General features: G+C 52.2%; 52 protein-coding genes (2 of these 52 running past the window's edge). 32 read left to right on the top strand and 20 right to left on the bottom strand.

What is annotated here, in order from left to right:
- The 6 genes in view from J2X14_RS04110 to J2X14_RS04085 are tightly spaced (at most 20 nt apart) and all read left to right on the top strand, a layout consistent with a single transcriptional unit that may run on beyond the window.
- A protein-coding gene (locus J2X14_RS04110) for an LLM class flavin-dependent oxidoreductase (protein WP_352409914.1) crosses the window boundary here: on the top strand, positions 1-375 show its final stretch. 939 nt of this gene lie to the left of the window's left edge; the window shows 375 of its 1,314 coding nt (coding positions 940-1,314); its start codon lies off the left edge, out of view; its stop codon occupies positions 373-375.
- An 11-nt stretch (positions 376-386) separates the two neighbouring features.
- Complete coding sequence (locus J2X14_RS04105) at positions 387-1,319, top strand: ABC transporter substrate-binding protein (RefSeq protein WP_352409913.1); 933 nt, start codon at positions 387-389, stop codon at positions 1,317-1,319.
- Positions 1,320-1,329: 10 nt separating this feature from the next.
- Positions 1,330-1,845: a GNAT family N-acetyltransferase gene (locus J2X14_RS04100; protein ID WP_352409912.1), complete on the top strand. Its 516-nt coding sequence runs from the start codon at positions 1,330-1,332 to the stop codon at positions 1,843-1,845.
- On the top strand, positions 1,842-2,750 hold the full coding sequence (locus J2X14_RS04095) for an ABC transporter permease subunit (protein ID WP_352409911.1): 909 nt from the start codon (positions 1,842-1,844) through the stop codon (positions 2,748-2,750). Before J2X14_RS04100 ends, J2X14_RS04095 begins: the two co-directional genes overlap by 4 nt.
- The gene (locus tag J2X14_RS04090; RefSeq protein WP_352409910.1) at positions 2,743-3,537 is read left to right on the top strand and encodes an amino acid ABC transporter ATP-binding protein; all 795 of its coding nucleotides are present in this window, start codon (positions 2,743-2,745) and stop codon (positions 3,535-3,537) included. The genes J2X14_RS04095 and J2X14_RS04090 overlap by 8 nt, the downstream gene beginning before the upstream one ends.
- Before the next feature lie 20 nt (positions 3,538-3,557).
- A complete protein-coding gene (locus J2X14_RS04085) occupies positions 3,558-4,460 on the top strand; it encodes an ABC transporter substrate-binding protein (protein ID WP_502889944.1) in 903 nt (300 codons plus the stop codon).
- On the opposite strand, the gene tyrP is transcribed toward J2X14_RS04085, so the two are convergent.
- Complete coding sequence (gene tyrP / locus J2X14_RS04080) at positions 4,457-5,659, bottom strand: tyrosine transporter TyrP (RefSeq protein WP_352409909.1); 1,203 nt, start codon at positions 5,657-5,659, stop codon at positions 4,457-4,459. The two genes, J2X14_RS04085 and tyrP, sit on opposite strands and share 4 nt — an antisense overlap.
- Positions 5,660-5,903: 244 nt before the next feature.
- On the opposite strand from tyrP, the gene J2X14_RS04075 reads away from it, so the two are divergent.
- Entirely contained in the window at positions 5,904-6,926 is a 1,023-nt protein-coding gene (locus J2X14_RS04075) for an LLM class flavin-dependent oxidoreductase (RefSeq protein WP_352409908.1), read from the top strand.
- A gap of 330 nt (positions 6,927-7,256) precedes the next feature.
- Positions 7,257-10,565, top strand: coding sequence for an autotransporter outer membrane beta-barrel domain-containing protein (locus tag J2X14_RS04070; RefSeq protein ID WP_352409907.1), 3,309 nt, complete (start codon positions 7,257-7,259; stop codon positions 10,563-10,565).
- Positions 10,566-10,605: 40 nt separating this feature from the next.
- Here the strand turns inward: J2X14_RS04070 and dcuR are convergent, their stop codons facing one another.
- Positions 10,606-11,322 carry a two-component system response regulator DcuR gene (dcuR, locus tag J2X14_RS04065; RefSeq protein WP_352409906.1) on the bottom strand — a complete coding sequence of 239 codons (717 nt, stop codon included), beginning with the start codon at positions 11,320-11,322 and terminating at the stop codon, positions 10,606-10,608.
- A complete protein-coding gene (locus J2X14_RS04060) occupies positions 11,319-12,950 on the bottom strand; it encodes a sensor histidine kinase (RefSeq protein ID WP_502889943.1) in 1,632 nt (543 codons plus the stop codon). The genes dcuR and J2X14_RS04060 overlap by 4 nt, the downstream gene beginning before the upstream one ends.
- 161 nt (positions 12,951-13,111) lie before the next feature.
- Between J2X14_RS04060 and mqo the strand changes: the two genes are divergently transcribed.
- Positions 13,112-14,761, top strand: coding sequence for a malate dehydrogenase (quinone) (mqo, locus tag J2X14_RS04055; protein WP_352409904.1), 1,650 nt, complete (start codon positions 13,112-13,114; stop codon positions 14,759-14,761).
- Positions 14,762-14,968: 207 nt separating this feature from the next.
- Entirely contained in the window at positions 14,969-15,982 is a 1,014-nt protein-coding gene (locus J2X14_RS04050) for a Fic family protein (protein ID WP_352409903.1), read from the top strand.
- Here J2X14_RS04050 and J2X14_RS04045 read toward each other — a convergent pair.
- From J2X14_RS04045 to J2X14_RS04015, 7 genes are all read right to left on the bottom strand, one after another.
- Positions 15,979-16,194, bottom strand: a complete 216-nt coding sequence (locus J2X14_RS04045) for a hypothetical protein (RefSeq protein ID WP_352409902.1) — start codon at positions 16,192-16,194, stop codon at positions 15,979-15,981. The two genes, J2X14_RS04050 and J2X14_RS04045, sit on opposite strands and share 4 nt — an antisense overlap.
- Before the next feature lie 203 nt (positions 16,195-16,397).
- Positions 16,398-16,778, bottom strand: coding sequence for a tellurium resistance protein TerW (locus J2X14_RS04040; protein ID WP_352409901.1), 381 nt, complete (start codon positions 16,776-16,778; stop codon positions 16,398-16,400).
- Between the two features lie 95 nt (positions 16,779-16,873).
- A complete protein-coding gene (locus tag J2X14_RS04035) occupies positions 16,874-17,815 on the bottom strand; it encodes an HpcH/HpaI aldolase/citrate lyase family protein (protein ID WP_352410142.1) in 942 nt (313 codons plus the stop codon).
- A 2-nt stretch (positions 17,816-17,817) separates the two neighbouring features.
- The gene (locus J2X14_RS04030; RefSeq protein WP_352409900.1) at positions 17,818-18,903 is read right to left on the bottom strand and encodes a cysteine protease StiP family protein; all 1,086 of its coding nucleotides are present in this window, start codon (positions 18,901-18,903) and stop codon (positions 17,818-17,820) included.
- The gene (locus tag J2X14_RS04025; RefSeq protein WP_352409899.1) at positions 18,900-19,682 is read right to left on the bottom strand and encodes a hypothetical protein; all 783 of its coding nucleotides are present in this window, start codon (positions 19,680-19,682) and stop codon (positions 18,900-18,902) included. Before J2X14_RS04025 ends, J2X14_RS04030 begins: the two co-directional genes overlap by 4 nt.
- Positions 19,675-20,808, bottom strand: coding sequence for a phosphoribosyltransferase domain-containing protein (locus J2X14_RS04020; RefSeq protein ID WP_352409898.1), 1,134 nt, complete (start codon positions 20,806-20,808; stop codon positions 19,675-19,677). Before J2X14_RS04020 ends, J2X14_RS04025 begins: the two co-directional genes overlap by 8 nt.
- Before the next feature lie 5 nt (positions 20,809-20,813).
- On the bottom strand, positions 20,814-21,905 hold the full coding sequence (locus J2X14_RS04015) for an ATP-grasp domain-containing protein (protein ID WP_352409897.1): 1,092 nt from the start codon (positions 21,903-21,905) through the stop codon (positions 20,814-20,816).
- Positions 21,906-22,215: 310 nt separating this feature from the next.
- On the opposite strand from J2X14_RS04015, the gene J2X14_RS04010 reads away from it, so the two are divergent.
- The 10 genes from J2X14_RS04010 to J2X14_RS03965 all read left to right on the top strand — a co-directional run bounded on the left by J2X14_RS04010 (position 22,216) and on the right by J2X14_RS03965 (position 32,930).
- Complete coding sequence (locus J2X14_RS04010) at positions 22,216-22,794, top strand: TerD family protein (protein ID WP_352410141.1); 579 nt, start codon at positions 22,216-22,218, stop codon at positions 22,792-22,794.
- Entirely contained in the window at positions 22,794-23,966 is a 1,173-nt protein-coding gene (locus tag J2X14_RS04005; RefSeq protein ID WP_352409896.1) for a TerD family protein, read from the top strand. Before J2X14_RS04010 ends, J2X14_RS04005 begins: the two co-directional genes overlap by 1 nt.
- Before the next feature lie 14 nt (positions 23,967-23,980).
- Positions 23,981-24,436, top strand: a complete 456-nt coding sequence (locus J2X14_RS04000) for a tellurite resistance TerB family protein (protein WP_352409895.1) — start codon at positions 23,981-23,983, stop codon at positions 24,434-24,436.
- Positions 24,437-24,470: 34 nt separating this feature from the next.
- A complete protein-coding gene (locus J2X14_RS03995; RefSeq protein WP_352409894.1) occupies positions 24,471-25,514 on the top strand; it encodes a TerC/Alx family metal homeostasis membrane protein in 1,044 nt (347 codons plus the stop codon).
- 58 nt (positions 25,515-25,572) lie between these two features.
- Positions 25,573-26,151 carry a TerD family protein gene (locus J2X14_RS03990; protein ID WP_352409893.1) on the top strand — a complete coding sequence of 193 codons (579 nt, stop codon included), beginning with the start codon at positions 25,573-25,575 and terminating at the stop codon, positions 26,149-26,151.
- A 69-nt stretch (positions 26,152-26,220) separates the two neighbouring features.
- Positions 26,221-26,796, top strand: coding sequence for a TerD family protein (locus J2X14_RS03985; RefSeq protein WP_352409892.1), 576 nt, complete (start codon positions 26,221-26,223; stop codon positions 26,794-26,796).
- A gap of 61 nt (positions 26,797-26,857) precedes the next feature.
- Positions 26,858-28,132, top strand: coding sequence for a vWA domain-containing protein (locus J2X14_RS03980; protein ID WP_352410140.1), 1,275 nt, complete (start codon positions 26,858-26,860; stop codon positions 28,130-28,132).
- Between the two features lie 480 nt (positions 28,133-28,612).
- Positions 28,613-30,781 carry an Ig-like domain-containing protein gene (locus tag J2X14_RS03975; RefSeq protein WP_352409891.1) on the top strand — a complete coding sequence of 723 codons (2,169 nt, stop codon included), beginning with the start codon at positions 28,613-28,615 and terminating at the stop codon, positions 30,779-30,781.
- Positions 30,782-31,005: 224 nt separating this feature from the next.
- Positions 31,006-31,818, top strand: a complete 813-nt coding sequence (locus J2X14_RS03970) for a zinc-ribbon domain-containing protein (RefSeq protein ID WP_352409890.1) — start codon at positions 31,006-31,008, stop codon at positions 31,816-31,818.
- Entirely contained in the window at positions 31,815-32,930 is a 1,116-nt protein-coding gene (locus J2X14_RS03965; RefSeq protein WP_352409889.1) for a hypothetical protein, read from the top strand. The genes J2X14_RS03970 and J2X14_RS03965 overlap by 4 nt, the downstream gene beginning before the upstream one ends.
- A gap of 480 nt (positions 32,931-33,410) precedes the next feature.
- Here J2X14_RS03965 and J2X14_RS03960 read toward each other — a convergent pair whose 3' ends face one another.
- Positions 33,411-34,118 carry a type III secretion system effector phosphothreonine lyase gene (locus J2X14_RS03960; RefSeq protein WP_352409888.1) on the bottom strand — a complete coding sequence of 236 codons (708 nt, stop codon included), beginning with the start codon at positions 34,116-34,118 and terminating at the stop codon, positions 33,411-33,413.
- A 363-nt stretch (positions 34,119-34,481) separates the two neighbouring features.
- Between J2X14_RS03960 and J2X14_RS03955 the strand changes: the two genes are divergently transcribed.
- Positions 34,482-35,510: a tyrosine-type recombinase/integrase gene (locus tag J2X14_RS03955; protein ID WP_352409887.1), complete on the top strand. Its 1,029-nt coding sequence runs from the start codon at positions 34,482-34,484 to the stop codon at positions 35,508-35,510.
- A 260-nt stretch (positions 35,511-35,770) separates the two neighbouring features.
- Here J2X14_RS03955 and J2X14_RS03950 read toward each other — a convergent pair whose 3' ends face one another.
- Positions 35,771-36,811 (bottom strand): protein-tyrosine phosphatase family protein, encoded by a 1,041-nt coding sequence (locus J2X14_RS03950; protein ID WP_352409886.1) that lies wholly within the window; start codon positions 36,809-36,811, stop codon positions 35,771-35,773.
- A gap of 356 nt (positions 36,812-37,167) precedes the next feature.
- Between J2X14_RS03950 and J2X14_RS03945 the strand changes: the two genes are divergently transcribed.
- Positions 37,168-37,968, top strand: a complete 801-nt coding sequence (locus tag J2X14_RS03945; protein WP_352409885.1) for a MetQ/NlpA family ABC transporter substrate-binding protein — start codon at positions 37,168-37,170, stop codon at positions 37,966-37,968.
- Between the two features lie 102 nt (positions 37,969-38,070).
- On the opposite strand, the gene J2X14_RS03940 is transcribed toward J2X14_RS03945, so the two are convergent.
- The gene (locus J2X14_RS03940) at positions 38,071-40,674 is read right to left on the bottom strand and encodes a dermonecrotic toxin domain-containing protein (protein WP_352409884.1); all 2,604 of its coding nucleotides are present in this window, start codon (positions 40,672-40,674) and stop codon (positions 38,071-38,073) included.
- Between the two features lie 270 nt (positions 40,675-40,944).
- On the opposite strand from J2X14_RS03940, the gene J2X14_RS03935 reads away from it, so the two are divergent.
- Both J2X14_RS03935 and J2X14_RS03930 read left to right on the top strand, forming a co-directional pair.
- On the top strand, positions 40,945-41,910 hold the full coding sequence (locus J2X14_RS03935; RefSeq protein ID WP_352409883.1) for an apurinic/apyrimidinic endonuclease family protein: 966 nt from the start codon (positions 40,945-40,947) through the stop codon (positions 41,908-41,910).
- A 28-nt stretch (positions 41,911-41,938) separates the two neighbouring features.
- Positions 41,939-42,991 carry a nickel/cobalt transporter gene (locus J2X14_RS03930; RefSeq protein WP_352409882.1) on the top strand — a complete coding sequence of 351 codons (1,053 nt, stop codon included), beginning with the start codon at positions 41,939-41,941 and terminating at the stop codon, positions 42,989-42,991.
- On the opposite strand, the gene J2X14_RS03925 is transcribed toward J2X14_RS03930, so the two are convergent.
- Positions 42,988-43,896, bottom strand: coding sequence for a LysR family transcriptional regulator (locus J2X14_RS03925; protein ID WP_502889964.1), 909 nt, complete (start codon positions 43,894-43,896; stop codon positions 42,988-42,990). The genes J2X14_RS03930 and J2X14_RS03925 overlap by 4 nt on opposite strands.
- 93 nt (positions 43,897-43,989) lie before the next feature.
- Between J2X14_RS03925 and J2X14_RS03920 the strand changes: the two genes are divergently transcribed.
- The 3 genes from J2X14_RS03920 to glsB all read left to right on the top strand — a co-directional run bounded on the left by J2X14_RS03920 (position 43,990) and on the right by glsB (position 47,321).
- Entirely contained in the window at positions 43,990-45,057 is a 1,068-nt protein-coding gene (locus J2X14_RS03920) for an SDR family oxidoreductase (RefSeq protein WP_352409880.1), read from the top strand.
- A 349-nt stretch (positions 45,058-45,406) separates the two neighbouring features.
- On the top strand, positions 45,407-46,297 hold the full coding sequence (locus J2X14_RS03910; protein WP_352409879.1) for a LysR family transcriptional regulator: 891 nt from the start codon (positions 45,407-45,409) through the stop codon (positions 46,295-46,297).
- A 100-nt stretch (positions 46,298-46,397) separates the two neighbouring features.
- On the top strand, positions 46,398-47,321 hold the full coding sequence (gene glsB, locus J2X14_RS03905; protein WP_352409878.1) for a glutaminase B: 924 nt from the start codon (positions 46,398-46,400) through the stop codon (positions 47,319-47,321).
- A 27-nt stretch (positions 47,322-47,348) separates the two neighbouring features.
- Here glsB and bla read toward each other — a convergent pair whose 3' ends face one another.
- A complete protein-coding gene (bla, locus tag J2X14_RS03900) occupies positions 47,349-48,212 on the bottom strand; it encodes a class A beta-lactamase (RefSeq protein ID WP_352409877.1) in 864 nt (287 codons plus the stop codon).
- A gap of 136 nt (positions 48,213-48,348) precedes the next feature.
- The gene (gene dcp / locus J2X14_RS03895; protein ID WP_352410139.1) at positions 48,349-50,502 is read right to left on the bottom strand and encodes a peptidyl-dipeptidase Dcp; all 2,154 of its coding nucleotides are present in this window, start codon (positions 50,500-50,502) and stop codon (positions 48,349-48,351) included.
- Between the two features lie 224 nt (positions 50,503-50,726).
- Here dcp and ydfG point away from each other — a divergent pair, with 224 nt between their 5' ends.
- Positions 50,727-51,476: a bifunctional NADP-dependent 3-hydroxy acid dehydrogenase/3-hydroxypropionate dehydrogenase YdfG gene (ydfG, locus tag J2X14_RS03890; RefSeq protein ID WP_352409876.1), complete on the top strand. Its 750-nt coding sequence runs from the start codon at positions 50,727-50,729 to the stop codon at positions 51,474-51,476.
- A 31-nt stretch (positions 51,477-51,507) separates the two neighbouring features.
- Here the strand turns inward: ydfG and J2X14_RS03885 are convergent, their stop codons facing one another.
- Positions 51,508-51,834 (bottom strand): YnfA family protein, encoded by a 327-nt coding sequence (locus J2X14_RS03885; protein WP_352409875.1) that lies wholly within the window; start codon positions 51,832-51,834, stop codon positions 51,508-51,510.
- A 119-nt stretch (positions 51,835-51,953) separates the two neighbouring features.
- Here J2X14_RS03885 and J2X14_RS03880 point away from each other — a divergent pair, with 119 nt between their 5' ends.
- From J2X14_RS03880 to J2X14_RS03870, 3 genes are all read left to right on the top strand, one after another.
- The gene (locus tag J2X14_RS03880; protein ID WP_352410138.1) at positions 51,954-52,301 is read left to right on the top strand and encodes a DUF1283 family protein; all 348 of its coding nucleotides are present in this window, start codon (positions 51,954-51,956) and stop codon (positions 52,299-52,301) included.
- Positions 52,302-52,353: 52 nt separating this feature from the next.
- A complete protein-coding gene (locus J2X14_RS03875; protein ID WP_352409874.1) occupies positions 52,354-52,650 on the top strand; it encodes a DUF1161 domain-containing protein in 297 nt (98 codons plus the stop codon).
- A 363-nt stretch (positions 52,651-53,013) separates the two neighbouring features.
- Entirely contained in the window at positions 53,014-54,495 is a 1,482-nt protein-coding gene (locus tag J2X14_RS03870) for a PhoPQ-activated pathogenicity-related family protein (protein WP_502889963.1), read from the top strand.
- A 113-nt stretch (positions 54,496-54,608) separates the two neighbouring features.
- On the opposite strand, the gene J2X14_RS03865 is transcribed toward J2X14_RS03870, so the two are convergent.
- The 3 genes from J2X14_RS03865 to J2X14_RS03855 form a co-directional block, all read right to left on the bottom strand.
- Positions 54,609-54,908 (bottom strand): HigA family addiction module antitoxin, encoded by a 300-nt coding sequence (locus J2X14_RS03865; RefSeq protein WP_352409872.1) that lies wholly within the window; start codon positions 54,906-54,908, stop codon positions 54,609-54,611.
- The gene (locus tag J2X14_RS03860) at positions 54,908-55,186 is read right to left on the bottom strand and encodes a type II toxin-antitoxin system RelE/ParE family toxin (RefSeq protein WP_352409871.1); all 279 of its coding nucleotides are present in this window, start codon (positions 55,184-55,186) and stop codon (positions 54,908-54,910) included. The genes J2X14_RS03865 and J2X14_RS03860 overlap by 1 nt, the downstream gene beginning before the upstream one ends.
- Positions 55,187-55,374: 188 nt before the next feature.
- Positions 55,375-56,829: an MDR family MFS transporter gene (locus J2X14_RS03855; RefSeq protein WP_352409870.1), complete on the bottom strand. Its 1,455-nt coding sequence runs from the start codon at positions 56,827-56,829 to the stop codon at positions 55,375-55,377.
- Between the two features lie 287 nt (positions 56,830-57,116).
- Between J2X14_RS03855 and J2X14_RS03850 the strand changes: the two genes are divergently transcribed.
- Positions 57,117-57,671, top strand: partial view of an ABC transporter permease gene (locus J2X14_RS03850; protein WP_352409869.1) — the 5' portion only. Its footprint extends 159 nt past the window's final position; the window shows 555 of its 714 coding nt (coding positions 1-555); the start codon lies at positions 57,117-57,119; the stop codon falls past the right edge of the window.

Below are 57,671 nucleotides of genomic sequence, written 5' to 3'. Positions count from 1 at the left end.
GATCCTGACGCCGCGTTCCCCGACCTCGGCACGCTGGGGCAAAACAGTTTTCGCAGCACCACCGATGAGATCAAGCGGCGCGCGCGCGAACAGCATCATACCCTGCGTCAGGCGGCGCTGGAGGCTGCGACCCCGCGCCCGCTGTTTCACGGGACCCCGGAGCAGGTCGCCGATGGCTTACAGCTGTGGTTTGAAACCGGCGCGGCGGACGGCTTTATCATCAACGGCGGCACGCCGGATGCGTTTGAGCGCTTTGTTGATCGGGTCGTGCCCATTTTACAGCAGCGCGGCCTGACGCGTCGTGAATGGCCGGGCACCACGCTGCGCGCCAGTTTTGACCTGCCGACGCCCGCTAACGCGTTTGTACCATCCTGAGGAGCAAAACCATGCAAAAAAAGAGGCTTCTTGCCCTGGCGTTAATGGCGGCGCTTAACGGCGCCTGGGCGAATGGTGTCAGCCTGAACGGTCAGCAGGTGAGCCTGGCGGCCAATCAGACGCCGCTGCACACCGTGAAAAGCGCCGCGGCCATCGCCCAACTGCCGACCCATTATCGTTTCGCCGTACCCGGTTCCCTGACCGTGGCGGTAGCGGCACAGAACTCGCCGCCGCTGACGGTTTTTGCCGACGACAATAAAACCCTGATCGGCAGCGAAGTCGATATTGCGCGTCTGGTAGCCGACAGTCTGGGGCTGAAGCTCAATGTGGTGCCGACCTCCTGGGAAGACTGGCCGCTGGGCGTCGCCTCCGGCAAATATGATGCGGCAATCAGTAATATTACCGTGACCAAAGCGCGCAAAGAGAAGTTTGATTTTGCTACCTACCGTAAGGATTCGCTGGGCTTTTATGTACGCCAAAATAGCCCGTTACAGCAGCTGACAAAAGCGGAGGACATCGCCGGATTACGCATTATTGTCGGCTCCGGCACCAATCAGGAAGCGATTTTGCTGGCATGGGATCGTGCTAATCAGGCGAAAGGGCTGAAGCCTTTTACACCGATTTACAGCAAAGATGATGCGGCGCAAACGCTGGCGCTACAGGCGGGGCGCGCCGATGCCTGGTTCGGGCCGAACGTGATCGGCGCATGGAAGGCGGCGCTGAGTGGCAAAACGCGGCTGGTCGGCAGCGTGGACGGCGGCTGGCCGAAAGCGGCGCATATTGCCGTGACGGTGAAAAAAGGCAGCGGGCTGGCGCAGCCGATTGGCCTGGCGCTGAATAGCGTGATGCAGAACGGCGACTATCAGAAGGTGCTGGATCGCTGGGGAGAGGGCGTAGAGCGCATCAGCCGCGCCGAAATCAATCCGGCCGGTTTAGGGGATTAAGGAGATAAGCATGAGCGAGCAATTTTTTCGTGACGTCTCCCCGGAGGAGCCGCAGCTGCAGCCGATTCTTAGCGGACTGTTCGCTGAATATGAAGCCCGCTACGGCGACTACTTTTCCCGTCAGCAGGAGGAGGAGCTGACCGAGTGGTATTTGCCGCCGCACGGCCTGTTTATTGTGCTGGAGCGCGACGGCGAGATCATCGCCACGGGCGCGTTTAAGCCTTTCGATGAAACCACCGCCGAGCTGAAACGTATCTGGACGCGCCGCGATCTGCGGCGGCAAGGGCTGGCGTTATTGGTTTTGCAGGAGCTGGAGCATCGCGCCTTACGGGCAGGCTACAGCCGGGTTTATCTCACTACCGGCTTTCGTCAACCGGAAGCGGTGCGCCTCTATACCGGCTATGGCTACCAGCCGCATTTCGATCTCGATTGCGACATGGAGCTCTATAGCCATCCGCCGCACGATGGACGGCTGCGCTTCAGTAAAATCATCGCCGTGGCCGCGCCCGTCAAGGAGCAAGCATGAAACCACAACAGTTACAGGTGGTACCGGCGCGCTATCCTGCCCGTACCGTTGGCGCGCTGGTCGCGCTGTTCCTCCTGGCGAGCGTGATCGAATCGGTCGCGCTGAATCCGCGTTGGGAGTGGCAGGTTTTTGCCCGCTGGTTTTTCGATCCGGTTATTTTGCAGGGGCTGGGGCAGACGCTGCTGTTAACGCTGTGCGGCATGCTGTTTAGCCTGCTGCTTGGCGGCCTGCTGGCGCTGGCGCGCCTCTCCTCTTCATGGCTGCTTAGTTCGCTTGCCTGGGGATATATCTGGCTGTTCCGCTCGCTGCCGCTGCTGGTGGTGCTGATCGTGTTGTATAACTTTTCCTATCTCTACGACACCCTATCGTTCGGTATTCCGTTTACCTCACTCTCGTGGGGGAGTTTTCCCACCATTAATGTGCTGGGGCAGTTTCCCGCGGCGGTTATCGGCCTGACGCTGGTGCAGAGCGCCTACAGTGCGGAAATCATTCGCGGCGGCTTTCTCGGCGTCGATCACGGGCAGATCGAGGCAGCCTCCGCGCTGGGGCTTTCCGCTGCGCGCCGTACGTTGCGCATTATTCTGCCGCAGGCGCTGCGGGCCATCGTTCCTGGCGCGTTTAATGAAATTATCAGCCTGGCGAAAGGCACCTCCATTGTTTATGTGCTGGCGATGCCGGAGCTGTTTTATACCGTGCAGATGATCTACAACCGCACTCAGGAAGTGATCCCGCTGCTGATGGTGGCAGCCGTTTGGTATCTGGCGATTACCAGCGTGCTGTCGCTGTTGCAGCATGGCGCCGAGCGTTGGCTGGCGCGCAGCGTGGATCGTCAACCCTCACGCTGGCAACGCTGGCGCACCCGCAGTGCCCGTCTGGTGATTAACAAGGAGATCCCTTATGTCTGAAGCGATTGATTACCGCTCTGTCACGGCGCAGGGCGCCATCGCCATTACCGGCGTCAGTAAATATTTTGGCAAGCATCGGGCGCTGGATAACGTTTCGCTCGATCTGGCTCCCGGCTCGGTTACGGTGATTGTTGGCCCGTCAGGCTCCGGCAAATCGACGCTGTTGCGCACCATTAACCATCTGGAGCGGGTGGATGAGGGCTTTATTCAGATCGACGGCGACTATATCGGCTATCAGCAGCGCGGCAACAAGCTGTACGAGCTGAAAGAGAAAGCGATTTTGCGTCAACGCATTAACGTTGGCTATGTGTTTCAGAACTTCAACCTGTTTCCGCATCTGACGGTGCTGGAGAATCTGATTGAAGCGCCCATTGCGCACCGCCAGTTGACGCGCGGAGCCGCCATCGAACAGGCGGGCAGGCTGCTGGATGTGGTGGGGCTGCGCCATAAAATCGATGCCTGGCCGCGCCATCTTTCCGGTGGGCAGCAGCAGCGTATCGCTATCGCCCGCGCCCTGATGCTGAACCCGCGCGTGATGCTGTTTGATGAACCCACCTCGGCGCTCGATCCAGAGCTGGTTGGCGAAGTGCTGGATGTCATTAAAAAGCTGGCGCGTTCCGGCACCACGCTGGTTATCGTTACCCATGAGATCGGTTTTGCGCGTGAGGTGGCGGATAACGTGGTGTTTATGGTGGATGGCCGCATTGTCGAACAGGGCGGCGCGGCGCAGGTTCTCAGCCAGCCGCGCCATGAACGTACCCGCCGCTTTCTGGCGCGCGTACTGTGAATCTCCGGGGAGATAAGCCGATGCGATTATTGACAGGGCTATGGGGACTGATGGCGCTGGGCGCTATCGCGCCGCTGTACGCCGCGCCGCTTAACGCGCTGGATAATGAAACACCGATCCATGCGCCGATAAGCCAGCAGGCAGTGAGCCAGATTCCGGCCGGGTTTCGCTTTATTGAGCCGGGCTATTTAACGGTGGCCACGTCCGCCAGTCATTCACCGCCGCTGGCGCTGCTGGCATCTGATAACCAAACGCGTATCGGCAGCGATCCCGATATTGCCCGTTTGCTGGCAGAGAGTCTGGGACTGAAGTTAAAGCTGGTGCCCGCCGCGTGGGAGGATTGGCCGCTGGGCCTGACCGCCGGTCGCTATGATGTGGCGATGTTTAATATCGCCGTTACCGAAGAGCGTAAAAAGAAATTCGATTTTGCGACCTATCGTGCCGATAACCATGCGTTTTCAGTGCGCGTAAACAGCCCGCTGCGCGCTATCCACCGCCCGGATCAGGTGGCTGGCCTGCGCATTATCGTTTCGTCAGGCACCAATCAGGAGCGTATTTTACTGAGCTGGGATCGGCAGAACCGCGCGCAGGGTTTGCCGCCGGTTACGCCGATTTATCTGACAGATGATGCTTCCGCCACGCTTTATCTGCTTTCCGGGCGCGCCGATGCGTTATTTGGCCCGCACTCGGTGGCGGCATGGAAAGCGGCTTCGCGCGGGCAAATCAAAATTGTCGGCAATGGGCCGGTTCGCGCCTGGGTTGCGGTCACCACCAGGAAGGGCAACGGGCTGGCTCCGGCCTTGCAAACGGCGCTGAACAGCACCATCGCCGCAGGCCAGTACCAACAGGTGCTGGCGCGCTGGGGCGAACAGGAAGAGGCGATTACCCAGTCGGAGGTGAATCCGCCCGGCGTAGTCTATTAACCCAGCCAGCCCAGCGCGCTACACAGCTGAATAATAATCACGCCGATTCCGCAGAGAAACACCAGCAGCAGAGCCGGTTTGCCACCCACAACTTTATAACGTGCGGCGCTGTGGCGCTGGCGGCTACGCCAAACCAGCAGAGAAGGAATAATCAGCGCCAGCACCGCTAACGCCACGCCCGCATAGCCCAGCGCCAGCACAAAACCCTGCGGATAGAACAGCGCAAATAGCAGCGGCGGCAAAAAAGTCATTAGCCCGCTTTGCAGTCGGCCTGTAACGCTAGCGTTACGCTTGCAGATGTCGGCCAGATAATCCAGCAGACCCAGCGATACGCCTAAAAAAGAGGTCGCCAGCGCCAGATCGGCAAATAAATGCACCGCCAGCTCTACGTGCGGCGAAGCCACCACCTGGCGAATCGCCTGGAGCAGACCGTTCAGCCCGGCATGGTTAGCGAGCAGGGCATTGAAGGCGTGCTGATCGATAGCGCCGAGCGTTGCCAGCTGCCAGAAAATATAGGCCACCAGCGGAATCGCGCTGCCGGTGATAAACACCCAGCGCAGCTTACGCAGATCGCCATTCAGGTAGCTGATAATACTGGGCACGCTGCCGTGGAAACCAAAAGAGGTAAAGATAACCGGAATGGCGGCCAGCACCAGACCTTTTTCCAGCGGTAGCGTGAGCAGATTGGTTTGGTGAATGTGCGGCATCATCAGCCCCAGCATTACCACCAGCAGAATAATTTTGGCGCTGAACAGCAGGCGATTAAACATATCCACCATATGGGTGCCGACGCAGACGATACCGCCAGCCACCAGCGTAAACAGCAACACGCCGCTCTCGGCGGAGATCTCGGTAGAGAACCACTGGCTCAGACTGGCCGCCAACAGCTCGCCTGCGCCGCTGATGTAAGCGGCGGTGAGCGCATAGAGCAGAAAAAGCATGCTTAAGCCGGTCAGCCATTGCCCAGAACGCCCCAGATAGCGACGCGTCAACGTGCCCAGCCCGGTATCCGCCGGGGCGTGTTGATAAACCTCAACCAGCAGCAGCGCGGTATAACACATCAAGGCCCACAGCCCGATAAGCAGCAACAGCGTTACGCCAGGCCCAATACCGGCCGCTGCCAGCGGCATGGCTAACATGCCGGCACCAATGGTGGTGCCAGCCACAAGAAAAATACTGCCAAAAGTGCGGTTCTTCACGCTTTCCCCTGAATGTCCGGTTCCGCTTTCACATATTGCGCGCAGGGTAAGAGAAACTTTACAGGTCGTCAAATTTTGCTTACAGATAATCTGACCTGTCGCTGTACAGCAAAATTTACCCGCGAAAAATCACTGCGTCCTGAATTGAGAAGATGCTTTCCGCTTGCCAGGCCGCTACAGTTAACCAATGAAAAGCCGGACCTCATTGTGCCGGTTAACCTGCATATTTACAGAAGGCAACGGCATGAAAAAAATCGGTTTTTTATCATTTGGTCATTGGGGGCCATCATTCCAGTCGGCAACGCGTACCGCCGCGGACGCGCTACAGCAGTCGATTGAACTGGCCGAGGCGGCGGAAGATCTCGGCGCGGACGGCGCTTATTTTCGCGTGCATCATTTCGCCCGTCAGCTTAGCGCGCCGTTTCCCTTGCTGGCGGCGGTTGGCGCGCGTACCCGACAGATTGAAATCGGTACCGGCGTGATCGATATGCGCTATGAGAACCCGTTTTATATGGCGGAGGCGGCGAGCGTAGCCGATTTGATTAGCGAAGGACGTCTGCAACTGGGCATCAGCCGGGGTTCACCGGAGCAGGTGATTGAAGGCTGGCGCTATTTTGGCTATCAGCCGCAAGAGGGAGAAAGCGACGCGGATATGGGACGGCGACATAGCGAAGTGCTGCTTGATGTCCTGCGCGGTGAAGGGTTCGCCAAACCCAATCCGCAGCCAATGTTTGCCAATCCGCCGGGTCTGCTGCGACCGGAGCCGTTTTCCGAAGGGTTGCGCGATCGCATTTGGTGGGGATCCGGCTCCAACGCCACCGCCGTGTGGGCGGCAAAGCTGGGAATGAATCTGCAAAGCTCTACGCTAAAGGATGATGAAACCGGCGAAGCGTTTCATATTCAGCAGGCGAAGCAGATCCGCGCCTATCGCGCCGCCTGGCTGGAAGCGGGACATGCGCGCAAGCCTCGCGTGTCGGTCAGCCGCAGTATCTTTCCGTTGGTAAATGAACGGGATCGCGCATATTTCGGCGCCAGCAGGCAAGAGGGCGATCAGGTTGGTTACCTGGATGAGAAAACGCGGGCGATTTTTGGCCGCAGCTACGCGGCGGAGCCGGAACAGCTGATTGCGCAGCTGAAGCAGGATGAAGCCATTGCTGAAGCGGATACGCTGCTGTTAACCATTCCCAATCAGCTGGGCGTGGCCTATTGCGCGCACGTGCTGGAGGCCATTTTGACGCAGATTGCGCCTGAAATGGGCTGGCGCTGAGCCTCATTAAATGCCTGCACACGATGCCTGAAGCGATCGCGGTTACCGGAGCCGCGATCGCTTCCTTCTTTGCTGGTTTCGGTGGATTGAGACAAGTCTCCTGTTCGGGGAAGCTTTCCAGCACAAAGATAGCGTCCCTTAACGCCCTTACTGTAACGCTGCCATGCAGGCCGAAGATCCACTGGAAGACGCGGGTAGCGCGGAATAAAGTCACCTGCAGTTATAACTTATCAAGGTGTAGCGATAGTTATTATCTGTATTGGTGATTAGTTAAGAATAAGTGAAGTTATATTCACCCAGGAATTATTTTTTCATACAAGGATGGTAGAGATGAAAAAGCTTTTCATGACGGCTGCGCTAACCAGTTTATTAGCCAGTAATCATTCATATGCCCAGGAAAGCTATCTGGTCTATAACCCGCAAAATATTGCTGTATTTCAAGTGCGTTTTTTTGATGTTGGCGACGGCCCGTTTATGCCGAATTGGCCGGAACCTTTTGCGTCAACCTGGAATTTGAATCAGCAACAAAAAGAAAAAATACTCAGTGGCATGCGTTACCTGGCTGAAGTTATCACTCCTGTACCGGGACAATTACCCGCCATTATTAATGTCGGTACGTTTGAGTTTGATAATGCAGCGGGATCCAGCGACTTAGTAAACAATGGTGTTATTAGTCTGACGCAACTGCAAGGGGCGTTAAGCGGCATTGATACCGGTGAGCTGTCCTTCGACTCCCATGGCCAGTTTATTATCGGCAAACTGGATTTTGACGACGTTCCTTATGTGCCTGCGCAATTGCCGCGTACTGAAAAGAGTGATTTGGTCAGCGTCGCTGTTCATGAGCTGGCCCATGGCCTGGGAATATCCAGTATGGTTACCGACCTGCAGGGCGAGAACACATTCACGCCCGCTTTCGATGTTGAGCCTTTTGACCCCTGGACGAGCCATCTGCGCGACGATCATGGCAATCGCGCCCGCCCAGGGCAAGTCATACTCTGCAAGGGATGCAATAATCCATGGGATCCGCAAGGCTTTGATGTACGGCTCGATAAAGGCTATTTCACCGGTAAGCACGTAGATGATGTGCTTGCCGGTGCCATGCCTGGCGTGCCGGTGAAAATGTTGGCAGACGACGGTTCGGTCGATAATAACTACATGAGCCATATTGAGCTGAAAAACAGCATGATGAGCCACCAGAACTACCGCAATTACACAACGTTTATGGAAGCGGAGCTGGCGTTGTTGCAGGACATGGGATATCAGATTGACCGACGTAACTTTTTCGGTTTTTCGCTTTATGGCGATGGGCAAAAGCTCATTAACCGCAATGGCTATTTTCGGCGTAATCAACAGGGGGATGCCTATCTGACAGGGCAATATAACACTGCAACGCTGGGGGTTGGCTTGCATGTGTATGGCAGCAATAACCGTATCTTTCAGCAAGCGGATCTGTTGACGCAAGGGGCGGGCGGCGCCGGTATCCGTATTGATGGGCAAAATAATACCCTGAGCATCGAACCCGGAACCCGAGTCTATGCCGATGGTTTGAATGGCCGTGGGATGATTTTTGCCTACGGTAAACAGCATAACCTTATTCAACGCGGCGACGTTCAGGCGCTGGGCGCTAATGGCGTCGCTATCAGCTTCGATTTTGGCAATAACCTCGTGGGTAATGATGCGGACTATCGTGGATCCTGGATCCATAACGTGGACGGATATAAAGCCGCATTATTACCTGAACTGCAGGGAGCCCTGGTCGATAATGCCGATATTAGCGGACGGGTTGTTGGTAAAGGCGCGGCGATGTATATTTCGCCAAACGCGTTGGTCGGTAATATTAATATATTAAATGGCGCGTGGCTGGAAGGTGATATTTACTCGGACTACAACCAGCGGGATGCCTATGGTCAACAGCGGTTGACGCAGTTTACCTTTGGTCGCAAGGGCAATGCGTATGGGCTGGCGACAAATGATGCTGATGCTGATTTCAGTTTTATCTACCGTGGAAATATTGAAGGTATTAATAATCTGGCACTAAATGCGTACGGAGGAAAAACCTCGCTTAATGGCGACTTTCAGATTTACAGCATGACTATCGCGCCGGATGCCATACTTTCCGGCAACGGCAGCTACACCCTGAACGAGAAAGGACGCTTTGTAAATAATGGTATTCTTACGCCGGGTAATTCACTTGGGCAAATCAATATAGCAGGCGCTTATCAACAGGGGGATACCGGACAGTTACTGTTGAAAGTCGACGGGCGCGGCAGGCATGATACCCTGCGAGTTGACGGTCATGCACAATTCAACGGTCAACTGACGTTTGCGCCGCAGCCGGACTGGTATGCGGCAAACTGGCGGCTGAATTCGCAAGCGTTGCTAAAAACAGATTCGTACAGCGGCGAATTCAGTGCGGTGAACAGCTTGCTCCGCTCACCCACGCTGGCGCTGCAGACAACGCCTCAGGGCGAGAATAACTGGCAGCTCTCGATGCTGCGTGCCGCCAATGCTTACAGCCAGTATGCGCAGGACGACAATGCGCGGCAGGTGGGGCAGGCGCTGGATAAAATCGTGACGGTAGCCGATTCGGATATACAACCGTTGTACCGTACTCTGGACTTCTCAGCCGCTGATGGCGGGAGTATCGGCAATGCCTTGCAGCAACTTTCTGCGGAAGCTTACAGCGCCATGTTCGCCAGCTCCCTTCACCGTGAACAGCAGATAACGCGCCTCATCGGCAGGCCTGGCCCTGTCGTTACGCCGATACAGTTGGCGGAAGGCGAATGGCGCAGCTTTGCCATACCCTTTGGCGGCGGCTTTTGGCAGCAGCGCAAAGGTGGCAGCGTAGGGTATGACGCGAGCAGTTATGGCATGGTGTTCGGCGCCGAAAAACAAAACGAGCTGAATCGCAACTGGATTTATGGCTTCCATGGTGCGGTCAGCGGCCAATCGGTGACGGTGAAATTACCAGAAGCCGCGAATGGAAAAACAACTGCTTTCGATCTGGGTATTCATGCTCGCTACGGCGTTGAAAAGTCCGAAGGGATCTATTTATTCGGTAATGGCCGATTCGGCATTGAAGACAGCTGGCTGGATCGAAGCATTCAGGTAGAAACCTACAGAGCAAGCCACAATGCAAATTGGACAGGATTGTCAGGCTCGTTGACGGTCGGCGGAGGCTATCGTTGGGCGCTGAATGATAATGTGAACGTCGGGCCGGTAACTTCATTAAATTACACCACATTACATCGCCCTGGCGTGAAAGAAAGCGGCAATGACGGCAGCCGACTGATACTGGGTTCAGAGATCTTCGATTCTCTGCGATCGAGTATCGGGGTAAATGGTAACTGGAATTTGCCGCTCGCTTCAGGGGCGTCGATCGCAGCTGAATTGCAGCTTACCTGGGATCATGAGCTACTGAATGGCAATGTAGTGCAACAAGCCTCTTTCGCCAACTATCGCAGCACAGGGTTTACTACCAGGAATCAGGTGGCTGGCCGTGACACTCTGGGGGTTAAAGCTGGAATGCGTTATAAAATCAATACCGATGTCGAATTGGGCATCGGTATTGATAGCGAATTTTTTCTTCCGGGCTATGACGCTATCGCGGGTAATGTTTCAGCCACCTGGCGTTTCTGATGTTTTAGGATGAGAAAATAATATGGCTGGCGCTGCATCCTTATTCACAGTAGTGCTGCAGTAAAGCATGGAATTCCGCCTGCAGACGGTAACGATAAACCGGTCTGCCGGTGGCGCCATAATGAATGGTGGTGAAAAGGATTTTGCTCTCCGCCAGCCAGATAAGATATTTACGGCAGGATACGCGTGAGATATTCACTTCAGCGGCTAATTCATCGGTGGAGAATTCCCGGTCGGGATGCGCATCAATCCACTGGCATAACGTGCGTAACGTCTGCGGCGTTAACCCTTTTGGCAGCCGTTTCTGATCGCTGGCGGCGGCACGGCCATGGATTAAGCGATCGAGTTCCGCCTGCTGATAATATTGCTGGTTTTCCATCTGCGATCGTTTCTGCTGCCAGTGGGTCAACGCCTCCTCAAAGCGGGAAAATTGAAAAGGTTTGATCAGGTAATCGACCACGCCATAATTAAGCGATGTTTTGATGGTGGCGGCATCCGCGGCGGAAGAGATGATAATCACATCCACCGGATAGTGAGAATTACGCAGTTCCGACAGTAAATCCAGCCCGTTTTCCTGTTGCATATAGATATCCAGCAGGATGAGATCAACGGGCGGATCGATCTGGATTAAGCGATCTTTTGCCTGTTGTAAGGTCGACGCGGTACCACAGCAGGTCAGCCCTGGGATCTGTTCAATATAGCAACGGTTAAGTTCCGCCACCATCGCATCATCGTCGACCACTAACACATTCATCATAAAGCTTTATTTCCTTTGTCCCACGGGAGTTGTACAAAAAATTGCGTATACACGCCCGGTTCAGATTCGACGCTGATATTCCCGCCAAGATTTTCTATTTGCTGCTTAACCAGGAACAACCCCATGCCACGTTCATCGCCTTTTGAGGAAAAGCCTTTCTCGAAAATGGCTTTTTCCAGCGTGGCGGCAATGCCCGGCCCATCGTCGCTGACCTCACAGGATAACCAGCCGTTCTGATAATGCAGCAGCAGATGAATTTCGCCTTCCGGTTGCCGATCTAACGCTTCCAGCGCATTTTCAATCAGGTTCCCCAGGATGATGACCAGCGCCGCGACCTGCTGCTCGCTGCCGCTGTCAGGCAGGTAGCTGGCGTCGCTGAGCAATAAACGATGCCCTTTATCCGACGCCCGATTTATTTTACTTAACAAAAATCCGGCAATGATCGGCGGCTTAATGCGCTGGAGCAGGGAACCGATTTCCGTCTGGTAATTATTTGCGGTTTTTAAAATATACGTTTCCATCTGCGCATAGTTTTTTATATGCAGCAGGCCAAGAATAACGTGCAGTTTATTCATAAACTCATGGGAGCGTTCACGTAACGCATCAACGTAGTTTACCATGCCGTCCAGGCGCTGCATTAACTGGCTGATTTCCGTTTTATCGCGGAAGGTACACACCGCGCCGATAATCTTTTTACGACTGCGCACCGGGACGGTATTGCTGATCATAATGCGCCCGCGCACGTTAAGCTCTTCGTCGTAGCGCGCCTTACCATCATGCAGCGCTTCGCGCAGATGGCTTAACATCAGCGAGTTCTCGGGAATGCGATCGCCGCTGAGCGGCGCTTCCATTGCCGTTTCCCGTAGCAGCTGCTGCGCCGCCTGGTTGATCAGCGTCACGCGCGCGTTAACATCAACCGCAATCACCCCTTCTTTTATCGAATCAAGAATGGCCTGCCGTTGTTCAAACAGGCTGGAGATTTCATGCGGTTCCAGCCCAAGCAGAATCGTTTTCAGACGTCTGACCAGCACCAGTACGCCAAGTAATCCCACCGATCCGCCCAGCAAGCTGGTCCAGAAGATGTTCCAGCGGCTTTTATTGATTTGCGCGGTGACATCGCTAAGCGAAATGCCAATCGCCACCACGCCGATTTGCTGATGTTTGGCGTTAAATACCGGGGTGAAGACGCGTAAAGCTTCTACCAGCGTACCGTGGTTAAACGACATGTTTTCATGTCCAGCCAGTGCGGGTTGCAGGTCTTCGCCAATAAAACGTTGATTAATTAACGCGCTGTTCGCATGGGAATAACGAATGCCGTTCATATTGGTAATGGTGACAAACAATAAGTCGTTGCGTTTTTGCACCGCCTTGGCGATAGGCTGAATAATGCCCTGATCGGCGGGCAGCGTTAACGCGTGTTGAATTTGCCGATCTTCAGCCAGCGTGCGCGCAATGGCGAATGCCTTATCTTTAACGTGCGCGTGGGTGAAATTATCGATTTGGGTAAAATAGAGCAGGTGAACGCTTAACAGCACGGTAAATATCACGCCAACCATCATTAAGGTGGTCAGGGTGCTGAGGTTCATTGGGCGCCCAGGCGCACTTTTTCGCTGTGGTGAGAGGCTCATTAAGGTATTTCGCTTCTTAGTGCGACGCGTTTAGTAACTAAAGTAATAAGCAAGGGTGTTTTTTTAATTATTTAACTAAAAGTAAATCAACTTTTGCGTAACAATAATTTAAAGTTAGTCAGCTTTTTTTAACCATTACTGCAATATATTGAAGATTAAGCATGATTAAATCAACAAAAGTACTGCCTTCGCTTTCCCTTTTGGCCCTGCTCGTTACGTCTGCAGTGCATGCTGACACTGCACCAGAGAAAACCGATGTGTTGCTGATCGGCGGCGGCATCATGAGCGCCTCACTCGGCACTTACCTTGAAGAGCTTCAGCCTGACTGGAAACAGATCATGGTGGAGAAACTCGACGGCGTCGCGCTGGAATCCTCTAACGGCTGGAACAACGCCGGTACCGGTCACTCGGCCAACATGGAGCTGAACTATACGCCAGAGCGTGCAGACGGCTCAATTGATGTGACCAAAGCGTTAGAAATCAATGAAGCCTTTATGATCTCCCGTCAGTTCTGGACGGCGCAGGTCAAGAGCGGCGTGCTGAATAACCCGCACTCTTTTATCAACTCCACGGCGCACATGAGTTTTGTCTGGGGTGATAAGAATGTTGATTATCTGACCCGTCGTTACCAGGCGCTGCAAAAAACCGTGCTGTTCCAGGGAATGAAATTCTCTACCGATCATAAGCAGATTGAAGCCTGGTCTCCGCTGATTATGGAAGGGCGCGATCCGCAGCAGAAAGTCGCTGCGACCTGGACGCCAGCGGGCACCGACGTGAACTATGGCGAAATTACTCGTCAGCTGATTGGCAGCCTGAAGAAGAATGATAACTTCAAGCTGGAGACCTCCTCTGAAGTTACCGACTTTAAACGTAACGGCGATAACTCCTGGCACGTCACCATTAAAGACGCTAACAACGGCGAAAAGCGCGCCATTGATGCGAAATATGTCTTTATTGGCGCAGGCGGCGGGGCGTTGAAACTGTTGCAGGCGACCGGTATTCCCGAAGCCGATAACTACGCGGGCTTCCCGGTTGGCGGTTCGTTCCTGGTGACTGAAAATCAGGAAATTGCCAAGCGTCATGATGATAAAGTATATGGTCAGGCTTCCGTAGGCGCACCGCCGATGTCTGTTCCGCATCTGGATTCCCGTTATCTGGATGGCAAGCGCGTAGTGCTGTTTGGACCGTTTGCGACGTTCTCAACCAAGTTCCTGAAAAACGGTTCGCTGTTTGATCTGCTGAGCACCACCACGACCAGCAACTTCATGCCGATGACGCACGTAGGTATGGATAACTTTGACCTGGTTAAATACCTGATTGGTCAGGTTATGCTGAGCGATGATGACCGCTTCGAGGCGCTGAAAGAGTATTATCCGAACGCGAAGCGTGAAGACTGGCACCTGATCCAGGCGGGTCAACGTGTACAGATCATCAAGAAAGATGCTGAGAAGGGCGGCGTGCTGAAGCTGGGCACCGAAATCGTGACCGATCAGCAGAAAACCGTGGCAGCACTGTTGGGTGCCTCACCGGGCGCATCAACGGCGGCACCGATTGCGTTGAACGTGGTTAAGCAGCTGTTCCCGGAGCAGTTCAACACCCCGGAATGGCAGGCGAAAATCCGTCACTTTGTCCCGAGCTACGGCAAAAAGCTGAACGACGATCCGGCTCTGGCGCAGCAGGTGTGGGATGATACCGCAGCCACGCTGCAGCTGACCAAGCCGCCAGTGATCAACATGACGGGTAAAACCGCTGATGCGCCAGCAGCACCGGCGCCGAAAGCAGCAGAACCGCAGCACGATATGGCGCTGTAAGCTTAGCGAAACTGCGCATGCACTAATATTGCATTCGCGGACAGAGCAGAAAAAAGGCTGGTTAAAAACCAGCCTTTTTTTTATGGTTATGGCGGCGGGGGCGTAACCCACTGTTTTATGGTTGATGTATAATCATCGCTCACAGGATTCTTTATCGTATAGAGAAAAAATCACTTCAGTAGATTGATACCTGGAAAGGTAGATTTAATGAAAAAACGCATAAGAACAGCTGATGATGTTGATTTCATTAACCATACAGCGCTTATAGATAGCAAAATAATTCACATCAAAACCACACCATCCAAAAGCGGCAAAACACATTTCTACTGGAACAAAAGCCGTGCAGAACTCATTGTTGGTTCTAAAATTCATTTCCCGGTACCTTCTTTGGCCCATCTTGAGCGATATCGGAAACCGTGTTTTGACATGGGGCGAGACGAAATTCAGGTGGGTGACTCAGTAATATGGTTTTTTGGCAAAGTAATACAACCCGTGCTGTGTGCCACCGTTATTGGCATCACAAGGAGTAACGGAGAAAAATTCCTTCGACTTCTGCCAAACCATCCTGAGTCGGTTATACAGGAAACATGGGCGCGTTATGAACGCAGCCGTTTTTTCCTGGTATCGAACAACAAAGCAGATCGCTATCGTGCTCCGCCTAATACAATTTTTGCTGCTTATCAGGACGAACTTGATAAAGTTGAGGAAATTTACGGGCCGATAAGATCGCAGCGACTGGTCTTACGTTATCTCATGGACAATAGTCTATCGATGGGTGAAAAAGCCTTTCTTAATTGCCATCTTGAACTGTTTAAAGGGATATATCCTTGGGCGGGCACATACAGGAAGATTGAAGTTGTCGTCACTGACAGACAGCACCCAACGCTACATCCTCAAAAAGTCGCTCAGGCAATGCAGGAATTTTGCCGTGATTTCAGTAACAAGTATTTGCGCCTGGTGGGTAATAACAGAGAACGAATGCTTAACGCGTTAGTATATGCGCACAAAGAGCTGGCATGGATTCATCCTTTTGAAGATGGTAATGGTAGAACAATCAGGCTCTATCTGGAACTGGTGGCTACAACGAGAGGTTTTGGTTTCGATCTTACTGCCTCCATGAGCAGTAAGAAGAAAAAACGGTATTATCACTTTGCTGTGAGGAAGGCTATTCAGGGGTATCCGGATATCTTAACAGCCTTACTCAACAGGGCGCTGATTTAAATCACCGCTTCAAGCTGATCGGCGATATGCATGATTTTAGACCAGTCATTATCGTTGTAACGATGCCCTTCGATCTCAAAAGATGTTCTTGCGTTAAGCATTGCTGACTGTGCGATTGCACGGCGGCTTACACGGTGAGAGCCCGATTTACCGCCGCGTATAAACACGGTTACGTTGCCTGATGCATCGTTTCGTGCTGAACGGGTCGCCATGTTAGTTTTCCAATTTTATCATGCTGGACAGTAATTATACGCGATAGGCCATTTACAGTCTACTCAGCGCCACTTCCTCAGAGAAGCATTCTGGCGACTATAAGCGAGAAGACGCCTGGGATACGCTGAATTGCAGAAGGGCGGTAACAGCTTACTTGCGGTATAAAAAAACGGCCTGACAGCCGTTTTGTTGGTGCGCTTAGCTATTTTTTCTTATTGCTGAGATAACTTTCAACCAGCCACTCAACCACCTGGCTACGGTTCATTCCGTTGCGATAGCCATAAGTCTCGATTTTGCGGATCACGGAAAAACGCAGCGATAAAGAGACCGGTTTTTTTCCTTCCTTATCCAGCACCACGGTTTGACCCGTTGGTGACGAGACGATCTGGTCACGTACGGTGATCGCCTCACGCATGTAGCGGACAAGCTTGGGGGTTATCACGCCCGCCTCTGTCATCTGATACTTACCGCTGGCCTTGTGAAATTTAATCTCGGCCTGAAACTCTTTTCTGATTTCCCTCATATCGCGAATAAAAGTAGGTTCGGAACAGTCCATCTCCTGAAACAACGCATCCTTACTCACGGGTTTTCCCGTGCTCAGTAAGACGATAAGTTTGTATTGTCTGTACTGTTTAGCGCTCAGGGACATAGCACACCATTGTTATAATAAGCCCGCGTCTATTGGCGCGTGGCGAAAAATAGATTGTCAAACTGCCGGGCAATTCCACAATGCTTTGAGCGCTCCAGGATTGATGTCGCCCAGCTTCGGTGGGTTGCTGGTTCACACATCGCTCCCTGCGATTTAAATACCGCCTGGGTTGAGTTAAGAATACGCAGCGCGTCTTCGTACTCTTCTTTCTCGACCATCAGCCCCCGGTGAATCAGTTCCAGATGTGACGGGTGGATCGCTGTCTTGCCGACTAAGCCATGCGCAACATCCAGTGCCAGCTCACGCTCCAGCAGATCGAGGTTATCGATCTGCTCGCAAACCGGCGCCGTCAGTGAAAATCCGCGCGAGGCAAACACGGCTACCAGCATTTTCACCACATAGCCCATTGGCCCATCATACAGCGTCAGATTCTTCGGATGGCGCAGGGAAATCACGCTCATCAAATCATTCCCGCCGATACGTAGCGCAACAATCCGCTCCCGGCAGGGATGCTGCTCCAGCGCAACGGCAAGAGCAGTCATGGCATTCACGTCATACACCTCGCGCGTTTCCAGCGTCGGCATCATCGCGAGATGGGTAGAACCGATGATTTTCCACCAGCAAGATAAACTCTGCTGGGTAAACTTAGGCAAAACAAAACCATCAATGCCGGTTAATTGATATTTTTCGACCAGCATGGCGGCCATCGCTTCATGGCGCGGGCGGATAAAAACCAGCGGGCGTTGTACGGACTCATCGTGGCAGGTCGCTTTTTCCAGCGCCCGCAGCAGCCGATCAAGATTTAATAAAGCCTGCGCAAGATCGGATTCGCTTACCGCATCTTCCAGGCAAACCACCAGCGAACGAAGATCGGGAATTTTCTCGTGCAAAATGATCTCTGCCAGATCGTCACGCGTGGCGGGCATATAAAGGGTTGCACCCAGCATGAAAGGAGAAAGGCTTCTTGTCATCATCAGGCCACCTTTTTAATGATGGTTACAGCGCGGTAAAATCCAATGGCATCGCCAACCTCTTCGACGGCGATCCCTTTCTGCTGCGCCAGATAGACCAGCAAAGAGACATCATGATCAGCTTTATTGCTGACCAGCACATGATCGGGAACGCGACGCAGCACCGCGCGGGTCGCTTCCGCAATCCCCGGCTTAATGCGGTTGATATTTTCTATCTGGAATTTCTCTGCCAGCGTCTTGACCACTAACTGGCTGGTACGCGCCTGGTTTTGCTGTTGGGTGGAAAAGGGCAGCGCGGCGGCCACGTTACCGACATCGATCTTTTGCCGAAATTGATCGACAGTATCCACCAGCAACGTGCTGCATTCGAATTCACGCAGGTGTTCGCAAAATACGCAGCCGTGAAAGCCGCTTTCCGTCCATATCGAGCGGGATACCATGCCGGAAACGGGCGCGCCCATAATGCCGAAAGGAATAAGCCAGTCGCTATCTGAAGCCGCTATCCAGGCGCAGCCTGCCGGATCGGCCAGCACCGCCAGCCGCGGCGTGACAGGGTAACCGGGACGACCTTTAAGGCTTTCAACCAGCTGACCGGTTATCGCGCCTTTACCCGTCCAGCCATCAACAAACACAATGCCATCCGTCCCGTGACGGGATTCAATAACGTCGAGCGCGGCGCTATCAATGCCGCGATCGCGAATGATACTGATACCATAATGGTAAGATTCATGGCCCATAGCGGCAATGGCGCGTTGCAGCATTACGCCAAGCGGCACGCCGGCACGCACCAGGCTCACCAGAACGATCGGGCGCGCGGCGATTTGCGCGATCAGTCCTTTGGCCAGCGCCGTTACTTCACGCGCCATGCGTTCCGCACCCGCATCCAGCGCCTTACTGAATAATTCAAGGTGAGCCGCAGTGGGCGCTGGCTCCTGACTCAGCATATCGGAGTAGTGCTTCTGGCCGGACTGGATCAGGCGCTCCTTTTCTTCCACCGGCGTCATTTCCATCTCGATGGGCTGCAGCAGAAACTGAACGTCAGAAGCGAGGTACGATCCGTGAAAAGGTTTAACACCCTGAGCCGTCATGCTGTTTTACCTCCAGCAAATAATTTTTCATCGATAGCCGCGGCAAACTGACTGCGGGCAGGCATGCCAAACCAGTGGCAGTGCTGCATGAAAGTGTAATCGCTCAGGCTATCTCCCAGTCCCATTACCGGAAACGCGCCCCGTTCAGCACGCAGTTTTTTCAGTAACCATTCAACGGCCCGGCCTTTCTGTACGCCCGCCGGGATCCACGCGATGTTGTTACCGTTCGCATGGATGTAAAAGCCCGCGGTATCCAGAAGCAGCATCATTTTTTCGTTGAACGCATAAAGCTCCTGAATTTGTGTGCTGTCCCGATGTTTCATGACGAAATAGATCGGCGTGCCGTCATACTCAACGTTCATGCGGCACCAGGCGTTAATGCCCGCTTCGGCCAGTTTATCGCTCAGCAGCTGCCGGTAGCTCACCAGCCGATCGTGCATGGTAGCGAGCTCGGACATCACAATATCCTGCCATTCACGGTTAAGGGTGCCGTCGGGGTTAGCGATCACCGCGCCATGCGTCATTACTTTCCAGGAGGTAAAAGGCAGGGCGACGCGGGCGGTTTCTTCGGTGCCACGCGCAGTAACGGGGATCAGCTCAGCGCTGGCGAGCAGCCAGTCAACCAGCATTGCCTGTTCAGCGGACATAAAACTTCTGGGCTGCAGCGCCCGATCGTAAGCGCCGATGCGCACCGGCTCCAGCTGCATCTCATTGCACATTTTGCGTTTGGTTTGAAAAAGTGTGTCGTCAAGGTCACACAAGGCAACGGGCTTATTCATAACTGATGACCTCGACGCGCGGGGCGACGTTTCTGAGTTGGGTAACTAATTGCGGGCAGACCGAATCTGTCGGGGTTTCCACGCAGACAATAATACGGTCAAACCGCTGGTGGGCGACGTTGTAGATAAAGTTGGGGATACCTAACCCATAGTTATCCGTAAACGCGATAATCGATTCGATCGCCATGCCCGCCGCGATAGGCGAGCGGGTCAGCGAACCATAACGCACCTCGGCGCCGTCGCTTTCCAGACGCTCGGCGAGCAGGAACGGCTGCCAGACGAATTCGCCCGATCCGATAACCAGAATCTTTTCGCCTGGTTCACTGCGTAACGCCGTGCCCAGATTGCACGAGGTTTCATGCATGCCGAGTCGTCCCCAGTCCTGGCGTGGGGAGAGCGGAGCGGAGCCACGCGCCGTAACGTTAACCGAAGGCATCACCGGCACCGGGGCGTTCGCGCGCGGCGTCCAGTTCCAGCTGCCTTTCACCAGCGAGACGACATCAACGGGCAGCGGGCAATGTTGTGAGAGCGTGTCGCCGCTCCAGTCGGTAAGCGTTACGGTGACAACGCGCGTCACCGCATCCAGCCCGGCGTCACGTAGTGCCTGAAGAAGATTAAGGAACGTTTTGCCGGTTGTGGCTTCATCGTCAATCAGCACCAACGTCCGGGCCTTCAGCGCACGTTCACGCAGCGTGGCATCTTCAGGACGGTAGATAAGGTGATCGGTGGCATGGCTGTGATCTTCTTTGAATTCACAAAGCAGATCGCCATCTACCGGGTGGCGGGTACTGGTAAGAAATACCGGTTGGGCAATGCGTTTGCTTGCCTCGCGGAACACCCCGGCGGCAAGGCCAACGGCCGTTTCCGCCATGCCGATAAACAGTACGGGCTCAGGTAAGTCGGACGGTATACCCGCCGCAAGGCGACGGTAGGTTTGGTTCATCACGGCAGGGGCGACCGGGATGTGGCGTCCCAGTACCTTGCTGACAAACAAAAATGCCCGTTTAGGATTTCTGCGCTCTGCGATGTCAAACAACGCCTCCAAAGGGGCGTCGCGGGTGGCGGTGACGGTTAAGGTGCCGCCGGCCAGCTCACGCTGATAAATCTGCTGATTTGACTGTGTCATATCTCTTAAATCTCATATAGCGCGCTGGGCGGCGTGCTGATGTCCACTGCCGGCAGCGGTTTCACGCTATGCGTAGGGATAACCTTTACCGACTGGAACAACGCTGTTTTTGCGGCGGTTTCGTGGTCATCTATCAAGCCGAGCTGACGTAACGCAAACAGTCCCGGCAGGTTGATCCCGCTAAAGGCGGTGTAGCCAATGCCGCCAGAAGGGCGCAGATTGGCCTCAAGCAACACCGGATCGCCTTGCGCATTATCACGCGTTTGAATATTGATCAGGCCATCTGCGCCCAGCGCCTGCGCGCAAGCCAGCGCCAGGTTAAAGGCAGGGCCACCGTTTTCCAGCGTCTGAACGGCGCCGTTTTTTCTTCTGCCCACGGCGGCAATCACGCGTCCTTTTTCTACCAGCATATCAACTGATCGTTCAGGGCCAGCCAGCCACGGCATCACAATCTGTAAAGGTAACGCTTCTTGCGCAGCTACCGCGCTACGCAGCGCGGCGAGCAATATATCGGGATGTAGCTGGCGGCTGTCAGGCTGGTTGAAAAAGGCCAGCTGCTTCACGCTACGTTTCAGCACCCAGAAACCCATGCCATAAATGCCGCGAACCGGTTTAATGCAGGGCAGCTCACCTTGTGACTCCAGGCGGGAAATGGCGTTAGCCACCTCATCTGGCATCTGTACCTGGATTGACTCAACGGCGGCAAGGCCTGCGGCAGACATTCTTTCGCTAAACAGCGTCTTGTTATCCGCCAGCTCAAAGGTATCAAGGTGACATGCGCCGGTGGTCAGCTTAACGCCGAGCGCTTCAATTGCTGTACGCAGGGTTTCCAGCAGCGCGCCGCGCTTGCCAGCATGAATGGCAACCACATTGTGCTTTTTGCAAACGCGAGCAATGAAAGAGAGAAGGTCATGGTTCTCGCTGGGCTCAATATATGAAAAGTCAGCTTCAGCAAGTATTTCAGGCCGCTCGGTGCGGTGCGATGCCAGCAGCTGAAAATCATAGCCGCCTTCAGCGCGTGCCTGTTTAACCTGTTCCAACATATCTTTCTGTGATGAAACGCCCTCCATAAACCACACAGCAGCAGATTTAACCATTCCGTTGAAGTCCTTACATCGCGCTTAAAAGCCAGTGAAGGAGCAAGTGTATTCATTACTCGCGTTATTGGCAATCATGTTATGATTCTTTAAGATAAGTTTCATTAAAAGTACATTTCACGTTAACTTCGTTGTAAAAATGAAGGAAAAATTAAATTATTTAATCAATCAATTCATGAGCATATAATTAACAAACGGTCATATGATGATTGCCTGCTTGCTCTGTAATAGCATCATGTTATGATTTATTGAGTTTTAGATTTGTCGGCAATTTTTACTACAGCAAAATACCTGTCATTAAGGAGATATGATGGTTTCTCTCAGTAAGAATCAGACGATTTCGCTGGCTAAATCCAGCAGCGCAATTTCACAAATTCGTTTCGGCCTCGGCTGGGATCCTGCCAAAAAGAAGGGACTGTTTGGCAAACTGCTTGGCGGGGGCGACAGCATTGATCTCGATGCCAGCTGCGTCCTGCTGGATAGCGCCGGTAATGTGCTGGATACCGTATGGTTCCGTCAGCTGAGCTCCACTGACGGCTCGGTTAAGCACAGCGGTGATAACCGTACGGGTGAAGGCGATGGCGATGACGAAACCATTCTTGCCGATCTCTCCCGCCTGCCTGCTAACGTTGAACATCTGGTGTTGACCGTTAACAGCTTTACCGGCCAGTCGTTTAACGATGTAGAAAATGCTTTCTGCCGCGTGGTCGATCAACAGGGTAAAGAGCTGGCTAAATATACGCTGACCGAGCAGGGTTCCCATACGGCGGTGATTATCGCCTCTTTACGCCGCAGCGGCGGCGAGTGGAACTTTACTGCGCAGGGTAACGCCTCGCGCGGCCGTACGATTCAGGACATGGTGCCTGATATTCAAGCGGTAACCCGCTAATGAACCTGACGCCGGGGGGCAATGCCCCCGTTCCCAACCAGTCGCTGGTGGTGCGGATTTCTTCCGGCACGCCCGTAGACGTCTCCTCTTTCCGGTTGTATGACAACGGCAAGGTGCGCGGCGATCTGGACATGATTTTTTACGGCCAGCGTGAAAACGACGACGGCACCGTTCGTCTTTCTTCCTCCGGTAACGACACCATGTTTACCGTCGGCCTGCCGCAGCTGCGTCCCGATGTGCAGAAAATCGCTTTTACCGTGACCTGTGACGCCGGGAAAAACGTTTCTCAGCTTGAGCGTCTTGCCATTCAGGTTGAAGCGAACGGCAAAGCCATTGTTACTTGCCAGGTCGATCTGGCAGGTCGCACTGAAGCGGCGTTGATTCTGGGTGAACTGTATCGCCGTAACGGGGAGTGGAAATTCCGTTTTGTCTCGCAGGGTTTTAACGGCGGGCTGCAACCGTTAGCCGAGCATTTTGGCGTAGATGTCGCCGATACCTCATCCGCCAGCCCAACGCCTGCGCCAGCCGCCGCTCCGGCACCTGCGCCTGCGCCTGCGGTTAACCTGAGCAAGGTGAGCCTCACCAAAGAGAAGCCGTCCATCAGTCTCAGGAAGAAGGATGACTACGGCCAGATCCGCGTCAACCTCAACTGGAATCAGCGTCAGAGCAATAACAGCGGTGGGTTCTTCAAAGGCATGTTCAACAACAATAAAGGCATCGATCTTGATCTTGCCGCGTATGTTGAGCTGTCAGACGGCTACCGCACCATCGTTCAGGCGCTGGGCGACAAGTTTGGCAGTTTCCGCGATGAGCCATTTGTGGAGCTTCAGGGTGACGATCGCACCGGCTCCGCCAGTAGCGGTGAATGGATTCATATTAACGGCACGGAATGGAAGAACATCCGCGAAGTGCTGATCTTCACCTTTATCTATGAAGGTGTGCCGAGCTGGGAGAACACGGACGGGTGCGTCACCATCCAGGTTCCGGGCCAGCCGCCGGTTGAAACCTTTATGACTGAAGGCAATAACCGGCAAAACATGTGCGCGATTGCACGTCTGGTAAACGAAGACGGCGCGATCCGCGTCGAACGTATCAATCGCTATTTTAGCGGTCATCAAGAACTGGATCAGGCTTTTGGCTGGGGATTCAACTGGAAAGCCGGTTCAAAATAACCTGGGGATAGAAAATGAGTTTTTTCAATACGCTTAAAGGTAAGTTTAATGCCGGTCGCGATGAGCTGACCAAACAGGTAGGCCGCTACAAAAACCGCGCGTTCCTTGAAGGCACGGTAGCGGTCTGCGCACGTATTGCCGTGTCGAGCGACGGCGTGAGCAGTGAAGAAAAGCAGAAGATGATGGGTTTTCTGCGCGCCTCACCGGAACTCAGTATTTTTGATACCACTGAGGTGATCGCGTTTTTCGAAAAACTGGTGACCTCCTTTTCTTTCGATACGGAAGTCGGAAAGGGCGAAACCATGAAATATATTCTGGCGTTAAAGAGTAAGCCTGAGCAGGCGCAACTGGCAGTGCGCGTGGGCATTGCTGTGGCAAAAAGCGACGGCAATTTTGATGAAACCGAAAAAGCCAATGCACGCGAAATCATTGAAGCCCTGGGCTTCCAGACCAGCGAATTTGGCCTGTAACAGATAATAATTTTAAGTCTCTGGAGCTAATCACATGCAATCCACCCACATTGGGTTCCCAATAGAAACGGTCGCGGTATTTTTACTGCTTTCAGTCGGTGCCATTGTCATCGATCTGTTTATGCATCGTCATGACAAGCCCATTTCCCTGAAAAGCGCCGCGGCCTGGTCTGTTTTCTGGATCCTGATGGCGCTCGCTTTCGCGGGCTTTCTGTATATTCATCACGGTGCGGAAGTGGCGAGCCTGTTCGTTACCGGTTACGCGCTGGAAAAAGTGCTTTCAGTCGATAACCTGTTTGTCATGATGGCGATTTTCTCCTGGTTCGCTATTCCGAATAATTACCGTCACCGCGTGCTCTATTGGGGCATCATCGGCGCGATTGTGTTCCGTGGTATTTTTGTCGCTATCGGTACCAGCCTGTTGGCGCTTGGCCCGTGGGTGGAGGTTGTGTTTGCCCTTATCGTTGGCTGGACAGCGGTAATGATGCTGAAAAGCGGCGATGATGATGATGAGATTGAAGATTACTCCCAGCATTTTGCCTATCGCATGGTAAAACGCCTCTATCCGATCTGGCCAAAACTCAAAGGCAGCGCGTTTGTGCTGAGCCAGAAAGAGGTGGATGCGGAGCTGGCGAAACCGGAAAACGCCGATATCCAGATTGGTCGAGTGACAAAAGCGGCGCGTTACGCCACCCCAATGCTGCTTTGTTTAGCTGTTGTTGAGCTTTCAGATGTGATGTTTGCGTTCGACTCCGTGCCTGCCGTGATTGCGGTTAGCCGTGAGCCACTGATTGTATACAGCGCAATGATGTTCGCCATTCTGGGCCTGCGTACTCTGTACTTTGTACTGGAAGGGCTGAAGCAGTATCTGGTTCATCTGGAAAAAGCGGTTATTGTGCTGCTGTTTTTCATCGCGGTGAAGCTGGGTCTGAACGCAACGGATCACTTCTTCCATCACGGTTACGCGATTAGCGCCACCGCCAGCCTGTATGTGGTTATTGGGGTTCTGGCACTGGGTATTATTGCAAGTCTGCTTTTCCCGGCGAAAGAAGAGCAGAATGAAGAAGGGCGCGGCTAAGCCGCGTCGTTAATCAACGCATACAGAGTATGCATCACGACGATTTGAGGACAACAACATGGCAGTGACTCTCTCTAAAGGCGGTAACGTATCCCTGGCTAAAGTGGATCCGTCGCTGAAAAACGTGAAAATCGGTCTGGGCTGGGATACGCGTTCTACTGACGGTCAGGATTTTGACCTCGACGCATCCGCTTTTCTGCTCACTGACGCAGGCAAAGTACGCGGTGATAATGACTTCATTTTTTATAACAACCTGAAATCTTCTGACGGTTCCGTTACCCATACGGGTGACAACCGTACCGGTGAAGGTGAAGGCGATGATGAATCGCTGGTGGTCGAACTGGATCGCGTGCCGCAGGACGTGACGAAAATTGTTTTCGTGGTCACGATCCATGATGCCACCGCTCGCCGTCAATCGTTCGGCCAGGTTGCCAATGCCTTTATCCGTTTAGTGAACAACGATTCCAACGTTGAAGCGGCACGTTATGACCTCTCAGAAGATGCCAGCACCGAAACGGCGATGCTGTTCGGTGAGCTCTATCGCCATGCGGGAGAGTGGAAATTCCGTGCGGTTGGTCAGGGCTATGCCGGTGGCCTGGCATCCGTGTGCGCGCAGTATGGTATCAACGCGTCATAAAACGCATTTACGCAGTAAACTTACGCCCGCATTAGCCGGGTAACAGACCAAAGCAAAGAGGATTTCATAATGGCAGTTAATCTGACGAAAGGCGGTAACGTAAACCTGTCCAAAGAAGCCCCGACCATGACCAAAGCGATCGCCGGTCTGGGTTGGGATGCTCGCGTAACGGATGGTCAGGCGTTTGATTTGGATGCGTCAGTATTCCTGGTCGGCGCGGATGGCAAAGTGCTGTCCGATCAGCATTTCGTTTTCTTCAATAACAGCACCAGCCCGGACGGCTCCGTTGCCCATCAGGGCGATAACCGTACCGGCGAAGGCGAGGGCGATGATGAGCAGGTGAAAATCTCCTTATCTACCGTACCGGCTGAGGTGCAGAAAGCGGTGTTCGCGGTAACGATTTACGACGCGGAAACCCGTAAGCAGAATTTCGGCATGGTTTCTAACGCCTATATCCGTATTGTGAATGAAGACAACAATATGGAAATCGCGCGCTACGATCTCTCAGAAGATGCCAGCACCGAAACGGCAATGGTTTTCGGTGAGCTTTATCGCCACAACGGTGAATGGAAGTTTAAAGCCGTGGGCCAGGGCTTTGCTGGTGGCCTGGCGGCGCTGGCGGCGCAGCACGGCGTCTCGGTATAAACGATCCTGGTCTGAAGCCTCTTCCCGGTGAAGGGGCTTTTTTTTCGCCTGTGCAGGTGGGATTAAAAAAGGGAAGAATATGGAACTGGCTCCCGGACAAAATACAGCTATTGGCAACAACAACATTGAGGTACGACTCGCCTATACCCAGAAAAATAGCTTTTACAGCGATATCGACGCCTCGGCCTTTTTGCTTGACGCAAATGAAAAGGTTTCAGGCGACCTGGATATGATTTTCTTTAACCAGCCGCAAAATGCCAACCAAAGCGTGGTGATGAAAAGCGGGGCGGGCGCCGCGGTTTTTAGCATTAATTTAGCGGCTATTCCTGCCGCCGTTAATAAAATCGCCGTAACGGTGGTGATCGACGGCAAGGATACGCTGGATGGGCTGCAGGAGCTCACGCTTACCTGTGACGGACACCGGTTCCCGGTGCCGATTGCCGGACGCACTGAAAAAGCCTTAATTGTCGGGCATATTTACCGCCATAACGGTCTCTGGAAGCTGCGTGCCGTTGGCCAGGGCTTTAACGGCGGTTTACAACCGTTAGCCGAGCATTTCGGCGTGGATGTGTCAGCCCCTGAGCCAACGCCAACGCCGACGCCAGCGCCAACGCCGACGCCAACCGTCAGCCTTGAGAAAAAACTGGCTAAAACGCCGAAGCTGGTAAGCCTGGCGAAACCCATCACCGTAAGCCTGGAAAAACACCGATTAAAAGATGTCAGGGCGCAGGTGGCGTTTGTGCTTGATGCGTCTGGCTCCATGACGGGGCAATTCAAGCGCGGTAATGTGCAGGCGGTGCTTGAGCGCGTAACGGCTTTGGCGGTGCAGTTTGATGATGACGGCGCGATGCCGGTCTGGGCCTTCGGTGAAAAGTTCAAGCGTTACGATGACGTGACGCTGGATAACGTTGAAGGTTATATCGATCGCATCCGTAATGACGGTAAGCGCAGTATGTGGGAAGTGTTGCCTGGGCTGGGCGGCACCAATAATGAGCCACCCGTTTTAGAGGCTATCAATCAGGAATTTAAGGATTCGACGCTGCCTGTCTACGTGGTGTTTATTACCGATGGCGGGATCAGTAAAACACGTCTGATCAAAGAGAAACTGCGGGAGTCGTCGCAGCTGCCGATATTTTTCAAATTTCTTGGCCTGGGCGGCTCGAATTACGGCATTTTGGAAAAGCTGGACACCTTTTCCGACCGGCTGGTTGATAATACCCATTTCTTTCCCGTCGATAACTATGAAAAGGTCAGCGACGAGGCGCTTTACGATCGGCTACTGATTGAGTTCAGAGAGTGGATAGATACGGCAAAAGAAAAGCGTATCCTGCGTTAAGTGAATAGCCGGCCTCAAGGCCGGTTAAAATGGCACCTCTGTCACAAAATTACATCCTGCCTGGGCGAATAACGCCTTTTTTTTCAAGACCAGCAATTAATAAATCGCTCAGAACCTTCTTTCCACCTGTTTCCGAACAATATAAATAAAACCAATATAGTTCCGCCTTATTTAAACAGGGTGCCAATTAACGTCGGATCTAAACCAGGTTAGTTTCGTCGATTGATTAATTTAGTTAATCCTGTGGATAAGCGTTAAAAGGAGACAAAAGCGGGGATATTGCTTATAGCTGTAGAGAACAAAAGCAGGGCGTTAGACACTTTTGCCATGTTCCGGGGCGCGATTGCTCCTGGTGTACACCCGTTCAGGTTTCTGCTGCGGTGGAGACCTTACCGCGAATGTCGCATACGAACGCTGTAGCGTTGCTACAGAGATGCCTCGTGCGCGCCATTTAGCTCACTGGTGTATGAGGAGTTTATTATGGCTTCAAAAAATAGTGTTTCCCGCAGCGAGGGCGGCCTGGTGACCAGCGCCATTCAGCTGGCATCCCCGATTATTATAGATAGCTTTTCCGGTGACGAAGTGCTTAACAGCCGGGAAAAATTGGTTGAGCAACGAATTTCTGGCCACGTCTCTGCGGATGTCGCCGTGGGGGAAAACGTCACCGTTGAAGCGTTTGGTCAACGCTGGCAAGCCACGGTAGGTAACGACCGCGTCTGGAGCTTGCAAATTCCTGCCAGCAATATTTTGGCCTTCCCCGACGGCGATGCGCTCATTTCCGCCATGGTGAACACGCTACAAGGCGCGCAGCGCTTCGCCGAAAAAACCGTTACTCTTCAGGCCGGGCGCGGCAATGAATACTCTGCCCGTATTGACGTTGATACGGTTGCTGACAAAGCCATTCTCAATGCGATCGTCGCAGAGGATAATCTCTCATTTTCCGGCCGAACCTATAACGTTGCCAGCGGCAAAACGGTTACGGTAACCCTTAACGATCAGGATTACACCACGCTGGTGCAGCCGGGCGGAATCTGGCGTATCACGGTTCCGAATGAGGATATTCAGGCATTACCTGACGGTAAAGTCTCGCTACTGGTTTCCGTCGCCGACCTGAGTGAAACCGCCGCAACGTCGCAGCAGCTATTGGTGGCGCATCCGCTTTATCAGCCGATTACCATTGATAACGTCAGCGGAGACGACAGCGTTTACGGCAGAGAGAAGCGCGTCGATCAGGTTATATCCGGCATGCTGGATGAAAATAGTGATGACTGGCATCAGTTAACCGTGCTGCTGAACGGTAAAAATTATAACGCCACGCTAACCAATGAAGGGGCCTGGAGCGTGGTAATCCCCAGTGCCGATATGCTGGCGCTGCCGGTGGGGAACGTGTTGTTACGCGTTCAGGCGTTAAGTGAAAACGGCGATATTTACACCAGTAATAAAATTATCGATGTTGCCGGAGGGCGGGGAAACAGCTATTCGGCGCAGGTGACGCTCAATCCACTCGCAGAGGATAGCGTATTTAATGCGCTTGAAAACTATCAGGATCTGGTGGTGAGCGGCAGAGCCTATCACGCGGCCAGTGGTAAAATTATCACGGTCACGCTCAACGGCGAACACTACACCACTGAGCTGCAGGATGGCGGTTACTGGAAGCTGAGTATTCCCCACGACGCGCTGCATACGCTGAGCCTGGGAAGCGCGACGCTGCTGGCCAGCCTGGCCGACCTCGGTGAGACGGCGACCAGCGTGCAGATCATTAACGTTGATAAACCTCAGCCGCAAATTACGCTCGATCCTTTCACTGGCGATAATTCGCTTTCGCTCGCGGAAACGCAAGTTGATCAACTGCTAAGCGGAACGACACAGCACGTTCAGTCAGGGCAGAACATCACCATTACGCTTAACGGACAGGATTACTCGGCGGTCACCTCTACGGATGGCCGCTGGGAGACATTGATCCCGGCAGCGGATCTGCAGGTGCTGATTAATGACAGCGAAGTCATTGAGGCGAAGGTAACCACAGAGTGGGGCGTTGATGTCAGCACTTCTGAACTGTTGCGTATTCAGGATCCGCCACGGGGGGTTATTACCATTTCACCTATCAGCGAGGACCAGATTCTGTCGCCGGATGAGGCGCTGAATCCGCTGACGATTAGCGGAACGCTTGAGGGGCCGTTTGCGCCGGGCAGCGAGATCGAAATGGTGATTAATGAAAGTATGTATTACACCATTCCGGAAGGTTCAACGTGGAGCTTCACGCTTTCACCGGCGCAGCTGGCGCTGTTGGATGGGGGATCCAATATCGTTTATGTGCGGACCAACGATGCCTTTGGCCGCGAAGTTTCGGCGGTGCAGTCGCTACTGGTGGATAAGTCAGATGCGGCCGACGCCCTGACGCTGGAAACCTTAGGGATGCAGGCGCATGAACACGATATCGCGTTGCTGCTTGCCGATGAGAAAGCAGAGCCTGCGCAGGATAACGTAACGATGCCAACGGAGCAGCCCGTTTCGCTGGCGGGAACGGTTGATGAGATCTGGAATACGGCAATGCAGGAGAGAATGAGTGAAACATCAAACCTGCCGGTAATGGAAAATACGCTGGCGGAGATTTTGGTGCAGCATAATCTGGATGCGCGAATGGTGTGATTGATGCGTCAGGCGCAGGCGTTTTCCTGTTCCTGACGTCTTGCGTTAAGCGCCGAGATGGATATAGCTAAATCGAGCTTTTGGAAAGGCATAACTTATCTAGTCAATATGTATGTTTTTAGTCATTTTCTTATTGCATGCTTGCTGAAATAACGGAGTCCGGTAACATCTCATCATGAGTCTGCGCAGCCTGGATATTTGCCTGTGGCAAACAAGGAAACCCGATGAACAATATTGATATTAAAAATGACCAGCAATTAATTGACCTGCTTTGCAATGCCGATAAAAACGATCTCGATCTGCTTATTGACTATATTACGGATAACGGTAAAGGTCGTCTTTCCCTCTCCAGCAGTGTTAAAACGCTGTTAGTCAGTGCTAAAGAGTTAAATGAAATTGATGAAGATACGCTGCGCGTCTTAGCTCGAGAGTTACAACTCTATGGCGGCAATAGTTTCGTCAATCTGTTTCGCGGAAATGGCGTGGACTATGCAGAAATCGTCGATGATGTGCTTGGGCGCTTAAAAATCCCGGCACAAAAATCGGCCTCGCTGGCACGTAAAGAGAACTTAATTATCAGTAAAGTGTTTGAGAATGCGTGGGAGAAAATGAGTGCCGCGCAGAGAAAGGAGATCCTCGACAGCCTTGGCATGAAATCCACTGGGAGCCTGGAGGCGCTAAGTGTTCTTTTACCTCGCATAGGTCTTGGCGGTATAGCGGCATACCAGATCACTGCGCTGGTTGCGAGTAGTGTCGCCTCAATGGCCGCCGGTCGCGTTATTCCGATGGTCGCAAGTTTCGGTGCCGGACGTATGCTTGGCGCCCTTGCTGGTCCGATAGGCATTGCATTGACCGGGCTATATAGTGCTTATGATCTGGCAAGTCCGGCGTTTCGGGTAACATTGCCTTGTATCGTGCAGATTGCCTGGATCCGAATGAAAAGCAGTCAGCATCTTTGCGGCAACTGCAGTAACCAAATTGATGATAGCGTCAAATTTTGCCCGCAATGCGGCACGCCGGTAGAGGAGAAATCATGAATAATTTATCAAAAAAATGGCTTATCGGTGACGATCCACAGCATCCTGTCGTTGCCGTTTCTTTGCTCTCTGCTGACGCGCTGACAGAAGGTGAGCAGCTGGAAGAGGGGGATGTCACCGGCATTGCCAAACTTAGCCCATTATTACAGGCACTTCCTTCCGCCTTAACATCGCATCATGTCGCCCAGCACAATTACATGGAAGTGATCATCGATGGGCCGTTGGCTAAAGCAAAAGATGGCGTGGGGTTTCGCGCCTTTAGTTTAGGAGATAACGGCAAGATAAAAGAGCATGCCGTTCTCATGGATGCAGATAAGCTGAGTAACCTGGTCAACACCGGGTTATTGGTGCAAACCGCATCGGTACTACTGGCGCAAAAACATCTTGCCGATATCAATGAAAAACTTATCGCTATTTCTGAAGATGTGAAAAAAATTGCTGATTTTCAAAGCAATGAACGCGCCTCAAAAATAAGCGCCGCCATAAAATACCTGCGTCAGGTATCCTCTGTTTTAGCGACAGGAGAACGGTTGAGCGCTATCCGCCAGAAACTAGAGGACTTTGAGGTGGAGTTTAGTAGCATTCAGACACATTTACGGCAGGATGTCATCTCTGCAAGCTACGCCATCGAACACTGTGCCGATCCGGATTTTTTTGGTACAGATGGTATTACTCGCGAAATCAAGAAACATCAACAGATAATGCAAAAGCACATTGTTGAATGGAAAATGGCGTTATCGGTGCGGATTTGCGCGCTGCAGCTGGCTTCGCTTTTTGTTGAAAATGACGCTTTGCAAGCGGAGCGAGAGAAAAGCATTAAAGACGATATCGAAGAGTTTACCCAAGATCTGGGGAAGGTTGAACGCATTCAGCGCCAGCGCATTGCGGGAATCTCGTCGTTTACAGAATCCAGTAACGCCACCAATGCGAACAAGGTGTTATTGAGTAAGTGGTTGACGCTGCATTTAGCGCCGCACCGAGAACAAATGGCTCAGTCGCACCAGTTAATCGAGCATTTCTCGCAAAAGTTAGTGATTGAACAGGCGCAACCAACACGTCTGGTTGTGGAGATGGAAAACGGGCAACCGGTAAAACTATTTCAAGCCAGGTAAGTGAATACCTCGGAGAAAAAGGTTTGGTTTCAGGTGCCAGACAGCAAAGGATGCTGGCAGCTGAGCCTCTGAAGGTAATGGAAACCTGGAATAAAAACGAGGTGGTGAAATAGCGCTGCAATAAAATTTGTTGAAGACAGAGTCTCTGCTAGCCAAGAGAGTACGCATAAGCTATGAGTATGAACGGGGAAGGTTGCGAATGCTGATGAACAGAGTTTCCCTTGATGTAATTTAACATAATATACATTATGCGTACCCAGATATTAAGGTAAGTCAGCCTGGTTCTCAAACCCATTTAACAAAATAACGCCGACCCGCAATGCCATTTTCACCATGCGGCATCTCTTTTCATCCTTTTGATTGCCACCTCGTTTTTGCCCCGTTTTTGCAGGCTTTGCACGATGAGTAAACCAGAGTCTGATATCAAAGATATGATGGCCTCCGCAGTCTTCTTACTCACTATAAACCTCAGCGCAGCAGTTACTCGGTCATCAAACGATAAAACGGTTCCTCCCGTAAAACCTGGCTCTGCATTTCGCTTCCCTTACGCTCGCTGCGTAGTTCATTACGATAACTGAGATATTGCCAATTTTCAGGATGAACATCTGAGTCGGGACGCTGCCCAGGCATAATCCCGTTTTCGGCTAGTCTGGATTCCAGGTACTCTATAAATTGCCGTATCTTGTGGAGCAACAACGCACTGTACTGCGAATTTTCCTGATCCGATTTTATATACAACGTAAACTGAGCACCCACGCTCACGCGGGATTGCGGATCGGCTCGCTCCATATCGGTTACCTTCCACTTATCTACCGGACTCTCCTCTGAAAACAGCAATCCGGACAGCACCTGAAATGCTTGCGGCACCTGCTCTCCGCGCACACTGATGTGGAATTTGTCTCCGGAAAACTCGCCCTTCCAATGCGCATTTTCTTGGCATGCGTGGATGAAGGCATCGTCACCATGGTTATGCAGCCGAAAACCCTGGCTCACAGCAAAGAAGCCACTCTGACGTATCCCTGAGTAGTCTGGTGCATCCAGTGCCTCTTTGAAGTGAGACACAGGCATCTGTCGCATTTGATTGTGCAAGGCACAGAAATTCTTTTTCAGGTTCTCATTCCCAGGGGGCACCGACCCAACATTCAAAGGAGAAAAGCTAAATTTTAAACTGCGTTTAGTAATTGGCACGGAAAAAGACCTCTGCAAGATGGGGAATTTAGTTATCACGGATAAATTATCAGCCTGCTTTTATCTCTGCTTTTATGAAACGATGATTTAGCGTAGATGCACTGCCTGCTGGGTCTTCGCCACAGGTTTACCCTTTTCTTGGCGATCGATGGAGGATCTTAGTGCATAACTTTATATAATGGGACTTATATAAAGTCAGGACAGCGCGCTTGCATGCAGGTATCATGAGCCTCGCCATTAAATCGGCACATTTCCGCCCTTTTTTTGGTGTCGCTACGTGAATTCTGTAGGATAACAGCCCTGCTGATTTCGCAGATTTCACGTAGCGCGATCAACTCCAGTTTGGATATTTACTGAGCTAAAATGACAAAAATTGTTCAACATGACGCGCAATTACCTGCCTTAATCGCTGACGATAATATCGCTGAACAGCTGCGCGCCTTCGTCCAGGATCGGGAAGCTTTCTCACCAAATACCTGGCGGCAGCTGCTAAGCGTAATGCGTATTTGCCACCAGTGGGCTGCCGACAACGGTCGCGGCTTTTTACCTATGTCGCCTGAAGATCTACGCGACTATCTGACATTTTTGCAGGCGCGCGGCCGCGCATCTTCGACTATCGCTACCCACGCATCGCTTATTTCCATGCTGCATCGTAACGCCGGACTGCTGCCGCCAAATACCTCGCCCGCCGTGTTTCGTGCGATAAAGAAAATCAACCGCGTCGCCGTGGTATCGGGCGAACGCACCGGTCAGGCCATTCCTTTCTGTTTATCAGACTTACAGACGTTGGATATGCGCTGGCAAAATTCCGTACAGTTAAAGGAAGCGCGTAATCTGGCGTTTTTGCATGTGGCCTACAGCACGTTATTACGCGTCAGCGAACTGGCTCGCCTGCGGGTAAGCGATATCACTCGCGCCGAAGATGGCCGTATTATTCTGGATGTCGCCTGGACCAAAACCATTGTGCAAACTGGCGGACTGATCAAAGCGCTGAGTACATTGTCTTCGCAACGCCTTACCGAATGGATTACGCTTGCCGGACTTGCTACTGAACCGGACGCTTTTCTCTTCTGCCCGGTACATCGCGCCAATAAAGCATTGATAACCACAAACCGCCCGTTAAGCACGCCAGCGCTGGAAGCTATTTTTATTCATGCCTGGCGGGAAACTGGCCGCGGTCAACCCAAAGGCAACAAGAACCGTTATCGCGGCTGGAGCGGACATAGTGCCCGCGTTGGCGCCGCTCAGGATATGGCAAAGCAAGGTTATGCGGTGGCGCAGATTATGCAGGAAGGCACCTGGAAGAAGCCGGAAACGCTAATGCGCTACATCCGTAATGTCGATGCTCACAGCGGAGCGATGATCGACCTGATGGAAAAAAATAGCCAGTGATTGTCCTTTGGCAATACCATTCAGTACGCCATCACTGTTATCTCGTTCCATTCTTCGGAAATAGATATGCGTCCAGCATCAGTAAAATAGATGCTAAGCCAACCAGAAAAGGCCAAAGAAAAGATCGCTGGCCTTTTGCTGTAGGTATGAGTTTGATGCGACCCAGCCCGGTTTACTGTTGCTCTGGCGGAAGCCACGTCACACTGATAACACGTGCGTGTAGCCCCTTGACGTATTTTCGTTGCACCGGGCGCCAATCGTTAACTATCTGACTTCAACAATTCCTCTAATTGCACTAATGTTTTATATTGTTCCAACGTTTGTACCATCCTGGCACTGCCCGTAGCCCGCATCCCCTGAACAACTTCCCGTGCGCTTTTGTTATTATCTTTGTCCATTAATAGTAATGCACCTGTAAGCATGCCTGTTCGCCCTATCCCTGCGTTACAATGAATGAGTGGTTGTTTGGCACGAGAAGGATCTTTATCACATTCACTTTCTACTTTGTTTTTAACAAAGTCAGCTAATTTTTTTAATTCATTTGAGGTGATGGTTTCTCTGTCCTTCCAGTTTGTTACATGGATAACAGAGAAATCCGATTTATTGGTTTTATCAGAAATATTCATTCGGTGATGATTTAATAACAGACGACCCAACTTTGTTTCGACATTTTTTTTAGCGTTTTTATTCACCTTGCTACGGCAATTTACTGTAATGTCTCCATAACTTTTTTGCATACCTTCACGAAAGTATTCAGGGAGATTTTTTTTTGCGATATCTTCCTCAGAGGATAATACAACTATAACTGCAGGCTTTTGCTCCATCAACATTTTGAAATGTTGCTCAAGGTAAGCCTGCTTCGGGAACTGACAACGTATCGCAATCTCTTTACCATCAACCTTAATCTGGTTTGCAGGCATGCCTGTTCCGTTTTTTAACTTAACTTGCGTGGCTATGGCTGTTTTTATATCACCGTACCTTTCCAGCCCCTTAACGCTGGTATAGTTATTGCTTTTATCCGGCCCATCTGAATATTTATTCAATTGATCGAAATCTATTTGACAAACTCTTGAAAACAATTCTGCGTATTTTTCCGAGCGTTTCATTTCTCGGTGATCATAAGAAATTACCTGACTCAATTTAGGATTGTTAACTGAGTTTTTTAATCTCAATAATCGTTGAGCAAAAGCAATGTTATCAGTCGTGGGGTTTTTCTCGGCCAGTATGGTTGCTGAAGCAGCACTGTTAAACAGATGCGATTTTAAATAAAGCGCGAGGTTTGAATTATTTACATTAGGCATGATGATCTCCATTTCAAAAAAAACAGCAAGGATAAATGACGTTATATTATATAAGTAATAATCTCTGGTTCCTTTCAAAATCCGCCTATTTCATTCTGCAGGGTTAATATTAACGAAAGAATAAATTTTCTACTTTAAGAATTAGCTACATTTCTTTTTCATCGTGTTTTATCTTGCCGAAATGCGGAATGCTGTGCTGTGGTTTCAACCCGACAGCCAGCTCATTAGGCTCGTTTCTGCGCTGCCAGCAAAAGCGCCGGGGCGCTGGAATTTTCAACTAACGCATCGCTTATGGATGTACAGACGTCTGGATGTATATTATAGTGTTTTTCTAACACTTATAAGGGAACGACAGAATGAAAAAAACACTGCTCACGGTCTTGCTTGCTGCATCCGTTACGCTGCTCAGCGGCTGTGATAAAGACAGCGAAGATAAAATCAAAGTCGCGATCAACACCGGGCCCGATCAGCAACTATGGGAAACCGTTAAGCAGGTCGCTCACGATAAATATAAGCTCGATGTCGATGTAGTGGCCTTTAACGATTACGTGCAGCCAAACGAAGCGCTGTTTAACAAAGATGTGGATGCTAACGCTTTCCAAAGCCTGCCATATCTTGAAATGCAGTCGAAAGAGCGTGGCTACCGTTTTGCGGTCGTGACTAATACCTTTGTTTTCCCTATTGCGGGCTATTCGCGCAAGATTAAATCATTAAAAGAGCTGCCGGATGGCGCAACCATCACCATCTCAAATGAGTCCACAACGCTGGGCCGCAGCCTGCTGCTGTTGCAGGCACAAGGAGTAATCACCGTTAAGCCTGAAGCGGGTCTGCTGCCGACCACGCTGGATATCACTTCTAACCCGAAAAATATCAAGTTTGTTGAGGTGGATACGCCGCAGCTGGCGCGCACCCTGGACGATCCGCAGGTTTACGTTTCTATTATCAACAACAACTTTGCCGCGCTGGTGAATCTTTCTGCCTCACGCGACGGCATGTTTATGGAAGGCAAAGCCTCTCCTTATGTGAACGCCATCGTCGCGCGTGAAGATAACAAAGACAGCGCGAACGTTCAGAAGCTGAAAGAGGCCTTCCAGTCACAGGAAGTGCTGGACAAAGCCAATGAACTTTATAAGGGCGATATCATTAAAGGGTGGTAATTCATTTTCCTGTAAACCGCGCAGGTGATTTCTGCGCGGTTTTTTGCTGATACCACTACGCTATTGATATCAGCTGAACAATTCACCATCGGGCCATCTGTGTTACTTCCACTTACGCCAGCCGACTATTTGGTCCGGGCTTATTATTCCTGGAACGGCAAACTCCCGAATTGGATCATTCCTGCCATAATATTTATTAAGGCTATTTGACATATCGACCGCCTGTCCCCGCTTTAAAATAATAGCGTATTCATAATTTCCATATGATCCCCCATTTAGTCTGTTCACAGACGTAGAAACATAAGAATACTCTTTTCTTGAACCTAGCATATGATCTTCAATCGTCCCTATTGTTTCTGTTCTGGGGTAAAAGCCGCCAGCGGCTACTATCTCTTCTAAAGAGCGGTTATCCTGACGGTAAACTATCATTTCATCTTTATTTAGCACCCAACTAGCAGCTATTCTTCTGGATTTTGGGACAAATTTCAGATGGGAGTGGTCAGGCCAGGTTTGAATATCAACAGGCTCAAAATCATTGGGTATTTTCATCTCGTTATGACCCACAACTTCATCAGGGCCATCTGAACATAGTTTACCAAAAGTAGCGCCTCTTTTTACCCGATAGCAATCCTGCTCTTTATCATAGTCTTCTTCCTGTGCTGTTTCGTCTGCGAGAGCATTGAATTCTTCTTCATTAAACGACTCTTTATACGCCAGATGCTCACTCTCAATTCCGGATTTCACTTTATTAATAAAGTCATACCCTTCACTATCCGGGAACTTTATTGCTTTATCCATAAGGGCCATTGCTATCAGGTTAATCACGTCATATTTAATTTTTTGCCATTCGGCTGACTTTTCCTGGTAGGTATCGGCGTCAATCGCATGTTCAAGATGAATTCCCAGCGACAAAAAAGGAGACACTGGATTAGGAATAATATTAGAAGCATCTATCATCTCTTCCCACATATCCCGTTTAACCTCATCATCTGACTTGATTAGCGAGTCAAGATCTGAAAGGGTTTTTTCTCTTATTTTATCATGCAGATAGATAAAGAATGTTTCAGGCGGTACGGACGATGGTTTCATGGCAATTTTATCATAATACTTATTGTCCTGATTGATTGCGTTGAGCCATGCATCGATACCATAGTAAAACGCCCCGTCTTGTCTGTTAGCTATTGTAAAGTGAGACGCGATCATATTTCTGTGTTCCAGAGTGGCACAGGCATTAGTCACCCAGACTCGCATTTCAAAATCGCCGCGAAATGATATAAACTTAAAATCACTTTGCGGGAAGTAAAGCGTTACGCGCCCATTAGCTTCATTACGAAAAACAAACGCGTTGGATGCCTGGTATCCATCGATATCAAAAAGCGTTCCGGTTACGTTGGTATCATTCAATACGCCGATGCCGTTCAGAACATCCTTTGCAGCAAGATTGTCAATACTACTAAGGTTGATATCGCTAATCGCGTCGATAAAGTATTTTTTTATATGGATGTTTCTATTCTCATCCAGCGACTTCTCTATTTTTTCTTTGGCAAATTTGTAAAAGTCGATGTCCCACACTAAATCAATGAACTCACTCGGTTTGATTTTTATTGCTTTGTTGGCTTCATATTTATCATTTTCCTTGATTGTAGTATTATAAATGCCACACATCGCGTCTACATCAACCAAATCATTCTGGGTTCTTACATCAAAATTAGTAAACAAGAATTCTGTTAAGGATTTCTTTACACGAGGTGTATATTGAATCTCTTTATCACCATCATATAAAACCGCTTCGAAACGAATGAAGTCAAGTTTGTCGGGGTTGACATCCAAATGAAACCGCTCTTTTATCCTTTCCCGGAGGGTATAACTGGCAAAGCTTTTTAAATCCGGCGTAATGTCATTATAATTATCATAAAATTCCCTTAACGCCTCCTTACCCTTATCAATAAATTTTTTGCCAGCCTCCTTCTCTACGTAGTAATAGTTTTTGCTCAGCTCAACAATGTCACCATCATCATCTTTAATCATGAACTGTACACCATTTTCGATACCGATATACATGCCATTGTTTAGAGCAGCCGCTTCCGCGACAGGAAATGTTAATGGGTCATAACGGCGCAAAAATCCTTCAGCAACGTTAATGGCATTTTGCAGCGAACTTAGCGGACTATAAATGTTAACGTTGTCTGAACAGGTGGCGTCAGGATGCAGAGAAGAAGCAGGTTTATTATCATCAGACTCAAAATGCGCTGCCGGAGCGGAAAGGATGACAGGTTGATCCGAATCGGTCAGCGGTTGGTGATGAGTCGTCCCGGCTGCCTCACCAGCCTCTCCGCGTTGCTTTGTCGCGCTGGCCCAGTTTTCTCCTGAACGCCGTGCGGCTGACCGCATCAATTCCCGTCGAATCGCCTGATCTACCCTAAGGCTATCGGCTAAATCTATTCTTTGCTGAATTTGCAACGCTTCTGCTCTGGCTGGCGTGATAGCAGGCCCAACAGGCGTGTTCCGCACGGCGCTGAGTACCGAAAGCGTTTGTATCATTGCATTTGCCAGACGCTGCCTGTGTATATTTCCTGCATGGGCACCGGGCTGGGCGGCAAGGCGTTGGACGACTTCATCCTGTTCTTTTTGCCCTTGCTGTTTTGCCTGGTTCCATCTCTCGTGATTTCCCATTGATCTGCGGTAGTCTTGCTGCGCTGTATGCATGAATTTGCTCCTGTGGTACAAAAGTGGCATTTAATAAAGTAATCATGTCCGCAGCGCTATCAATTAACGCTTATCGCTGTCGGCAGTATCGAATTGTCGCCCCGTCTGAGGCCGGTTTACGGGTTATGCAATGCGGCGAAGGCGCGGCGTTAAAAAGCGATGCCGGGGTCCACGAAACGGTGGTACGTGAAGGTGCTACTTTTTTAGCCATTTTTAGCCATTTCTCCGTTAACTGTTACACTTAGGTAGGTATGCTACTCAGGAGAAATTATGAAATTAGGCTTTGCTTGCAAATATCTTAACGCTGATTTAAAACAGCCCTTTCCGTTCAAAGCCACCACCAGAAAGCGTTTTCTCAGCCTGAATAATGAAGAAAGAACGCATCTGATTTATGAATTAGCCAAAAATAATCTGGTTAATCTGTTTCACACGCTGGAACAGCTGGCCCAGCTGCCTGAAGACTTACGCATGATGCGTATTGGTAGCGATCTATTGCCGTTATATACCGTTCCTGAAGCCACCATTCTGTATAATGCGTTTCTTCCCGATCTTACGCCGCTGTTTATTAAGTGCGGCGAGTTTGCTAAAGCCCATAATATCCGCCTCTCTTTTCATCCGGGACAATATTCCGTGCTGGCATCAGAAGATGAATCTGTAGTCATGCGTGCTCTGGAAGATGTTGAATATCATGCGCTTTGTGCAACGTTGATGGGATATGGCCGCGAGTTTCAGGATTTTAAAATCAATATCCATATGAACGGCAGAAAGGGATTTGCCGGTTTTAAAGACGCCTTCGGTAAACTTAGCCCGGAAGCCAGGCTGATGCTGACGGTCGAAAATGATGAGGTTTCCTGTTCGCTCGATGATGTGTTACAGGCAAAAGCGCTCTGCCCGATTGTGTTAGATATTCATCACCACTGGGTGAAAGAAAATGAATTTATTCAACCTGACGATGCGCGTATTGATGAAATAAAAGAATCATGGCGCGGCGTGCGACCGGTTTTGCATTATTCAATATCGCAGGAAGGGTTAATTCCTGAGCAGGGTTTTCCGGATCAAACCGTATTAGGTTTATCAAAAATGAAATTTCGCTCGCATTCCGATTATTATTTCAACAATACGTTAAACGACTGGGCATTATCGTTTACTGATTTTGATATTATGTGCGAAGTGAAAATGAAGAACCTGGCGCGCGATCGGCTGTATGCTTACCGAAATAATTCGGGTATATACTGAAAAAGATTTTTCTTAATCTGGATATCTTATGCTGATCCGTACCCTCACCTCTGGCAGGCGAAGCCTGATCGTTATCGTTACGCTGTTAACGCTGCTGGCACTGGTTTGTTGGTGGAACTGGGATGCGTTTCTGGCATGGAGCCTGGCGACGCAGATTACCCTGCATCGTTATCTGGTGCTGCACCTGCTGCAAATCAATAACGGTCAATACAGCGGTGGGCTGTGGCTGCTGTTCTTTACCTTTCTGTATGGCGTCTTGCATGCGGTTGGCCCCGGACACGGCAAGTTCGTTGTTACAACCTGGCTAAGCACGCAGCAGCAGCAAGCGTCTCCTGTGCTACGGGCGGTGCCGCTGGTTGGCAGTCTGGTTCAGGGGCTGAGCGCCATTCTGTTCTTGTTTGTTCTGGCGGTGGGATTTAATCTGGTTTCCGGCGATTTGAGCCTGAGTCGCTGGGTGATGGAAAAAGCCAGCGCGCTGTTGATTGCCGCGTTTGGCGGCTGGATGTTGCTGCGCGGGCTACGTGCTTTTCCGTTCGCCACCCGCAAAGCGACGCCCGTAACGCAGCCACCAGCCGCTGCGCCAATTGCTATGCAGGCTTCTGCCGATGCGGTGACGCGACCCTGGTCCTTAGCACCCCGTTCTGTCGATGCGGTAAGCCATCCTTATTCTGTGCATGATGCGCAATGCGGCTGCGGCCACCATCATATTCCGCTGGTTCAGCCCACCAACTGGAAAGAGCTGCTTGGCGTGATCGCGGCCATTGGTTTACGTCCCTGCAGCGGCGCGATTACCGTTTTATTGTTCTCTAACGCTATTGGTATTGTGACATGGGGCATGCTGGCTGTGATGACCATGGCATTAGGCACCGGTCTGTCATTGTTATTGCTTGCCATCGCGGTCAGCCGTTTACGTGATACCGTCGCCGCTATCTGGCTACGCGACTCGCCCACCGCAACCACCAGCATCATTGCGTTAGTAAGAATTGCCGCTGGCGTACTGCTGATGCTTTTTGCCCTGGTTCTGTTTCTTACGGTTGTGCCGGTCAGCCCTAACGGCGATTTTATTGCGGCGGGTTGCTAACGAATTGCCAGATGATGAAACGTCTTCAGTAACGCATCCACCTTCGGCAACAGCTGTTTCTTACGCGGCCACACCAGCCAGAGCGGCAGGCCATCCAGCGTCAGCTGCGGCAGGATAACCTTCACCCTGCCCGCCTGCTCGGCGTCGCGAATCAGCCAGGTTGCCATCTGCGCGATACCCAAACCGGCGCTGACCGCGCTCAGCTGCGCTTCACTGTCGCCAAAGGCCAGCACAGAATTCACCGTACGGCTGGCGATACGCCCGTCGGCGGCCAGAAAGCGCCACGGCGTGGTGGTGCCGTCAACCCGTTCATAGGCGATAGCGCGATGCTGTTGTAGCGTTTCAAAACTCTGCGGTGTCCCGTAGCGTTGCAGATAGTCGTGGGAGGCGCAAAACACCAGCTGTTCGTTGCCCAAATGACGGACGCCCAGCGAGGCAGGATGATCCGCCGGTCCGCCGATACGCACCGCAACATCGATATTCTCTTCAAACAGATCAACAAAGCGGTCGGCAAACGTCATATTGATCTGCAGATCGGGATAATCGCGGCAAAAGTGATTAATCAGTGGCATAACGTGCGTACGCCCAAAAGTCAGCGGCACTGCAACGCGTAGTCTGCCTACCGCATGGGTACGCTGTGCCGCCAGCACCGTTTCCGCTTCGCTGAGTTCATTCACCACGCGTTGACAGGTTTGATAATAGGCTTCCCCGGCGTCAGTCAGGCGCAAGCTGCGGGTGGTACGTTCAAACAACCGCGATCCCAGGCGCTGTTCCAGCCTGGCTATACTTTTACTGACTGCCGAACTGGTGAGATTCAGCCGCTCGGCGGCCGCACTGAAACTCCCTGCTTCTACCGTGGCGACAAACGGCATAATGCCTTTAAGCAAATCAATCCCGATCATAATTCATGAATCCTGTTCTCAAATCTTGTGAATTTATACCTCAGATATGAAATTAATTCCGCACTATGCTTATCACTATCTGTTACAGGAGGCGTAATGAATAAGAAAGCATTAATCGTAGGTGTAAGCGGCGTGGTCGGCAGTGCGCTGTCAGAAAAATTACAGGCAGATGGCTGGCAGGTTTATGGCCTGTCGCGTGGACGCTCGCCGGTGCCGGAAGGTTGTCACTCCCTGACCGCCGATCTGACCTCTGAAGAATCCGTTAACGCCGCGCTGAAAGATCTGCATTTCGACAGCCTGTTCTTTAGCGTCTGGGCGCGTCAAGCCAATGAAAAAGAGAACATTCGCGTTAATGGCGCGATGGTGCGCAATGTGCTGGAAGCGATGGGCGAGCGTCTGAAAGGCAGCCATGTCGCGCTGGTTACCGGCCTGAAGCATTACCTTGGCCCGTTTGACGCCTACGGTAAAGGCAGCGTGCCGATGACCCCGTTCCGCGAAGAACAGGGACGTCAGCCGGTAGATAACTTCTACTATGCGCAGGAAGATGAGCTGTTTGCCGCCGCAGAGAAATATGGCTGTACCTGGAGCGTGCATCGTCCGCATACGGTTATCGGCTATGCGCTGGGCAACGCCATGAATATGGGTCAGACGCTGGCCGTCTACGCCACCCTGTGTAAAGAGACCGGTATGCCGTTTATTTTCCCTGGCTCCGAAGCGCAGTGGAATGGCGTAACCGATATGACCGATGCCAGCCTGCTGGCCGAGCAGCTGGAATGGGCCGCAACCTCACCGGCGGCACAGAATGAAGATTTCAACGTGGTGAACGGTGATGTGTTCCGCTGGAAATGGATGTGGGAGCAAATCGCCGATTACTTTGGTATACAGGCCGCCCCATTCCCTGGTGATATGCAGCCGCTGGAAGGCCGTATGCTGAACGCCGATCACGACTGGGAAAAAATCGCTGAAAAATATCAGCTGCGCGAGGCGGATATTAACCGTCTGGCTTCCTGGTGGCATACTGATGCCGATCTTGGCCGCCCGATGGAAGTGTTTACCGATATCAGCAAAAGCCGCAAGGCGGGCTTTACCGGCTATCGCAGCACGCGTGATGCCTTCTTTACGCTATTCGATAAACTGAAAGCTAACCGCATCATTCCGTCCTGATGTCATCCAAAGCGCCTGCCGGTTATGCAGGCGCTTCTGCCATTTGCTACCGTGATCGCTATGCCCGCGAATATCTCTCTTTTCCGCTTCTTACAGCCAATAGCCAGTAAACGGTTGACGACACGCCAATAACCTCCGAGCGGGAGTCAGCTTTTATATCGAAAATTATTGGTGGCAATAGTGGTATTTGCTAAAGATTGATTCGGGGCAGATGATTTCCGTACTTCAGACATGGTGTCCGCACTGGCCTGGCCTCCATCTTTACTATCCCAACCGGCGGCAGCACACACGAGCCATGACGTTGATGGTTGAAGCCCTGCGCTATCAGGAACAACAGGCGTAAGATTTTATGGCTGATGAAATCTATCGGGACATTGTGGCTTTTATTACCGTTGCGCGCGCGCGTAGTTTTACCCGTGCGGCAGCGGAACTGGGCGTTTCACAATCCGCGCTGAGCCACACGATCCGCCAGCTTGAAGCGCGACTGGGGTTGCGCTTGCTAACCAGAACCACCCGCAGCGTTTCTCCCACCCAGGCGGGCGAACGGTTACTCGAACGCGTAGCGCCCCGGTTTGCAGTTATCGCGGATGAGCTGGCCTCATTGTGCGAGTTAGGCAGCAAGATCGCTGGAACCGTCAGAGTAACGGCATCAGATTTTGCCTTTAACGCTTTCGTATGGCCCCGCCTTTCCGGTGAGTTGCGCAAATATCCCGATCTCAAACTGGAAATCGTCAACGATCCGGCGCTGACTGATATCGTTGCCGAACGTTTTGATGCCGGTATCAGACCAGGAGATCAAATCGGCAAAAACATGTCGTCCGTGCCCATTTCTCCCGATTTGCAGATAGTGATTGTGGCGTCGACTGCTTATCTCAGTGCCAACCCGCGTCCCCTGACGCCTGATGATTTAAGCCAGCATGCATGTATTAATACCCGTTTTTCTTTTAGAGAAGGGATCAACGCCTGGGAACTGAGGAAGGAGGGTATTAATCTGACGTGCCGTGTTGAAGGCCCGCTGCTCTTTAATTCTGTTTATGCGGCTCTTGATGCCGCGCTGGCAGGATATGGGCTGGCTTATCTCCCTGAAATACTCGCACGTCCCTGGCTAGAGAGCGGTCATCTGCAGACGGTGCTTGACGCGTGGTGCCCTGCGCAGCGGGGGTTTCATATCTTCTATTCTGGCGAGCGCCAGCTTCTACCCGCCCTCTCCCTGATTATTGAGACGCTACGTTATGAGTAACGGTAATAGATGTAATAAAACAGCCTTAACGTACAATGCTTTTCGATATCCAAACTGACCCCTATCATGCTGCGCAAACAACGTAACGGAGACGATTTTCTTGGCTGAACTCAGCAATGCTTTATTGGAAGAGATCTTACAACAGGTGCGCCCTTTAACGCGTCAGGGAAAGGTGGCTGACTACATTCCGGCGCTGGCGCAGGTGTCACCGAACCATCTGGGTATCGCCGTGCTTACCCGTGACGGTCAACGGTATCAGGCGGGTGATGCGGACGTCCGTTTCTCTATTCAATCGATTTCTAAAGTGTTATCGCTGACGCTGGCGCATACGCGCTATCAGGAGCAGGAGATCTGGCAGCGGGTGGGCAAAGAGCCTTCCGGGCAACCGTTTAATTCGCTGGTGCAGCTGGAGCTGGAACGTGGCAAACCGCGTAATCCTTTTATCAACGCAGGCGCGCTGGTGGTTTGCGATATGCTGGAAACCCGTCTGACTGCCCCGCGTCAAAGAATGCTGGAGGTGGTGCGTCAGCTGTGCGATGAGCCGACGATTAACTACGATCGCCATGTTGCCCGCTCTGAGTTCGATCATTCAGCACGTAACGCTGCCATCGCCTGGCTGATGAAATCCTTCGGCAATTTTGCCAATGAAGTGCCCGGCGTGCTGCAAACCTATTTTCACTACTGCTCACTGGCGATGAGCTGTCAGGAGCTGGCGCGCTGTTTTTCTTATCTGGCCAATCAGGGCTGTGCGCTGGGCGAGACGACGCCGGTGCTGACGGTACGCCAGACGCGTCAGATCAATGCCCTGCTGATCACCAGCGGTATGTATGACGGCGCAGGCGAATTTGCCTGGCGGGTAGGTATGCCAGCGAAATCGGGCGTAGGCGGCGGCATCATTGCCATTATCCCCGGCGAGATGACCATTGCGGTCTGGTCGCCGGGCCTTGACGCCTCCGGTAACTCGCTGGCGGGCACGGCAGCGCTGGAGCTGCTCTCTGAGCGGCTCGGCTGCTCGATATTTTAATCACCGGGCGTGATGCCCGGTTGGGGATCAGGGTAGTTCAGCTATCACCGCGCGCGTGGCGGCAGCCAGTACCGCTTTATTATGGGGGGCTTTCTGCTGCGGCTGTGTGAAGTAGATGGCTAATATCTTTGGCTGCCCGTCGGTGGGCCAGATCACCGCCAGGTCGTTGGTGGTGCCATAATCGCCCGCACCAGTTTTATCACCGACGATCCAGCCTTCTGGTACGCCTGCACGAATGCTTTCATCGCCGGTGGTGTTTTGCTTTAACCAGTGGTTAAACATTTCGCGCTGCTGTAGCGGTAATGCGTCGCCCAGCGTCAGCTGCTGCAGGTTAGCGGCCATGGCGGCGGGCGTGCTGGTGTCACGCATATTCCCCGGCACCGCGCTGTTCAGGGCGGGTTCGTAGCGATCGAGCCGGGTTATCCGGTCGCCCAGCTGACGCGCCCAGTCGGTAACGCCCTGCGGCCCGCCCAACTCGTGCAGAAGATAGTTAGCAGCCAGGTTATCGCTGTATTCGAGGGTGGCGGCGCACAGCGCAGCGATGGTCATGGCTTTGCCGATATAGTTGCCGGTGACGGGCGTCCAGGGAACGGCGTCCGCATTATTTATCATCACCTTTCTTTCCAGCAAACCGCGCTGGCTGACGCTTTTATGCAGAATGGCCGATACCGCCAACGTTTTAAACGTGCTGGTCATGGGGAAACGCTCGTTAGCGCGGTAACCGTAGCGCTGGCTGCCGTCGATCCATGCCACGCCGAGCCGCCCGCCGTTGGAGTTCTCCAGTTCGGCCAGCTTTTGCGTCAGGGTGGCCTCACTGGCCAGCGCGTTCACTGACCACAGCAAAAAGGTGCCGGTCAGCAGTGCGTAGCGCCATAAGTACGTTTTTTGCATTGGGTACGTCCTGTTAAATTATCCTGAAGACTGGACGTCATTGTACATTAAGCGCCTGTTTTTACTGTTGTGTTGTGCATACTTCCTCGGTAAAAAAAGGGCATCGCTGCCCTTTTATCCTTTGTCAGACGCCAGTTTAAGGCGCGTCCTGCAAACCACGGTTAATCAGCATGGGTTCGATTGCGGGATCGTGACCGCGCCAGTCATGATAAAGCTGCTTAAGATCGCTGCTGTTACCACGCGACAAGATCATATCCCTGAAGCGCTGACCATTTTCACGCGTCAGGCCGCCGTGCTCTTTAAACCAGGTAAAGCCATCATCCGCCAGCATTTCGGTCCACAGATAGGCGTAATAGCCCGCTGCGTAGCCATTGCCCCAGATATGCTGGAAATAACTGGAACGATAGCGCGGCGGCACCTGCGGCAGATTGACCTTATCCTGCGCCAGCGCGGCCTGTTCAAAAGCATCCACGTCCGGCTGAGGTTCTCCGGCGCTGAGGCTGTGCCAGTGCATATCCAGCAGCGCCGCCGCCAGCAGCTCAGTCATGTCATAGCCTTTGTTAAACTTATCCGCCTTAAGGATTTTATCATGCAGCGCCTGCGGCATCGGCTCGCCGCTCTGATAGTGACGGGCAAAGTGCTTAAACACCTTATCATCACTGGCCCAGTGCTCATTAAACTGCGATGGAAACTCAACAAAATCACGCGGCGTGGCGGTGCCGGAAAGGCTCGGATAGTGCTGATCGGCAAACATCCCGTGCAGCGCATGACCAAACTCATGGAACATGGTGATCACATCGTCCCATGACAGCAGCGCGGGCTGTCCTGCGGCCGGTTTGCTGAAGTTGGCGACGTTATAAATCACCGGTTTGGTGCCCAGCAGCCTGGACTGGTCGACGAAGTTACTCATCCACGCCCCGCCGCCTTTGTTATCGCGCTTAAAGAAATCGATATAGAACAGCGCCAGCGAACTGCCATCCTTATCAAACACCTCATAGACGCGCACATCAGACTGATAGACCGGCAGATCTTTGCGCTGTTTAAAGGTCAGACCGTAGAGCTGGTTAGCGGCATAAAATACCCCGTTCTCCAGCACATTGTTCAGCTCAAAATAGGGACGGATTTGCGATTCATCGAGATCGTATTTCGCGCGGCGCACCTGTTCGGCGTAAAAGCTCCAGTCCCACGGAGCCAGCTTAAAGTCGCCCTGCTGCTGGTCGATCACCGCCTGAATATCTGCTGCTTCGCGTTGCGCGCGCGCCGTGGCGGCCGGAACGATATTGCGCATAAAATCGAGCGCCGCCTGCGGAGTTTTCGCCATTTGATCCTGTAGCTTCCATGCCGCATAGCTGTCAAAGCCCAGCAGCTTCGCCTGTTGCGCCCTGACCGCCGCCAGACGGGTAATCAGCTGACGCGTATCATTGGCATCGCCTTTTTCCGCACGCTGCCATGAGGCGTTAAACAGCGCTTCGCGCGTCTGACGATCTGACAGGCTTTGCAGCTCCGGCTGCTGGGTGGTGTTTTGCAGCGCCAGCAGCCATTGATTTTTCAGGCCGCGCGCCGCGGCTGCCTCAGAAGCGGCGGCAATTTCGCCTTCGCTTAATCCGGCCAGCGCGGCCTTATCTTTGACGATCAGACCGCCCGCTTTGGTTGCCGCCAACAGACGATTGGTGAACTGGGTGCTGAGCGTGGCCGCTTCCTGGTTCAGCGCTTTGAGTTCGGTTTTTTGTTGATCGCTCAGGCTGGCGCCCGCCAGTTGAAATGATTGCCAGATAACCTCTACCAGGCGACGTGACTCGGCATCGAGCTGGAGCTTATCGCGCTGCTGGTAAACGCTGTCGAGACGCGCAAAGAGTTTGCTGTTAAGGTGGATTTCATCGTCCAGCGCCGCCAGTTTCGGGGCCATCTCTTCATCGATTTTTTGCAGTTCGTCGCTGGTATTGGCCGAGGTCATGGCGCCGAATACGTTAAGCACGCGCTTCAGCAGCAGGCCGCTTTTTTCCAGCGCCACATAGGTGTTCTCAAAATCAGGCGGCTGGGTATCGTTGGCGATTCGCGCCACTTCCTGCTGTTGCTCCCGAATGCCCGCTTCAATTGCCGGACGATAGTTGCTCTCCTTGATGCGATCGAAAGGCGGCGCCTGAAAAGGCAGCGTGCTGGGCTGGCTAAAGGGGTTCTGCTGTTCGCCGGACATGGTCTTCTCCTGATGGTGGTTAGCTGTCGCGTCAGCGGCCTGAGCGGCCCCGCTTAGCGCCAGACCGATAGCCAAAAATAACACCGATAACCGCATATCCTTACTCTCCTGTTCCTTGCCTGTAAAGTCAGAATCATAAGCGCAGTTAACCGATGTCGCCAGCGTTTCGCATCGCTCAATCACCCTGCCTGCTCCCGCTTTGGCGGAGCGTACAGGCGCAGCCGCGCGCCGCTTTTCGTTCCAGCATTAACCGGCTCTGGGCAGTAGCAGAACGAAGTGTTATGGTGAACGACCCGAAAAATTTGTTGAGGAACAGTGAGATGATCATTTGTGTTACCGGCGCGACAGCCGGTTTTGGTCAGGCCATTGCCCGTCGTTTTATCGCGGCAGGACATAAAGTTATCGCCACCGGACGTCGTCAGGATCGCCTGGAAGCGCTCAAGACGGAGCTGGGGGAAAACCTCTATACCCTGCAATTTGATGTACGTAACCGCGCGGCAATTGATGAGGCGCTGGCGACGCTGCCTGCCGAGTGGCAGCAGATCGATATTCTGGTCAATAACGCCGGGCTGGCGTTGGGCGTAGAGCCAGCGCATCAGGCCAGTATCGAGGACTGGGAAACCATGATCGATACCAACAACAAAGGGCTGGTTTATATGACCCGTGCGCTGCTGCCTGCTATGGTTGAGCGCAATCGCGGACATGTTATCAACCTCGGATCGGTTGCCGGTAACTGGCCTTATATGGGCGGCAACGTTTACGGCGCGACCAAAGCGTTTGTGCGTCAGTTCAGCCTGAATCTGCGTACCGACCTCCACGGCACCGCGCTGCGCGTGACCGATATTGAGCCGGGCCTGGTCGGCGGCACCGAGTTTTCCAACGTCCGCTTTAAAGGCGACGACAGCCGCGCGGAAAATGTGTATGCCGGAACCACTGCGCTGACGCCGGAAGATGTTACCGAAGCGGTTTACTGGGTCGCGACGCTGCCTGCGCATGTGAATATCAATACGCTGGAGATGATGCCGGTCAGCCAGACCACCGCCGGACTGAAAGTGGCGAAAGAGGCCTGATGATAGCAAAGGGAGCCTGGCTCCCTTTGTTTTACGCTTTGCCCCATCCCGCCACAATAATCAGCATGCCGCAAAAAGCTACCGCCGCGCCCAGCCAGTCGGTATAGCTTAAACGCACGCCATCCACCCAACGCAGCCACAGCAGCGCCGTGACCACGTAGACGCCGCCATAAGCGGCATAAACGCGCCCGCTGGCGGCCGGATGCAGCGTCAACAGCCAGACAAACATCGCCAGACTCAGCGCCGCCGGAATCAGCAACAGCGCCGAAGCCCCTTTTTTTAACCACAGCCAGGGAAGAAAACAGCCAATAATTTCGGCAAGCGCCGTAAGAAAAAACAGCAGTGTGGTTTTAATCATAAAAACAATCTCAAAGCTAAACGAAGCGCCTGGCTCGCTGGTGGGTAAATGACCGACGATGATATACTAAAACCTGGGTCACCTGATGGCCGGTCGCCATGATAGAGAAGGAAACAATGATGCAAACATTATCTAAACGTCTGGCTCTCGCCCTGCTGCCGTTTACGCTGTTCAGCGCCCTGGCGCTGTCGTCTGGCGCGGCGCAGGCGCGCACCGAGCGTTTGATCATTGAAAACGGCAATAATGCACTCAGCAATGAAGAAGCGCGTCAGGGTAAAGAGCAGTGGGATGATACGCGTATGCTGCGTAAAAAAGTAAACAGCCGTGTGGAAAAAGAGTTTGATAAAACCGATCGCGCCTTTGATACCCGCGACGCCTGTGAAAAGAGTTACAACGTGAACGCCTACTGGGAAGCCAATACCTTGCGCTGCCTGGATCGACGCACCGGGCGCCCCGTCGCGCCCTGATCGTACTTTACTGCTATAGTTACCGCTGGTTTTATTGCAAAAGGATGATGTGATGAGCGCAAAGAAGTGGATATTAAGCACCCTGTTGGTTATTGCTCCGCTGGCGGCCCAGGCCTCTTGCGAGTCGGTAAAAGCGGATATTAGTCAGAAAATCATCAATAACGGCGTGCCGGAATCGGGTTTTACGCTGGATATTGTGCCTAACGATCAGGCTGAGGCCGCAGGTGGTCAGGTCGTTGGGCATTGTGAAAACGATTCACAAAAAATTGTCTATAAACGTACCGGCGTCGACAGCGAAACAAACGTACCTGCTGATGCGGGCACTGCGCAGGACGCACCGGCTTCCTGATCATCCTCAAGGCGCCTGCACGGGCGCCTGTTTTTGGTGCCTCTCGCCCCACATGATGAAATGCATGCCAGATACATTTATAGTTACTCTCCCCTTTTTAATATAATCGCTCTCGCTGTCTCGGTTTAATTTATTTCTTACACCAGATCATTATATGATCTGAAAGTAAGTGAAATTCATTTCGCACACATTATAATCCGCACGTCCTCAATGAGGAATAAAACAGGCTGTGCTGGAGCGCCTTATTATGCATTTGCGAGATAAGGTCGAAGGTTAATATGGAGCAGTAAGGCTGATGACAATGATGGTTAATAGCCTGGAATGGATGCGTTTTTACCTTCTAAAAGGAGTTTTCTGATGAAAATGAAATCATTATATATGGCGATGCTTTTTATTTCGCCGACCTGTCTGGCGTTGCCTACGAGTGAACACCATAAAAATATCAAACTGACGCACGTCATTTCTGATTACCGGCTATCACTTGCTTCCCTTCCTCTTGATTATTCTCCCCTGGAAACAAAACAGCTACCTGGCGTTAGGCTGCAAAGGTATAACCTCAATTCACAAACGTGGTCTCCACAGGGCGTTGTCTCTCCGCAACGCTGGCAAAACGGGGTGGATATCTATATTCCTGATGCAGCCAGAGAGAAAAACGCACTTGTTGTTATCAATAACGGCAGCAACAGCAATAGCTCAGGCACGCCTGTGGCGCCCACAAACTTCAGCGAGGAAGAACTTTCACGTATTGCGGTTGCCACACGAACGGTGGTGATATCAGTCAGTAATGTCCCTAATCAGGCGCTAAATTATCAGGGCGTTGCCACGCCTCTGGCTGAAGATGACAGTGTGGCCTATTCCTGGAAACTGTTTATCAAAGATACTCAGCAATACCAGAACGCCTCCCTGCATATCCCTATGGCGGCGTCGGTATCGCAGGCGTTCAGGCTGGCGAAGAAAGAACTGGCACAACAGAATATAACTAAGTTTATTGTCACCGGCGCCTCCAAACGAGGCTGGGCCGCGTGGCTGACAGCGCTGTCGGATCCAGACGTCGAAGCCATTGTTCCGTTTGTTATGGACCTGCTGGATACTAAAAAGTCACTTACACATATGTATCAGTCATACGGGAAAAACTGGCCAGTCGCCTTTTATCCCTATTATAAACAGGGCATTGACCAGCAGATTGGTACGGATGAATTTGCAAGCCTGATGACGCTGGAGGATCCTATTTCCTACCTGAATACCGATATGGATGACCGTCTGAAAATTAATAAATATATTATTAATGCCAGCGGTGATGATTTCTATGTGCCTGACAACAGCCATTTTTATTATGACCTGTTACCCGGATCAAAGTCCCTGCGGGTGGTACCTAACTCCACACATAACGGTATTCTGTCCGTAGCTGAGCAGTCGTTAATCACTTTTGTTAATCGTTTTCAGGAAAAGCAGGAACTCCCTAAAATTAAGGAAAAAGTACGGCGCCGCTGGGACGGGAAAAAAGAGCTGGCGGTCAGTTTCTCGGAGAAACCGGCAGTCGTTTTACAGTGGACAGCCAGGAACCCGGCAGCAAGGGACTTTCGCTATGCCTGCGGTATTAAATACCACGCATTTCCCGTCAGTCTGACAAACGGCGGTGGTACGCTCAGCGTGCCACTGACAACACCGGACAGTGGATGGCAGGCCACTTATATTGAAGCAACCTTCAATGATGGGTATGTGGCCACAACACAGGTATATATTACGCCGGACGAAAAATATCCGGAAACCGCGCCGCCGTCGGCAGGGGCTGCCTGTCAGACCCTTCCTGGTCGGGGACTGAATCCCCCATCTGTGCCGCAGTAATGTGGTAACCTCTGTTTGTTTCTGTAAAAGCCGACGGCAATAGCTGTCGGCTTTACAAAGGTCAGTTTGGAAAACGGAAAACAGCAAAATGCCCACATAGCTGCGGGCTTCTTTTATGCCTGTAATGGCTGCGGTTTATATTTCGTATCAAGCCGGGAAATGTCGACTGTTTTTTCGGCCTTGTCGAGACTGTAGGCCGCCTGTAACCTCATCCACATCTCAGGAGTAGACCCCAGCACGGCGGCCAGCTTGATAGCCATTTCCGGCGTTACCGCTGCGCTACCAGATACCAGCCGCGAAGCCGTAGACGGGGCAATCGCCAGCGCCCGCGCTAATTCCCTGATACCGATGTCGAGATCTTCCATAATCCCGGAGATGATTTCCCCCACATGCGGGGGGTTATGCATTCTCATTAGTGATAATCCTCATAGTTTAAGATGTAGGCGTCGCCGTCCTGAAATTCAAAGGTTATCCGCCAATTCCCGCTAACTGTTACCGTCCAACAGCCCTTTCGGTCGCCCTTTAATGGGTGCAATCTGTAGCCGGTTAAGTTTATATCCTCGATGCGCTCCGCCAGGTCGATTACTCGTAGCCGCTCGCGGAGCCGTTTCTCATGTTGAGCGTTAATCTTTCGCGTTGAACCCGTCTCGAAAAATTCTCTCAATCCGCTGTGTTTCCAGCTCTTGATCATAACGGCCGTTCCCTGTTGCGCCACAAGGAACACATTAAATCAATGTTCCGCATCACGCAACAGGGAGATAGCTAATTTCTGCGATTTTGCCTTTATCGGTATTTCCCTGAAGCATACCGATACACAAACCACGTAAACCTCCCATTGCTTTGCCAGGTTCTTTTCATTTATCCCACTCTCGTTTAATCCTATTCCGGCCTGCGGCGCGGCATCGTCCATGCGATAAACAAACTGCCCACCGCAATCACCAGCGACACAATAAATACCCAGTGCAGCGAAGCGGCGATTTGCAGCGTCATTTGCTGCAATGTCCCGCCATCTAACGCCTGTCGCCGCTCTGGCGACATCAGCTGCTGCACGGGATCGTGCGCATTGGGCAGACGCAACAGCAAGTTATAATTCAGCACCGCGCCCATAATGGCGGTACCCAGCGCTGAGCCGAGCATACGGCTAAACATAATCGAGGCGGTGCAGATACCGCGAATAGCGAAATCGGCACTGTTTTGCACCGAGACCAAAAAGGTGGTGCTGGTCATTCCCATGCCAGTACCGATAACAAACGCGGCGAAGCCCGCCTGTAGCAGGCTGCTGTTGGCATGCAGCGTTAACAGCAGCGCCGTACCTGCAATCAACAGCAGCGCGCCCAGCTGGGCGGTAAAGCGATACGAGGTATGTAGCATCAAACGACCGCTCAGCGTACTGGCAAGCGGCCAGCCAATCGACATCATCGCCAGCGCGCTCCCCGCCTGCAATGGCGAACCGCCGTTAATACCCTGAATCCAGGTGGGCAAAAAGGCGCTGATGCCCATCATCGCCGCGCCGATGATTAAATTTCCCGCGTTACCCGCAACAATGACCCGGCTTCGCCAGATCGCCAACGGAAACAGCGGCGACTCAGCCTGTCTTTCATGGCGCAGCAGAATAAAACCCGCCAGCAGCGCGACGGCTAAAAACAGCAGCAGCCAGTAGCCCAGCGCTTCGGCCTGCAGCAGCGCAACCAGTAGCGCGCTGACGCTGAGCATCAGCCAGGCGCTGCCGGAAAGGTTTAGCCGCTGCGCCGAAGTCTGTTGATGCGTTGGCAACCAGCGTATCAGCATCAGCATCGAGATGATCCCCAGCGGGACATTTACCCAGAAAACCAGCGACCAGCTAAAATGCTGCACAATCCACGCGCCGGTAAGCGGGCCAATAATAGCCGATACGCCCCAGACGCTGGAGAGCCAGCCCTGAATGCCCGCCCGCTCACGCGGCGAATAGATATCGGCCACGATGGTGGACGTAATCGGCATAATCGCGCCCGCTCCCAGCCCCTGAAAGGCGCGGAACAGAATAAGCCAGGTCATGCTGTGCGCCATACCGCACAGCACCGAACCCAGCAAAAACAGCGAGGTGCCGATCAGGAATATACGCTTGCGTCCCCACAGGTCAGCCAGCCGTCCGTAGATCGGCACACTGATTGCCTGCGTCAGCAGATAAATAGAGAAAACCCAGCCAAACTGCGAAAAGCCGCCCAGTTGAGCAATAATGGTGGGCATGGCCGTGGCGACAATCGTTACCTCAATAGCGGCCATAAACATCGCCAGCATACAGGCGATTAAAATCCAGTGACGATGCGCGACCGTCTGATGTTGAGCTTCTGACATGTTTTCCCTTCCTGTTAATGCACTAAGCGTAGCCCACTGCGTAACGCCGCGCGCGCTCTTTTTTGTGACGTTGTCACTTCAGTCTGGCTCGCTTTGTTTCTGCAAAAACAGCGATTGGCTTCTGTTTACTGCCCCTGGTCACAGCGTAACTATCCTGCTGATTTGCCGCTAAAACTGGCGAACATGCCCTGGCGCTGCTATAGCTTTAAGGCGCCGCGTTTGTTTTTGCTGATAAAGGCGTAAAAATCAGCAAGTTATATTTATTATTCCCCAGGAGAACCCTGTTCATGCACGTTTCCCCCGCGATTAAGCGAATCTTACTGGTGCTGGTGGTCATCGCGCTGGCGGCTGCGCTGTTGATTTACGGTGTCGGCTTTGAGGTGATTAAGGCGCGTCAGGTCGATTTGATTTACCTCGGCAGGCAACATCTCTGGCTGGTGGGCTGGTCAATGCTGTTCGCCCTGCTGGTTGGCATTCCCAGCGGTATTTTACTGAGCCGTTCTTATATGCGCCGCTGGGCGGAATATATTATGCAGATCTTTAACGTCGGTAACACGCTGCCGCCGCTGGCAGTGCTGGCGCTATCGATGGTAGTGATCGGCATCGGCGACCGTCCGGCGATTATTGCCCTGTTTCTTGCTTCACTGCTGCCCATCGTGCGCAACACTTATGCCGGTCTGATTGGCGTGCCGGAATCGCTGCGCGAAGCTGCCAACGGCATCGGTATGACAAAATGGCAGCAGTTGCGTCAGGTGGAGCTGCCTAACGCCTGGCCGGTGATCATGGCCGGTATTCGTATCGCGATGGCGATCAATGTCGGCACCGCGCCGCTGGCGTTTCTG

Source organism: Mixta sp. BE291 (genome assembly GCF_031457955.1).
Taxonomy (GTDB): Bacteria; Pseudomonadota; Gammaproteobacteria; order Enterobacterales; family Enterobacteriaceae; genus Mixta.
Note: the sequence above shows the minus strand (reverse complement) of the source record. Positions and strands in the feature narration are given on the sequence as shown.

What these genes read in the sequence shown, in the direction of transcription:
- J2X14_RS04105 (WP_352409913.1), top strand. Translation starts at nt 387, where the DNA reads ATGCAAAAAAAGAGGCTTCTTGCCCTGGCGTTAATGGCGGCGCTTAAC.
- J2X14_RS04100 (WP_352409912.1), top strand. Translation starts at nt 1,330, where the DNA reads ATGAGCGAGCAATTTTTTCGTGACGTCTCCCCGGAGGAGCCGCAGCTG.
- J2X14_RS04095 (WP_352409911.1), top strand. Translation starts at nt 1,842, where the DNA reads ATGAAACCACAACAGTTACAGGTGGTACCGGCGCGCTATCCTGCCCGT.
- J2X14_RS04090 (WP_352409910.1), top strand. Translation starts at nt 2,743, where the DNA reads ATGTCTGAAGCGATTGATTACCGCTCTGTCACGGCGCAGGGCGCCATC.
- J2X14_RS04085 (WP_502889944.1), top strand. Translation starts at nt 3,558, where the DNA reads ATGCGATTATTGACAGGGCTATGGGGACTGATGGCGCTGGGCGCTATC.
- J2X14_RS04075 (WP_352409908.1), top strand. Translation starts at nt 5,904, where the DNA reads ATGAAAAAAATCGGTTTTTTATCATTTGGTCATTGGGGGCCATCATTC.
- J2X14_RS04070 (WP_352409907.1), top strand. Translation starts at nt 7,257, where the DNA reads ATGAAAAAGCTTTTCATGACGGCTGCGCTAACCAGTTTATTAGCCAGT.
- dcuR (WP_352409906.1), bottom strand. Translation starts at nt 11,322, where the DNA reads ATGATGAATGTGTTAGTGGTCGACGATGATGCGATGGTGGCGGAACTT.
- J2X14_RS04060 (WP_502889943.1), bottom strand. Translation starts at nt 12,950, where the DNA reads ATGAGCCTCTCACCACAGCGAAAAAGTGCGCCTGGGCGCCCAATGAAC.
- mqo (WP_352409904.1), top strand. Translation starts at nt 13,112, where the DNA reads ATGATTAAATCAACAAAAGTACTGCCTTCGCTTTCCCTTTTGGCCCTG.
- J2X14_RS04050 (WP_352409903.1), top strand. Translation starts at nt 14,969, where the DNA reads ATGAAAAAACGCATAAGAACAGCTGATGATGTTGATTTCATTAACCAT.
- J2X14_RS04045 (WP_352409902.1), bottom strand. Translation starts at nt 16,194, where the DNA reads ATGGCGACCCGTTCAGCACGAAACGATGCATCAGGCAACGTAACCGTG.
- J2X14_RS04035 (WP_352410142.1), bottom strand. Translation starts at nt 17,815, where the DNA reads ATGACAAGAAGCCTTTCTCCTTTCATGCTGGGTGCAACCCTTTATATG.
- J2X14_RS04030 (WP_352409900.1), bottom strand. Translation starts at nt 18,903, where the DNA reads ATGACGGCTCAGGGTGTTAAACCTTTTCACGGATCGTACCTCGCTTCT.
- J2X14_RS04025 (WP_352409899.1), bottom strand. Translation starts at nt 19,682, where the DNA reads ATGAATAAGCCCGTTGCCTTGTGTGACCTTGACGACACACTTTTTCAA.
- J2X14_RS04020 (WP_352409898.1), bottom strand. Translation starts at nt 20,808, where the DNA reads ATGACACAGTCAAATCAGCAGATTTATCAGCGTGAGCTGGCCGGCGGC.
- J2X14_RS04015 (WP_352409897.1), bottom strand. Translation starts at nt 21,905, where the DNA reads ATGGTTAAATCTGCTGCTGTGTGGTTTATGGAGGGCGTTTCATCACAG.
- J2X14_RS04010 (WP_352410141.1), top strand. Translation starts at nt 22,216, where the DNA reads ATGGTTTCTCTCAGTAAGAATCAGACGATTTCGCTGGCTAAATCCAGC.
- J2X14_RS04005 (WP_352409896.1), top strand. Translation starts at nt 22,794, where the DNA reads ATGAACCTGACGCCGGGGGGCAATGCCCCCGTTCCCAACCAGTCGCTG.
- J2X14_RS04000 (WP_352409895.1), top strand. Translation starts at nt 23,981, where the DNA reads ATGAGTTTTTTCAATACGCTTAAAGGTAAGTTTAATGCCGGTCGCGAT.
- J2X14_RS03995 (WP_352409894.1), top strand. Translation starts at nt 24,471, where the DNA reads ATGCAATCCACCCACATTGGGTTCCCAATAGAAACGGTCGCGGTATTT.
- J2X14_RS03990 (WP_352409893.1), top strand. Translation starts at nt 25,573, where the DNA reads ATGGCAGTGACTCTCTCTAAAGGCGGTAACGTATCCCTGGCTAAAGTG.
- J2X14_RS03985 (WP_352409892.1), top strand. Translation starts at nt 26,221, where the DNA reads ATGGCAGTTAATCTGACGAAAGGCGGTAACGTAAACCTGTCCAAAGAA.
- J2X14_RS03975 (WP_352409891.1), top strand. Translation starts at nt 28,613, where the DNA reads ATGGCTTCAAAAAATAGTGTTTCCCGCAGCGAGGGCGGCCTGGTGACC.
- J2X14_RS03970 (WP_352409890.1), top strand. Translation starts at nt 31,006, where the DNA reads ATGAACAATATTGATATTAAAAATGACCAGCAATTAATTGACCTGCTT.
- J2X14_RS03965 (WP_352409889.1), top strand. Translation starts at nt 31,815, where the DNA reads ATGAATAATTTATCAAAAAAATGGCTTATCGGTGACGATCCACAGCAT.
- J2X14_RS03955 (WP_352409887.1), top strand. Translation starts at nt 34,482, where the DNA reads ATGACAAAAATTGTTCAACATGACGCGCAATTACCTGCCTTAATCGCT.
- J2X14_RS03950 (WP_352409886.1), bottom strand. Translation starts at nt 36,811, where the DNA reads ATGCCTAATGTAAATAATTCAAACCTCGCGCTTTATTTAAAATCGCAT.
- J2X14_RS03945 (WP_352409885.1), top strand. Translation starts at nt 37,168, where the DNA reads ATGAAAAAAACACTGCTCACGGTCTTGCTTGCTGCATCCGTTACGCTG.
- J2X14_RS03940 (WP_352409884.1), bottom strand. Translation starts at nt 40,674, where the DNA reads ATGCATACAGCGCAGCAAGACTACCGCAGATCAATGGGAAATCACGAG.
- J2X14_RS03935 (WP_352409883.1), top strand. Translation starts at nt 40,945, where the DNA reads ATGAAATTAGGCTTTGCTTGCAAATATCTTAACGCTGATTTAAAACAG.
- J2X14_RS03930 (WP_352409882.1), top strand. Translation starts at nt 41,939, where the DNA reads ATGCTGATCCGTACCCTCACCTCTGGCAGGCGAAGCCTGATCGTTATC.
- J2X14_RS03920 (WP_352409880.1), top strand. Translation starts at nt 43,990, where the DNA reads ATGAATAAGAAAGCATTAATCGTAGGTGTAAGCGGCGTGGTCGGCAGT.
- J2X14_RS03910 (WP_352409879.1), top strand. Translation starts at nt 45,407, where the DNA reads ATGGCTGATGAAATCTATCGGGACATTGTGGCTTTTATTACCGTTGCG.
- bla (WP_352409877.1), bottom strand. Translation starts at nt 48,212, where the DNA reads ATGCAAAAAACGTACTTATGGCGCTACGCACTGCTGACCGGCACCTTT.
- dcp (WP_352410139.1), bottom strand. Translation starts at nt 50,502, where the DNA reads ATGCGGTTATCGGTGTTATTTTTGGCTATCGGTCTGGCGCTAAGCGGG.
- ydfG (WP_352409876.1), top strand. Translation starts at nt 50,727, where the DNA reads ATGATCATTTGTGTTACCGGCGCGACAGCCGGTTTTGGTCAGGCCATT.
- J2X14_RS03885 (WP_352409875.1), bottom strand. Translation starts at nt 51,834, where the DNA reads ATGATTAAAACCACACTGCTGTTTTTTCTTACGGCGCTTGCCGAAATT.
- J2X14_RS03880 (WP_352410138.1), top strand. Translation starts at nt 51,954, where the DNA reads ATGCAAACATTATCTAAACGTCTGGCTCTCGCCCTGCTGCCGTTTACG.
- J2X14_RS03875 (WP_352409874.1), top strand. Translation starts at nt 52,354, where the DNA reads ATGAGCGCAAAGAAGTGGATATTAAGCACCCTGTTGGTTATTGCTCCG.
- J2X14_RS03870 (WP_502889963.1), top strand. Translation starts at nt 53,014, where the DNA reads ATGAAATCATTATATATGGCGATGCTTTTTATTTCGCCGACCTGTCTG.
- J2X14_RS03865 (WP_352409872.1), bottom strand. Translation starts at nt 54,908, where the DNA reads ATGAGAATGCATAACCCCCCGCATGTGGGGGAAATCATCTCCGGGATT.
- J2X14_RS03860 (WP_352409871.1), bottom strand. Translation starts at nt 55,186, where the DNA reads ATGATCAAGAGCTGGAAACACAGCGGATTGAGAGAATTTTTCGAGACG.
- J2X14_RS03855 (WP_352409870.1), bottom strand. Translation starts at nt 56,829, where the DNA reads ATGTCAGAAGCTCAACATCAGACGGTCGCGCATCGTCACTGGATTTTA.